Annotated in this window: 55 protein-coding genes and 1 pseudogene (2 of these 56 only partly in view); 30 read left to right on the top strand and 26 right to left on the bottom strand. The window is 66.7% G+C overall.

Annotated features, from left to right (window positions below):
- On the bottom strand, positions 1 to 530 hold the beginning of the coding sequence (locus H7J86_RS27445) for a PrpF domain-containing protein (RefSeq protein ID WP_276065820.1). It extends 601 nt beyond the left edge of the window; 530 of the gene's 1,131 nt are visible here — the first part of the coding sequence; its start codon is at positions 528 to 530; the stop codon falls past the left edge of the window.
- 142 nt (positions 531 to 672) lie between these two features.
- Positions 673 to 2,067 carry an SLC13 family permease gene (locus H7J86_RS27440; protein WP_267294835.1) on the bottom strand — a complete coding sequence of 465 codons (1,395 nt, stop codon included), beginning with the start codon at positions 2,065 to 2,067 and terminating at the stop codon, positions 673 to 675.
- 198 nt (positions 2,068 to 2,265) lie between these two features.
- Between H7J86_RS27440 and H7J86_RS27435 the strand changes: the two genes are divergently transcribed.
- A complete protein-coding gene (locus tag H7J86_RS27435) occupies positions 2,266 to 3,186 on the top strand; it encodes a LysR family transcriptional regulator (protein WP_090363504.1) in 921 nt (306 codons plus the stop codon).
- Positions 3,187 to 3,225: 39 nt separating this feature from the next.
- Here H7J86_RS27435 and H7J86_RS27430 read toward each other — a convergent pair whose 3' ends face one another.
- Positions 3,226 to 3,492: a hypothetical protein gene (locus tag H7J86_RS27430; protein ID WP_090363638.1), complete on the bottom strand. Its 267-nt coding sequence runs from the start codon at positions 3,490 to 3,492 to the stop codon at positions 3,226 to 3,228.
- 306 nt (positions 3,493 to 3,798) lie between these two features.
- Between H7J86_RS27430 and typA the strand changes: the two genes are divergently transcribed.
- On the top strand, positions 3,799 to 5,700 hold the full coding sequence (typA, locus tag H7J86_RS27425) for a translational GTPase TypA (RefSeq protein ID WP_090363506.1): 1,902 nt from the start codon (positions 3,799 to 3,801) through the stop codon (positions 5,698 to 5,700).
- 13 nt (positions 5,701 to 5,713) lie between these two features.
- On the opposite strand, the gene H7J86_RS27420 is transcribed toward typA, so the two are convergent.
- Positions 5,714 to 6,823 (bottom strand): hypothetical protein, encoded by a 1,110-nt coding sequence (locus tag H7J86_RS27420; RefSeq protein ID WP_267294834.1) that lies wholly within the window; start codon positions 6,821 to 6,823, stop codon positions 5,714 to 5,716.
- 410 nt (positions 6,824 to 7,233) lie between these two features.
- Here H7J86_RS27420 and H7J86_RS27415 point away from each other — a divergent pair, with 410 nt between their 5' ends.
- Positions 7,234 to 9,120 (top strand): ABC transporter family substrate-binding protein, encoded by a 1,887-nt coding sequence (locus H7J86_RS27415; protein WP_090363639.1) that lies wholly within the window; start codon positions 7,234 to 7,236, stop codon positions 9,118 to 9,120.
- On the opposite strand, the gene H7J86_RS27410 is transcribed toward H7J86_RS27415, so the two are convergent.
- The gene (locus H7J86_RS27410) at positions 9,117 to 10,364 is read right to left on the bottom strand and encodes a chloride channel protein (protein WP_267294832.1); all 1,248 of its coding nucleotides are present in this window, start codon (positions 10,362 to 10,364) and stop codon (positions 9,117 to 9,119) included. The two genes, H7J86_RS27415 and H7J86_RS27410, sit on opposite strands and share 4 nt — an antisense overlap.
- A 17-nt stretch (positions 10,365 to 10,381) precedes the next feature.
- On the opposite strand from H7J86_RS27410, the gene mshB reads away from it, so the two are divergent.
- Both mshB and H7J86_RS27400 read left to right on the top strand, forming a co-directional pair.
- Positions 10,382 to 11,257 carry an N-acetyl-1-D-myo-inositol-2-amino-2-deoxy-alpha-D-glucopyranoside deacetylase gene (gene mshB, locus H7J86_RS27405; RefSeq protein ID WP_187096624.1) on the top strand — a complete coding sequence of 292 codons (876 nt, stop codon included), beginning with the start codon at positions 10,382 to 10,384 and terminating at the stop codon, positions 11,255 to 11,257.
- 202 nt (positions 11,258 to 11,459) lie between these two features.
- On the top strand, positions 11,460 to 11,804 hold the full coding sequence (locus H7J86_RS27400; RefSeq protein WP_235683379.1) for a hypothetical protein: 345 nt from the start codon (positions 11,460 to 11,462) through the stop codon (positions 11,802 to 11,804).
- Here H7J86_RS27400 and H7J86_RS27395 read toward each other — a convergent pair.
- Positions 11,801 to 13,003 (bottom strand): hypothetical protein, encoded by a 1,203-nt coding sequence (locus H7J86_RS27395; protein WP_267294830.1) that lies wholly within the window; start codon positions 13,001 to 13,003, stop codon positions 11,801 to 11,803. The two genes, H7J86_RS27400 and H7J86_RS27395, sit on opposite strands and share 4 nt — an antisense overlap.
- A 184-nt stretch (positions 13,004 to 13,187) precedes the next feature.
- Here H7J86_RS27395 and H7J86_RS27390 point away from each other — a divergent pair, with 184 nt between their 5' ends.
- Positions 13,188 to 15,758, top strand: a complete 2,571-nt coding sequence (locus H7J86_RS27390) for a bifunctional FO biosynthesis protein CofGH (RefSeq protein ID WP_090363515.1) — start codon at positions 13,188 to 13,190, stop codon at positions 15,756 to 15,758.
- 84 nt (positions 15,759 to 15,842) lie between these two features.
- A complete protein-coding gene (locus H7J86_RS27385; protein ID WP_267294828.1) occupies positions 15,843 to 16,289 on the top strand; it encodes a DUF2231 domain-containing protein in 447 nt (148 codons plus the stop codon).
- On the opposite strand, the gene H7J86_RS33755 is transcribed toward H7J86_RS27385, so the two are convergent.
- Positions 16,286 to 16,858 carry an excalibur calcium-binding domain-containing protein gene (locus H7J86_RS33755; protein ID WP_276065819.1) on the bottom strand — a complete coding sequence of 191 codons (573 nt, stop codon included), beginning with the start codon at positions 16,856 to 16,858 and terminating at the stop codon, positions 16,286 to 16,288. The two genes, H7J86_RS27385 and H7J86_RS33755, sit on opposite strands and share 4 nt — an antisense overlap.
- Positions 16,859 to 17,051: 193 nt before the next feature.
- On the opposite strand from H7J86_RS33755, the gene H7J86_RS27370 reads away from it, so the two are divergent.
- Entirely contained in the window at positions 17,052 to 17,600 is a 549-nt protein-coding gene (locus H7J86_RS27370) for a YceI family protein (RefSeq protein ID WP_090363520.1), read from the top strand.
- A gap of 63 nt (positions 17,601 to 17,663) precedes the next feature.
- On the opposite strand, the gene H7J86_RS27365 is transcribed toward H7J86_RS27370, so the two are convergent.
- On the bottom strand, positions 17,664 to 19,682 hold the full coding sequence (locus H7J86_RS27365) for an FAD-dependent oxidoreductase (RefSeq protein ID WP_267294826.1): 2,019 nt from the start codon (positions 19,680 to 19,682) through the stop codon (positions 17,664 to 17,666).
- Positions 19,679 to 20,236: a PadR family transcriptional regulator gene (locus H7J86_RS27360; protein WP_267294824.1), complete on the bottom strand. Its 558-nt coding sequence runs from the start codon at positions 20,234 to 20,236 to the stop codon at positions 19,679 to 19,681. The genes H7J86_RS27365 and H7J86_RS27360 overlap by 4 nt, the downstream gene beginning before the upstream one ends.
- Before the next feature lie 243 nt (positions 20,237 to 20,479).
- Here H7J86_RS27360 and fdxA point away from each other — a divergent pair, with 243 nt between their 5' ends.
- Both fdxA and dapC read left to right on the top strand, forming a co-directional pair.
- Positions 20,480 to 20,800 (top strand): ferredoxin, encoded by a 321-nt coding sequence (fdxA, locus tag H7J86_RS27355; RefSeq protein WP_090363523.1) that lies wholly within the window; start codon positions 20,480 to 20,482, stop codon positions 20,798 to 20,800.
- Positions 20,797 to 21,903, top strand: a complete 1,107-nt coding sequence (gene dapC / locus H7J86_RS27350) for a succinyldiaminopimelate transaminase (RefSeq protein WP_090363524.1) — start codon at positions 20,797 to 20,799, stop codon at positions 21,901 to 21,903. The genes fdxA and dapC overlap by 4 nt, the downstream gene beginning before the upstream one ends.
- Positions 21,904 to 21,909: 6 nt before the next feature.
- Here the strand turns inward: dapC and H7J86_RS27345 are convergent, their stop codons facing one another.
- The gene (locus H7J86_RS27345) at positions 21,910 to 22,833 is read right to left on the bottom strand and encodes a LysR family transcriptional regulator (protein WP_267294823.1); all 924 of its coding nucleotides are present in this window, start codon (positions 22,831 to 22,833) and stop codon (positions 21,910 to 21,912) included.
- Positions 22,834 to 22,905: 72 nt separating this feature from the next.
- Here H7J86_RS27345 and H7J86_RS27340 point away from each other — a divergent pair, with 72 nt between their 5' ends.
- Positions 22,906 to 26,337 carry a bifunctional proline dehydrogenase/L-glutamate gamma-semialdehyde dehydrogenase gene (locus H7J86_RS27340; protein ID WP_267294821.1) on the top strand — a complete coding sequence of 1,144 codons (3,432 nt, stop codon included), beginning with the start codon at positions 22,906 to 22,908 and terminating at the stop codon, positions 26,335 to 26,337.
- Here the strand turns inward: H7J86_RS27340 and H7J86_RS27335 are convergent.
- Positions 26,334 to 26,828, bottom strand: a complete 495-nt coding sequence (locus H7J86_RS27335) for an Rv2253 family sensor-like surface protein (protein WP_267294819.1) — start codon at positions 26,826 to 26,828, stop codon at positions 26,334 to 26,336. The two genes, H7J86_RS27340 and H7J86_RS27335, sit on opposite strands and share 4 nt — an antisense overlap.
- A gap of 196 nt (positions 26,829 to 27,024) precedes the next feature.
- Between H7J86_RS27335 and H7J86_RS27330 the strand changes: the two genes are divergently transcribed.
- The 3 genes from H7J86_RS27330 to H7J86_RS27320 all read left to right on the top strand — a co-directional run bounded on the left by H7J86_RS27330 (position 27,025) and on the right by H7J86_RS27320 (position 29,466).
- On the top strand, positions 27,025 to 27,672 hold the full coding sequence (locus tag H7J86_RS27330) for a hypothetical protein (RefSeq protein ID WP_139170227.1): 648 nt from the start codon (positions 27,025 to 27,027) through the stop codon (positions 27,670 to 27,672).
- Positions 27,673 to 27,699: 27 nt separating this feature from the next.
- The gene (locus tag H7J86_RS27325) at positions 27,700 to 28,728 is read left to right on the top strand and encodes an alpha/beta fold hydrolase (protein ID WP_267294817.1); all 1,029 of its coding nucleotides are present in this window, start codon (positions 27,700 to 27,702) and stop codon (positions 28,726 to 28,728) included.
- An 81-nt stretch (positions 28,729 to 28,809) separates the two neighbouring features.
- Positions 28,810 to 29,466, top strand: a complete 657-nt coding sequence (locus H7J86_RS27320; protein WP_267294815.1) for a class I SAM-dependent methyltransferase — start codon at positions 28,810 to 28,812, stop codon at positions 29,464 to 29,466.
- Positions 29,467 to 29,512: 46 nt separating this feature from the next.
- Here the strand turns inward: H7J86_RS27320 and H7J86_RS27315 are convergent, their stop codons facing one another.
- Together H7J86_RS27315 and H7J86_RS27310 are read right to left on the bottom strand one after the other, a co-directional pair.
- Positions 29,513 to 30,268 carry a DUF5995 family protein gene (locus H7J86_RS27315; protein WP_090363535.1) on the bottom strand — a complete coding sequence of 252 codons (756 nt, stop codon included), beginning with the start codon at positions 30,266 to 30,268 and terminating at the stop codon, positions 29,513 to 29,515.
- Between the two features lie 60 nt (positions 30,269 to 30,328).
- Positions 30,329 to 30,880 carry an NUDIX domain-containing protein gene (locus H7J86_RS27310; protein ID WP_267294813.1) on the bottom strand — a complete coding sequence of 184 codons (552 nt, stop codon included), beginning with the start codon at positions 30,878 to 30,880 and terminating at the stop codon, positions 30,329 to 30,331.
- Between the two features lie 23 nt (positions 30,881 to 30,903).
- Between H7J86_RS27310 and H7J86_RS27305 the strand changes: the two genes are divergently transcribed.
- From H7J86_RS27305 to H7J86_RS27295, 3 genes are read left to right on the top strand one after another with little or no spacing between them, the layout of a single operon-like run.
- Positions 30,904 to 32,304 (top strand): acyl-CoA synthetase, encoded by a 1,401-nt coding sequence (locus H7J86_RS27305; protein WP_267294811.1) that lies wholly within the window; start codon positions 30,904 to 30,906, stop codon positions 32,302 to 32,304.
- On the top strand, positions 32,301 to 32,648 hold the full coding sequence (locus tag H7J86_RS27300; RefSeq protein WP_267294809.1) for a VOC family protein: 348 nt from the start codon (positions 32,301 to 32,303) through the stop codon (positions 32,646 to 32,648). The genes H7J86_RS27305 and H7J86_RS27300 overlap by 4 nt, the downstream gene beginning before the upstream one ends.
- A 44-nt stretch (positions 32,649 to 32,692) precedes the next feature.
- Positions 32,693 to 33,937 carry a glycoside hydrolase family 27 protein gene (locus H7J86_RS27295; protein WP_267294807.1) on the top strand — a complete coding sequence of 415 codons (1,245 nt, stop codon included), beginning with the start codon at positions 32,693 to 32,695 and terminating at the stop codon, positions 33,935 to 33,937.
- 4 nt (positions 33,938 to 33,941) lie between these two features.
- On the opposite strand, the gene H7J86_RS27290 is transcribed toward H7J86_RS27295, so the two are convergent.
- From H7J86_RS27290 to dapD, 3 genes are read right to left on the bottom strand one after another with little or no spacing between them, the layout of a single operon-like run.
- Entirely contained in the window at positions 33,942 to 34,202 is a 261-nt protein-coding gene (locus H7J86_RS27290) for a hypothetical protein (RefSeq protein WP_267294805.1), read from the bottom strand.
- The gene (locus H7J86_RS27285) at positions 34,199 to 34,486 is read right to left on the bottom strand and encodes a hypothetical protein (RefSeq protein ID WP_267294803.1); all 288 of its coding nucleotides are present in this window, start codon (positions 34,484 to 34,486) and stop codon (positions 34,199 to 34,201) included. The genes H7J86_RS27290 and H7J86_RS27285 overlap by 4 nt, the downstream gene beginning before the upstream one ends.
- A gap of 27 nt (positions 34,487 to 34,513) precedes the next feature.
- Positions 34,514 to 35,458, bottom strand: coding sequence for a 2,3,4,5-tetrahydropyridine-2,6-dicarboxylate N-succinyltransferase (dapD, locus tag H7J86_RS27280; RefSeq protein WP_187096608.1), 945 nt, complete (start codon positions 35,456 to 35,458; stop codon positions 34,514 to 34,516).
- Between the two features lie 34 nt (positions 35,459 to 35,492).
- On the opposite strand from dapD, the gene dapE reads away from it, so the two are divergent.
- Together dapE and H7J86_RS27270 are read left to right on the top strand one after the other, a co-directional pair.
- The gene (gene dapE / locus H7J86_RS27275) at positions 35,493 to 36,560 is read left to right on the top strand and encodes a succinyl-diaminopimelate desuccinylase (protein WP_267294801.1); all 1,068 of its coding nucleotides are present in this window, start codon (positions 35,493 to 35,495) and stop codon (positions 36,558 to 36,560) included.
- A 79-nt stretch (positions 36,561 to 36,639) separates the two neighbouring features.
- Positions 36,640 to 38,187 (top strand): ABC-F family ATP-binding cassette domain-containing protein, encoded by a 1,548-nt coding sequence (locus H7J86_RS27270; RefSeq protein WP_267294799.1) that lies wholly within the window; start codon positions 36,640 to 36,642, stop codon positions 38,185 to 38,187.
- Positions 38,188 to 38,450: 263 nt separating this feature from the next.
- On the opposite strand, the gene H7J86_RS27265 is transcribed toward H7J86_RS27270, so the two are convergent.
- Positions 38,451 to 39,419, bottom strand: a complete 969-nt coding sequence (locus H7J86_RS27265) for an ESX-1 system-associated protein (protein WP_267294796.1) — start codon at positions 39,417 to 39,419, stop codon at positions 38,451 to 38,453.
- 204 nt (positions 39,420 to 39,623) lie between these two features.
- Complete coding sequence (locus H7J86_RS27260; RefSeq protein WP_267294794.1) at positions 39,624 to 40,454, bottom strand: EspK C-terminal domain-containing protein; 831 nt, start codon at positions 40,452 to 40,454, stop codon at positions 39,624 to 39,626.
- Between the two features lie 55 nt (positions 40,455 to 40,509).
- On the opposite strand from H7J86_RS27260, the gene H7J86_RS27255 reads away from it, so the two are divergent.
- Positions 40,510 to 40,872, top strand: a complete 363-nt coding sequence (locus H7J86_RS27255) for a hypothetical protein (RefSeq protein WP_267294792.1) — start codon at positions 40,510 to 40,512, stop codon at positions 40,870 to 40,872.
- A gap of 554 nt (positions 40,873 to 41,426) precedes the next feature.
- Complete coding sequence (locus H7J86_RS27250) at positions 41,427 to 41,696, top strand: hypothetical protein (RefSeq protein WP_267294790.1); 270 nt, start codon at positions 41,427 to 41,429, stop codon at positions 41,694 to 41,696.
- A gap of 266 nt (positions 41,697 to 41,962) precedes the next feature.
- Here the strand turns inward: H7J86_RS27250 and H7J86_RS33750 are convergent, their stop codons facing one another.
- From H7J86_RS33750 to H7J86_RS27235, 4 genes and pseudogenes are all read right to left on the bottom strand, one after another.
- Entirely contained in the window at positions 41,963 to 42,952 is a 990-nt protein-coding gene (locus tag H7J86_RS33750; protein ID WP_504928628.1) for an ESX-1 system-associated protein, read from the bottom strand.
- 134 nt (positions 42,953 to 43,086) lie between these two features.
- Positions 43,087 to 43,857: a hypothetical protein gene (locus tag H7J86_RS27245; RefSeq protein ID WP_267294788.1), complete on the bottom strand. Its 771-nt coding sequence runs from the start codon at positions 43,855 to 43,857 to the stop codon at positions 43,087 to 43,089.
- A 321-nt stretch (positions 43,858 to 44,178) separates the two neighbouring features.
- Positions 44,179 to 44,931 (bottom strand): type VII secretion target, encoded by a 753-nt coding sequence (locus tag H7J86_RS27240; protein ID WP_267294786.1) that lies wholly within the window; start codon positions 44,929 to 44,931, stop codon positions 44,179 to 44,181.
- 9 nt (positions 44,932 to 44,940) lie between these two features.
- A pseudogene (locus tag H7J86_RS27235) lies at positions 44,941 to 46,098 on the bottom strand (AAA family ATPase); the annotation flags it as partial.
- Positions 46,099 to 46,160: 62 nt separating this feature from the next.
- Between H7J86_RS27235 and log the strand changes: the two are divergent.
- The 7 genes from log (at position 46,161) to H7J86_RS27200 (ending at position 51,710) form a co-directional block, all read left to right on the top strand.
- Positions 46,161 to 46,724: a cytokinin riboside 5'-monophosphate phosphoribohydrolase gene (log, locus tag H7J86_RS27230; protein ID WP_267294784.1), complete on the top strand. Its 564-nt coding sequence runs from the start codon at positions 46,161 to 46,163 to the stop codon at positions 46,722 to 46,724.
- A gap of 11 nt (positions 46,725 to 46,735) precedes the next feature.
- On the top strand, positions 46,736 to 48,508 hold the full coding sequence (gene fadD6, locus H7J86_RS27225; RefSeq protein ID WP_090363560.1) for a long-chain-acyl-CoA synthetase FadD6: 1,773 nt from the start codon (positions 46,736 to 46,738) through the stop codon (positions 48,506 to 48,508).
- A gap of 119 nt (positions 48,509 to 48,627) precedes the next feature.
- Positions 48,628 to 49,458 (top strand): dihydropteroate synthase, encoded by an 831-nt coding sequence (folP, locus tag H7J86_RS27220; protein ID WP_267294921.1) that lies wholly within the window; start codon positions 48,628 to 48,630, stop codon positions 49,456 to 49,458.
- Positions 49,455 to 50,396 (top strand): glucosyl-3-phosphoglycerate synthase, encoded by a 942-nt coding sequence (locus tag H7J86_RS27215; protein ID WP_090363563.1) that lies wholly within the window; start codon positions 49,455 to 49,457, stop codon positions 50,394 to 50,396. The genes folP and H7J86_RS27215 overlap by 4 nt, the downstream gene beginning before the upstream one ends.
- Before the next feature lie 57 nt (positions 50,397 to 50,453).
- Entirely contained in the window at positions 50,454 to 50,807 is a 354-nt protein-coding gene (locus tag H7J86_RS27210; RefSeq protein ID WP_090363564.1) for a DivIVA domain-containing protein, read from the top strand.
- The gene (locus H7J86_RS27205) at positions 50,804 to 51,388 is read left to right on the top strand and encodes a DNA-3-methyladenine glycosylase I (RefSeq protein WP_187096597.1); all 585 of its coding nucleotides are present in this window, start codon (positions 50,804 to 50,806) and stop codon (positions 51,386 to 51,388) included. The genes H7J86_RS27210 and H7J86_RS27205 overlap by 4 nt, the downstream gene beginning before the upstream one ends.
- Positions 51,389 to 51,542: 154 nt before the next feature.
- Positions 51,543 to 51,710 (top strand): DUF3117 domain-containing protein, encoded by a 168-nt coding sequence (locus tag H7J86_RS27200; protein WP_003406247.1) that lies wholly within the window; start codon positions 51,543 to 51,545, stop codon positions 51,708 to 51,710.
- Between the two features lie 34 nt (positions 51,711 to 51,744).
- On the opposite strand, the gene glgA is transcribed toward H7J86_RS27200, so the two are convergent.
- Positions 51,745 to 52,947, bottom strand: coding sequence for a glycogen synthase (gene glgA / locus H7J86_RS27195; protein WP_267294919.1), 1,203 nt, complete (start codon positions 52,945 to 52,947; stop codon positions 51,745 to 51,747).
- Positions 52,948 to 53,089: 142 nt separating this feature from the next.
- Between glgA and glgC the strand changes: the two genes are divergently transcribed.
- Both glgC and H7J86_RS27185 read left to right on the top strand, forming a co-directional pair.
- On the top strand, positions 53,090 to 54,304 hold the full coding sequence (gene glgC, locus H7J86_RS27190) for a glucose-1-phosphate adenylyltransferase (protein WP_090363567.1): 1,215 nt from the start codon (positions 53,090 to 53,092) through the stop codon (positions 54,302 to 54,304).
- A 41-nt stretch (positions 54,305 to 54,345) separates the two neighbouring features.
- The gene (locus H7J86_RS27185) at positions 54,346 to 55,533 is read left to right on the top strand and encodes a diguanylate cyclase domain-containing protein (protein WP_267294782.1); all 1,188 of its coding nucleotides are present in this window, start codon (positions 54,346 to 54,348) and stop codon (positions 55,531 to 55,533) included.
- A 15-nt stretch (positions 55,534 to 55,548) separates the two neighbouring features.
- On the opposite strand, the gene H7J86_RS27180 is transcribed toward H7J86_RS27185, so the two are convergent.
- From H7J86_RS27180 to H7J86_RS27170, 3 genes are all read right to left on the bottom strand, one after another.
- Positions 55,549 to 56,142, bottom strand: coding sequence for a DUF4126 domain-containing protein (locus H7J86_RS27180; protein WP_267294780.1), 594 nt, complete (start codon positions 56,140 to 56,142; stop codon positions 55,549 to 55,551).
- Between the two features lie 62 nt (positions 56,143 to 56,204).
- Complete coding sequence (locus H7J86_RS27175) at positions 56,205 to 56,402, bottom strand: hypothetical protein (protein WP_139170239.1); 198 nt, start codon at positions 56,400 to 56,402, stop codon at positions 56,205 to 56,207.
- Between the two features lie 40 nt (positions 56,403 to 56,442).
- On the bottom strand, positions 56,443 to 56,526 hold the 3' portion of the coding sequence (locus tag H7J86_RS27170) for a methyltransferase family protein (RefSeq protein ID WP_267294778.1). The gene runs 591 nt beyond the window's last position; only the last 84 of its 675 coding nucleotides appear in the window; the start codon falls outside the window, past its right edge; the stop codon is at positions 56,443 to 56,445.

The following is a 56,526-nucleotide window of genomic DNA, read 5'->3' as shown; positions in this document are numbered from 1 at the left end:
AGCACGCCCGCCGGATCGGCGTCCAAGCCGGTGAAGGACAGACCCACCGGCACCCCGAGCGCATTGGTGCCGGGTACACGTGCGATCCCTTCACTCGGGATCACCCCGCCGGGGGTGGCGATCTCCGCGGTGAGGACGGCACCGGTGTTCTCGTTGCGCATCCGGATCTCGGTCGTCGTGTCGTGGACGGCGACAAGGCCGGACTGCAAGGCGTAGAGACCGATCGCGGTGGCGCAATTGCCGCAGTTGCTTCCCCATTCGACCCGTCGATCACCGATCGCCACCTGGGCGAAGAGGTAGTCGACGTCGATGCCGGGCAGCTGCGAGCGGCGCACGATGGCCGCCTTCGATGTCGTCGAACTTCCGCCACCGACCCCGTCGAGTTGGCGGGGATCGCCGGATCCGAAGGCCGAGGTGAGCAGTGTGTCGAGGCCGCCGGCGTCGGTCAGCAGGGGGTCGACATCCACGGCGTTGAACAGCCAGCACTTGCTGGTTCCGCCCCGCATCCAGGTGCCACGAAGAGTGAGCATGTCTGATCAGGCCTTTCCACACGAGAAGTGAGGTGTGCTTCCACTGTGAGCGCTCCGGGCATGTAGCACAATCACGTATTGCCGGATAGGGATTAACTTTTGCTAAAGCCGGCTTGCTGACCGCGTTGCCGCGAATGCGTGCTCAGAACAACGAGGGTCCGGCGACCAGGACGAGCCAGCACAGAGCCGGAGCCAGGGCGACGACGATGCCGGCGTTGAGCAACAGCTGGCGGTAGAACCTCGGTCGGGCAATCCCCTGTGCGTTGGCCAGTACCAGGGCGCCGTTCGTGGAGAACGGTGAGACGTCGACGACGGTGGCCGAAATCGCCAGTGCGGCAACGACACCGACGACCGGTAGTGCTCCGGTGTGCAGCAGGGGAAGGGCCATCGGGATGATGGCGGTGAGCAGCGCGGTGGAGGAGGCGAACGCCGAGGTGACGCCGATGACGTAGCAGAGGACGGCGGCAACCAGCAGGGGCGCACCGATGGTCATGGACATCTCGGCGAGGTGGTCGATGGTGCCGATCTCCTGCAGTACCGAAATGTAGGTGATCATGCCGGCGACCAGCAGCACGGTGGACCAGCTGATGCCGGCAATCGCCTCGTTCTGCTTGGACAGGTCGGTGAAGGCCAGAACTGCCCCTGCTGCGATCGAGATGAAGCTGATCGGCAGGTGGAATACCAGCACCAGCACCAGCACCACGCCGATGAGAGCCAGCGTGAGCTTCTGTACGCGGGTCACCGGAGTGGGCATCGCGTCCAGGAGGACGCCGGTGCGCGCCGGGCGGGTGAGCAGTCCGGTGCCGGTGCTTCCCGAGCCTCCGACGATCGCAGTGTCGCGCGGGTCGTGGCCGGTGGCCACACCTGCGGATCCGAGGTCGTCGTGATCGAATCCTTCCGGGGTGCCGGTGGCGCTGAACTCCAGGTGGCGGACCCGGGCCAACGCGGCATATCCGACGACGGTCAGGACCGACAGCAGCAGGTTGATGCCGTAGCTGGCGAAGAAAAGGGTCCAGGGGTTGATGCTCAGGCCGCTCTTCTCGACGATGTCGCGCACCAGTACGCCGGAGACCGAGATGGGGGAGAACGCCCCGGCGTGGGCTCCGTTGATCGTCATGATGCCCATCACCAGCGGGCTCATCTTGGTTCGTGCGGCGAACGACATGGCGGCCGGCGAGATCAACGCCACTGCCGCCGGGCTGAACGTGCCGAGTGCAGTCAAGACCGAGGCGCAGAAGAAGAACACCCACGGCACCACGGTGACGCGACCGCGCACCCCGCGGATGCAGGCGTTGACCAGTAGGTCGATCGTGCCGTTGCGTTTGGCCATGCCGAAGAAGTAGGTGACACCGACGATGGTGAGCACGATCGAACTGGGGAACTCGGCCAGGAGTTCCTTGTCGTCGTAGCCGAGCATGAAGTACCCGACGCCGAAGGCGCCGATGAACCCGAGAATGCCGATGTTGATGGGAAAAAATGTGGCGATGACGAACATCGCCACCAAGGCGATCAGCGGTAGTACTTCAACAGAGGTCATCGTTGGTCTCTCAGTTCCGGAGAAGGTCGCGCTTCGCGCGAACCAGTCACCGTTCCGCGCTTCGGCGGGAGCTGCGACGGTTGCGGATCACACCCTTCATTGATCATTACCTAGATCACACTAAGAAGGCGTTGACTTAACGACAATGTCGATTATGTACAGTAGGGTTCAGTTTCTCTTAAGCCACGCTGGAGTGTTGTGCTCGATACCAACCGGATGTTCACGTTGCGTGAGGTCGCCACCCACGGATCCATCACCGCTGCCGCGGAGGCTCTGGGATACACGACGTCCGCCGTCTCACAACAGATTGCCAAGCTCGAAAAGGAAGCGGGGCAACCCCTTCTCGAGCGCCACGCCCGGGGTGTCGCGCTGACCGATGCCGGCCGGTCGGTGGTCCGGCACACGGAGCGCATCTTGGTCGAACTGCATGCCGCGGATGCCGAGCTGGCCGAGATCCGGGGCCTCCGAGCGGGTGTCCTGGCCCTCGGCACCTTTCCCACCGCCGGCTCGTCGCTGCTGCCCCTCGTGGTCAAGGAGTTCAAGACGCGGCACCCCGGGGTTGAACTGAAGGTGTTCAGCGGCCGTTTCGACCGGCTCGTCGATGCGCTACGCCGGCGGGAGACCGAACTGTCCCTGCTCTGGGACTACGAGTGGAACCGGATCAACGACCCGACCCTGACCTACCACCACCTGATGAACGATCCGACCATGCTGCTGGTGTCCGAACATCACCGGCTCGCCGATCGTGATGCGATCAGCATCGGCGAACTCCGTGACGAGTCCTGGGTTGTGCGCGCGGAAGACCATCCCGTCGCGCAGACGTTGGAAAAGCTTTGTCAGCAAGGCGGATTCACGCCCCGCACCAGTGTGTTCGCCCATGATTACGGCGAAGTGCAGGCTATGGTCGCGGTTCAGCTGGGTGTGGCGATCGCCCCCCGGCTGGCGGTACTGAATCCGCGGCCCGACGTGCGTTCGATCCGCCTCGCCACGCGCCCGCCCCAACGCCGGATACTCATCGCGCATCTCGCCGAGCGACGGTTGAGTCCCGCCGCGCACGAGGCCATCGCGGTGAGCGCCGCAGCGGCACGCCAACTCGAGGAGGGCTTCGCCGCCGGCTGACTCGCGGCGCCGGGGTCGAGGACCCGGGCGCTCACACCGCTAGTAACGGAGTCGGTCGCCGACCACTCGCACCTCACCGCCAGGGTGCTGTGCGGCGTATATCGGATGGATGAGCGCCTGATGCCGGCATTGCGGGCAGGACCTCTGCGGCGCGTTTGCCGAGGAGAAGGTCAGATGGTGACATGCCGCACACCGGACGACGAACGCGCCGCCGATCCAGTTGAGCAAACCGAGGTAGATCGCTGCTGTCGTCGCCAGCGCCAGCACCACGATCAGCGCTACGGTGAGTGCCTCGTAAACCGTCATGATCGACACCTCCAACCATCGGTGACGGATACTTCAAAGGTACGCCCGCCGGGGCCGGAAAATGCTGGTCATTACGACTTTCTGGCATGTTTGAAGACTTTCTCCAGCTCCTTGTCAGAAGCACCCGCGTGCGCGGCCTTGTGCACCTTGTGCAACACCAACGGGCACCGCTTGCACCGTGGCTTGCTACGGCAGCACTTCTTCTTGGCCTTGACCGAGGTCAGGTTCTTCACACTTGCCTTCCCACCACCACCGCGGCATCCGCCGTTTTCGTGATCCGGTACTCACACTGCGACAATCGTCGTCGTGGATTCTCGCCCGAACTTTCGCAACGTAGCCATCGTCGCGCACGTCGACCACGGTAAAACCACCCTGGTCGACGCCATGCTGCGGCAGTCGGGTGCGTTGACCCACCGCGGAGACGACTCGACCGAACGCATCATGGACTCCGGTGACCTGGAAAAGGAAAAGGGCATCACCATCCTGGCCAAGAACACCGCGGTGCACCGGCACAACGCGGATGGCACGGTCACGGTCATCAACGTCATCGACACCCCGGGCCACGCCGATTTCGGCGGCGAGGTCGAGCGCGGTCTGTCGATGGTCGACGGTGTGCTGCTGCTCGTCGATGCCTCTGAAGGCCCGCTGCCGCAGACCCGGTTCGTGCTGCGCAAGGCGCTGTCGGCGCATCTGCCGGTGATCCTGGTGGTCAACAAGACCGACCGCCCCGACGCCCGCATCGCCGCGGTGGTCGAGGAGAGCCACGACCTGCTGCTCGACGTCGCCTCCGACCTGGACGAGGAAGCCCAGGCCTCCGCCGAGAAGGCCCTCGACCTCCCGACGCTCTATGCGTCGGGTCGCGCGGGCATCGCCAGCACCACCGAACCCGCCAACGGCGAGGTGCCCGACGGCGACAACCTGGACCCGCTGTTCGACGTGCTGATGGAACACATCCCGGCCCCGGCCGGTGACCCGGAGGCCCCGCTGCAGGCGCTGGTCACCAACCTCGACGCGTCGGCCTTCCTGGGCCGCCTCGCGCTGGTCCGGATCTACAACGGCAAGCTGAAGAAGGGCCAGCAGGTGGCCTGGATGCGCGAGGTCGACGGCGCCCCCGTCATCACCAGCGCCAAGGTCACCGAACTGCTGATCACCGAGGGTGTCGAGCGGACCGCCACCACGGAGGCCGGCGCCGGCGACATCGTGGCCGTCGCGGGTATGCCCGAGATCATGATCGGCGACACCCTGGCCGATCCGGACCACGCACACGCCCTGCCGCGGATCACCGTCGACGAGCCCGCCATCTCGGTGACCATCGGCACCAACAGTTCACCGCTGGCCGGCAAGGTCTCCGGACACAAGCTGACCGCCCGGATGGTGAAGAGCCGGCTGGACTCCGAGCTCATCGGCAACGTCTCGATCCGCGTCGTCGACATCGGCCGCCCGGACGCCTGGGAGGTTCAGGGCCGCGGTGAGCTGGCGCTGGCCATCCTGGTCGAGCAGATGCGCCGGGAAGGTTTCGAGCTGACCGTCGGCAAGCCGCAGGTGGTCACCAAGACCGTCGACGGCAAGGTGCACGAGCCGTTCGAGGCGCTCACCATCGACTGTCCCGACGAGTTCCTCGGCGCCATCACCCAGCTGATGGCCGCCCGCAAGGGCCGGATGGAGCAGATGACCAACCACGCCGCGGGATGGGTCCGGATGGACTTCATCGTGCCCAGCCGTGGTCTGATCGGCTTCCGCACCGACTTCCTGACGCTCACCCGCGGCACCGGCATCGCCAATGCGGTGTTCGATGGCTACCGGCCGTGGGCGGGCGAGATCCGGGCCCGGCACACGGGGTCGTTGGTCAGCGACCGCACCGGCTCGGTCACCCCCTTCGCGATGATCCAGCTCGCCGACCGCGGCACCTTCTTCGTCGAACCGGGCGAGGACACCTACGAGGGCCAGGTCGTCGGTATCAATCCGCGCGCCGAGGATCTCGATATCAACATCACCCGCGAGAAGAAGCTCACCAACATGCGCTCTTCGACGGCCGATGTGATGGAGACGCTGGCCCGGCCCATGGATCTCACCCTGGAGCAGGCCATGGAGTTCTGCGCCGAGGACGAGTGCGTCGAGGTGACCCCCGAGGTCGTGCGGGTGCGCAAGGTCGAGCTGACCGCCAGCCTGCGGGCCCGCGCCAAGTCACGCGCGAAGCAGCAGGGCTGACGGCCCACTCGCGCTACTCGCCGGCGTCCACTGACGACGCGGACGACGCTGTGGCACCGGCTTTGGCATCGCTGCCATCGCCGGCTGCGGACGTGGTGGCACCCGGCGTGGTAGCCGTGGTCGTGACCGCGGCCGGGGTTTCTTTCTGAGCGCTGTCGGCTGCTTTCTCGGATGCCTTGGTGTCGGAAGCCTTTTCGCCGGCCTTCTCACCCGGGGTCACCTTGTTGCCGTCGCTGAGGTCGGTGGCACCGTTGGCTTTGGCGTCGGGCTTGGCGTTGGCGTCGGGTTTGGTGGTGTCGGCTGCGGCGGTTTTCAGCGCGGTGGCGCCGGAGGTGACGGTGGCGGTGGCCGGTGGTGCCATGGCGTCGGCGATCGTCTTACGTGCGCTGAGGATGCCGGCGATGACGCCGTTGATCAGGCCCACGGTGCCGGTGTTCGGGTCGCCGTTGAGCGCGCCGCCGAGGACGGTGGCGGGTGCGGTGAGCACGGTCGTCAGCACCGCTCCCAGGTTGCCGGTGGTGACACCGTCGTAAAGCCCTTGTGCCACAGTGCCGATCGAGTTCACCACGGCCGTGACCATGCTGAGGACCGGGAGCCCGACGCCGATCAGGACCGCCGACGGTAGCGCTTCGACCACCCGGGCGAAGGTCTTCACCATGTTGACCGGGATTTCCAGGGTGTTGAGCAGTGGGAAGGCGACGCCGATCAACGGGTTGATCACCAGCCCGCTCCACAAGGTGTTGATTGCATCGTCGATCTGACCGGCGCGCAGCTGTGTCCCGGCCGTGTCGAGTGTGGGCCGAATCTGGGACACCGCGTACTTGACGCCGTTGATCAGATTGGGCGGTACCTGGGCCAGGATGTCGAAGTTGGCCTTGGTGTTGCGGACGAACTGGTCGAAGATGGGCAGACCGTCGTTCCAGGCCTGGGATCCGACGGTCCGCACATCGGTCCAGGTGTCCTGAAGTAGTTGCGTGTACGCACCGGTCACCGGGTTCGCGGCCAGGGCCACGGCCGGCATGTGGACTTCCGGAGGCGGAGCAGTTATCGGGGTGATGGCGATGGCGCCGGCGCTCACCAACGCGAGGCCGGTTGTCACATAGGGGCGCAATGCGAGTTGCAACGTACTCTCCCTCGACTCGATTGTGATGTCGGTCACTCCGACCGGGCTGACCGTAGTCCCGGTGGCGACAGGGGTGAGCAATTTGGTAAAACACGTTTCAATTTAAATATGTCGGTCCCTGCTACTTGTTTGCCCGCATTTCCTGGAATGGAATTTCAGCGAGCGAAGAAGAATACAGAGAAACTTGTCCGTATCATCTATGGATTTGCATATATGCAGTTAGATGACGTAAAAAGCCCCATATAGGGGCCGGCTGTGATGTTGCTGTGCCGTATTGTTGCCGAACGGGTAGCTAATATCTGGGCGGCTTATGCCCAATTCTATGAATACTACGACCTCTAGTAGAAAAATTACCTGCTCGGCGTCTTGGGCACACGTTGGCGGTGTCGTGGGCGGTTGTCGATACCCTGTTGGGCGTGCCGACCAACCCACGACGTTTTCGCGCTGTCGCCGGCGCCCTGGTCGGAACGTCGTTGGTGCTGGCCGGCTGCACGGTGAGCCCGCCGCCGGCACCGCAAAGCACCGAGACCAGTCAGTCGACACCACCGCCGCCGGCCAAGGCGATGCAGATCATCATGGCCATCGACTCGATCGGCGCGGGCTTCAACCCGCATCTGCTCTCGGATCAGTCGCCGGTGAACGCGGCCATCTCGGCTCTGGTGCTGCCGAGTTCTTTCCGGCCGATCCCGGATCCTGCCGCTCCGACCGGTTCGCGCTGGGAGCTCGACACCAGCCTGCTGGTGTCGGCCGAGGTGACCAGCGAGGAACCCTTCACCGTCACGTACCGGATCAAACCGGAGGCGTCCTGGACCGATAACGCGCCCATCGCCGCCGACGACTACTGGTATCTGTGGCGTCAGATGGTCAGTCAGCCCGGCGTGGTCGACCCGGCCGGCTACGACCTGATCACCGGGGTGCAGTCGGTGGAGGGCGGCAAGACCGCCGTCGTCACCTTCTCCCAGCCGTACCCGGCCTGGCGGGAGTTGTTCAACGATCTGCTGCCCGCCCACATCGTCAAGGACGTGCCGGGCGGATTCGGGGCCGGGTTGGTGCGCACCATGCCGGTCACCGGCGGCCAGTTCCGGGTGGACAGCATCGATCCGCAACGCGACGAGATCCTGCTGGCCCGCAACGACCGCTACTGGGGCCCGCCCGCGGCGCCCGACCAGATCCTGTTCCGGCGCGGGGGAGCGGCTGCGGCTCTTGCCGATTCGATCCGTAACGGCGACACCCAGGTGGCGCAGGTGCACGGTGGTCAGGCGGCGTTCGCGCAGCTGTCGGCGATCCCGGACGTGCGGACCGCGCGCATCGTGACGCCCCGGGTGATGCAGTTGACGCTGCGCGCGCAACAGCCCGCACTCGCCGACCCGCACGTACGCAAGGCGATCTTCGGGCTGCTCGACGTCGGTCTGCTGGCTGCCGTGGGCGCCGGATCGGACAACACCGTCACGCTGGCCCAAGCCCAGGTGCGCTCACCGTCGGACCCCGGGTACGTGCCGACCGCGCCGCCGGCGATGCCCCGGGAGGCCGCCCTGCAACTCCTGGCCGACGCCGGGTACCAGGTCGAGCCGGTGACGTCGACACCCCCGTCGACGCCGGGTGTCCCACCGCCGGACGACTCCCGCGGCCAGATCACCAAGGACGGCCAGCCGCTGACCTTCGTGATCGGCGTGGCCGCCAACGACCCCACGTCGGTCGCTGTGGCCAACACCGCCGCCGACCAGTTGCGCAGTGTGGGCATCGCGGCCTCGGTGTCGGCGCTCGACCCGGTTGTCCTGTACGGGGATGCGTTGGCCAACAACAAGGTCGACGCGATTGTCGGATGGCACCAGGCCGGCGGTGACCTCGCCACCGCGCTCGCTTCCCGCTACGGCTGCCCGGCCCTGGAGGCGACGGCCGTGTCGACCGCGACGCCGTCCCCGAGCGTCACGACCACGACGTCCCCGGCGCAGACGACGACCCCCCGCCCCGCCCCGCCCACGCCCACCCCGACACCGACCGCCACCACGCCGGTGCCCAGCGGCACCGGCGAGCTGGTGACGGTGCCAAGTAACCTGACCGGCGTCTGTGACCGCAGCATTCAGCCGCGTATCGAAGCGGCTCTCGCCGGCACCGAGGAAATCGCCAAGGTGATCGACGCCGTCGAGCCGCGACTGTGGAACTTGTCGACTGTGCTGCCGATCCTGCAGGACACCACCATCGTGGCCGCCGGCCCGCGGGTGCGCGGGGTCAGCCTCTCGGGCGCGGTGCCGGTCGGGATCGTCGGCGACGCCGGCAAATGGGTGAAACAGCCCTAACGTTCGGGGTGCACGCGCTGCCAGAGTGCGTGCGCGGTGAACGCGGAGATCGCGAACACCAGGACCAGCCATTCCGGCGGGCGGGCCAGCTCCCAAACGAACAGGGCGGCAAACAGTGGTGCCCGTTGGGTGATCGCCAGTACGCCCGCCGCGCAGGTCAGAGCCGCCGCCGGCACGTTCAGCGCGGCGCCGGCGTATTCGTTGAGGGCAAGCGCGACAAGGGATCCCGCCGCGGCCCCGGTGGCCAGCGCCGGGGTGATCAGGCCACCGACCGCGCCCGCGCGCAGGAACAGCGCCGTGAGGAGCGGCTTGAGCAGCAGGATGACCGCAGCCGCCGACAGGGTCAAGGAACTGTTCACGCTGACGGTGAGAATGCTGCGGCCGTTGCCCGGCAGTTCGGGATACCAGATCGAGCAGATGCCGGTCAGCAGTCCGGCGGCGGCGATACCGGGAATCAGCAGCCACGACGCGGAGGGCACCTTGGGCCGCGCGGTGGCCATCAGCCGTTCGAACGCGATCCCGATCCCGACGGCCACCGGCGCGATGGCCAGGGCCAGCAGGACGAACCGATACGACACGTCGGCCGACGGCCAGGTGAGCGAATGCTCGAAATGGGTGACGGGCGCGGCGACGGCCACCGCCAGGCTGGAGGTGATCAGCGCGGTGCCGACGACGCGGGGGTGCCAGCTGCGCATGAGGATGGTGATGGTGAACAGCGCGCCGCCCAGCGGCACGCTGTAGACCGCCCCGAGGCCGGCGCCGGCGGCCGATGCCAGCACGATCTCGCGGTCACGTTCGGTCAGCGCCCACCGGCGGGTGGCGCAGTCGCCGAAGACGGCGGCCAGCTGCCGTGGCGCACCTTCGCGCCCGAGTGAGGCACCCGATCCGACGATGAGCACCTGCAGGACGGCGTCGATGGCCAGCGGCACCCGGGCCAGCGGGTGGTGCGCGGCGATGGACGCGGTGAGCGAGGGAACCGGCGCGCGGCGGCGGAGCAGCCACCAGCCGAGGCCGGCGAGCGCGCCGCCGATCATCGGGCCGGTCGCCCGACGAATGTGGTCGGCCGCGCCGACACCGGTCAGCAGGGTGCCCAGGTGATAGTGGTAGGTCAGGTGCTCGACCCAGTGCAGCAGCAGGGTGGTGGCCGCACCCGCGGCGCCGGCGAGCACACCGACGGCCACGACCGCGCAACCGAACTCGAGAAGGTGCCGCTCATCGGTGCTTCTCGCATCCGCAGCCGCCACACGGTAAATCTAGGGGAGTGCAAACACCTCGGCTGCTCTTCGTGCATGCCCACCCCGATGACGAGTCCCTGACCACCGGAGCGACCATCGCGCATTACGCGGCACAGGGCGCCACGGTGCGCGTGGTCACCTGCACGCTGGGTGAGGAGGGCGAGGTGATCGGCGATCGTTGGACCCAACTCGCCGTCGACGCGGCTGATCAGCTGGGCGGCTACCGCATCGCCGAACTGACGACGGCACTGGCCGCCCTGGGCGCCGGCGAGCCGATCTTTCTCGGCGGCGCCGGCCGCTGGCGCGATTCCGGGATGCCGGGCACCCCGGCCCGGCACCGCCAGCGATTCGTCGACGCCGATATCGCCGAGCCCGTCGCGGCTTTGGTCGCGATCATCCGGGACCTGCGCCCGCACGTCGTCGTGAGCTACGACCCCAACGGCGGGTACGGGCACCCCGACCACATCCGCGCACACGAAGTCACCACGGCCGCTGTCGCCGCCGCGGGCGGTGACGGCCATCCGGGCGAGCCGTGGGAGGTACCGAAGTTCTACTGGACGGTGATGGCGGAATCGGGAATCGCCGACGGCCTCGCCGATATCGGCGACCCACCTGCGGACTGGATCCAGATCAAGCCGTCGGACATCACGTTCGGTTACCCCGACGAGAAGGTCGACGCCGTGATCGACGCCGCCGCACATCTGCCCGCGAAGGCCGCGGCGCTGCGCGCCCACGCCACCCAGGTCAGCGTCGCCGCGGACGGACGTTCGCTGGCGCTGTCGAACCTGGTCGCGCTCCCGCTGTGGGGGATCGAGCATTACGTGCTGGTCAAAGGGGCGGCTGGCGAGCGCGATGAGCGTGGTGTGGAAACCGATCTGCTGGCCGGACTGAAACTCGGATAGCAGCCGGGCAGCTGTGCTCGGGGCGGTACGCTGCCCCTATGGACCCGGACTTGGATCCCAATCTGCAGCACCAGCAGGACCGCGCCGACAACTTCCAGTGGGTGGTCGGTTCGCTCGTCGCGCTGCTCGACAGCATTCCCACCTGACGGGGTTCGACCTGACGGACGACGAACCCGACGGACCGGCCTGGGTGCCGCCCGTCATGCTCTCTTTGCTGTGCCTCGGCGGTGTGTTGTCCGCAGTGCTCGCAGCCTTTCTGTTGCCCTGGCGCGTCAGCGGTGCACCCTTTCCGGCGAGCGTCTTGGCCAGCGGTGCCTGCAACGCCGCCCTGGTCTGGGCCGCGTTGCAGTGGACCTCTTCGACGCGGGTGGGTGCGCTGCCGCTGTGGTGCTGGCTGGCCACCATCGGATCGCTGACACTGGGTGGCCCGGGTAGCGACATCGTGTTCGCGACGACGGCATCCGGTGCGCTGCTGCTGCTCCTGTTGATCGTCGTCGGCACGCTTCCGTCCGTGCTGGTGTTGCGGCGGTACGCCAGGTCGCGTTAGTCCGCGTCGGCGGTCGCGTGGGTGTCGGCCTTGGGAATCGACGCGTGCTGATCGCGTTTCTTCTTCTTGGACTCGGTCTTTTTTGGCTCGGCCTTCTTCGGGTCCGGCTTGCCGGTGTCGGCCTTCTCGGTGCTCGATTTGGTGGTGCTCGATTTGGTGGTGCTCGACTGGGTGGTGTCCGGTTTGGTCGTGTCCGGTGTGGTGTCGGTGCCGCCGGCTTTGGTTTCGGGCTTGGTGGTATCGGGTGTGGCCTCGGTCGACTCCGGCTTCTGATCGTCGGACTTGACCACATCGGGTTTGGTCGTCGGCGGGGTGACCGGAGTGTCGTTGTCGGCGGCCGGCTCCGGTTCGGTTGACGGCGTCTTGACCGGCTCCGGCGTCGCGGTCTCCTGGTCTGTCACGGGCTCTGTCCCGGCGGCGGGCTTGCCGTCCTCGGCGGCTGTGGTCTTGTCACCGGTGTCACCGGTGCCGATCGTTTCTTCCGCCGCGGTCACCGGTGTTCCGGTGGTGGCCGTGTCGCCGGTTGCCGACGCCAGTGCGGTCCGGGCCGTGGCCGTCTTGGCCGCCGTCGCGGCGAAGGGCAGAGGTGGCAGCGGGGGCAGCCAGCTCAGCGCCCAGTTGATCTCTGCCTGGATGAAGCCCTTGCCTGCGTTGATGCTGTCGTTGATGACGTTGCCGACGGCCTGGACCAGGTTGACGTACCCGCCGATGACGTACGCGGTGTTGTAGACGGCGCTGGTGATGATCGGCTGGATCAGGTTGTAGTAGACGATGCCGATCTGCGGCGCGAAGATATTTGCGATCGGGATCCAGCCGACGGCGTATTGGGCGAGGTCCACGCCGTAGTCGACCCAGCCGATGAGCCAGTCGTAGCCGTTGATGATGGCGCTGCTCAGCCCGGGTAGACCCAGCGCAGCGGCAGCCGGCGCCACCGCGGTGGGCGCTGCCGCGGCGGCGAGCGCCGGGGCACCCGCGGACGGCGTGGCGGCGGCCGCCTTCTGCGTGACCTGCGACTTCGGGGCCAGCACGATCACGGGTGCGGGCGCCCACATGGTCCGGGTCTCGGCGGCCAGGCGCACCTGGGCATGCACCGGGGCAGGGGCCGCCGTGGGTGGCGCGACCGAGGACGGGATGGCAATGGTGCCGGCGGCGAGGGCGGTCACGCCCGCCATCAGATACGAACGGACGGACACACCCATCGTGGCTCCTGTTCTTGCGGTCGCCTATGCGGGTGAATTTACGCCAGAGTCAACGCAGGTTTATCGCATTGGGGCGACGCGTCGCAGCCGATCGCTGGGACTATGGTGGCCCCTATGCCAGGGGCAGTGGTTTCAGATTGTGAGACGCGCGGATGATTCGCGACGACGCAGGGGTTACAGGGGAGTGGCTCTGAACCCGCAGCACGGCTCCGATCTACCCAGTCCGGTGATCCCGCCGAAGCCCAGTACGTCCGCGTTGCGCCGTGTGTTGCGCCGTGCCCGCGACGGTGTGGCCCTCAATGTCGACGAAGCAGCCGTTGCGATGACCGCCCGCGGCGACGATCTGGCAGATCTGTGCGCCAGTGCCGCGCGGGTACGAGATGCCGGCCTGGAGTCGGCGGGCCGCCGTGGCCCCGAGGGGCGACTACCGGTCAGCTACTCCCGCAAGGTCTTCATCCCGGTCACCCACCTGTGCCGTGATACCTGCCACTACTGCACCTTCGTCACCGTGCCCGGCCGGCTACGCGCCCAGGGCAAGGGGATGTTCATGGAGCCCGACGAGATTCTCGACGTGGCCCGGCGCGGTGCAGAGTTGGGTTGCAAGGAAGCGCTCTTCACCCTCGGTGATCGGCCGGAAACCCGCTGGGACGAGGCCAAGCAGTGGCTCGACGAACGCGGCTATGACTCCACCCTGGATTATGTCCGCGCGATGGCCATCCGGGTCCTGGAGGAGACCGGCCTGCTGCCGCACCTCAATCCGGGGGTGATGAGCTGGACCGAGCTGTCCCGGCTCAAGCCGGTGGCCCCGTCGATGGGCATGATGCTGGAGACCACGTCACGGCGCCTGTATGAGACCAAGGGGCTGGCGCATTACGGCAGCCCCGACAAGGACCCCGTCGTACGGTTGCGCACCCTCGACGATGCGGGCCGGTTGTCCATCCCGTTCACCACCGGTCTGCTGGTCGGTATCGGCGAGACCTTGGCCGAACGGGCCGAGACCATGCATGCGATCCGGCGCTCGCACAAGGAGTTCGGGCACGTTCAGGAAGTGATCGTGCAGAACTTCCGGGCCAAGGACCACACCGCGATGGCGTCCGTGCCCGATACCGGGATCGACGATTTCCTGGCCACCGTCGCCGTGACCCGGCTGGTGCTCGGCCCGAAGATGCGCATCCAGGCTCCGCCGAACCTGGTGTCCCGCGACGAATGCCTGGCGCTGATCGGTGCCGGGGTGGACGACTGGGGCGGGGTGTCGCCCTTGACTCCCGACCACGTCAACCCGGAACGGCCGTGGCCGGCCCTGGAGGACCTGGCCGAGGTCACCGCCGCTGCGGGTTACGAACTGGTGCAACGTCTTACCGCGCAGCCGTCCTACGTGCAGGCGGGTGCGGCGTGGATCGATCCGCGGGTCCGCGGGCATGTGGACGCACTGGCCGACCCCGAGACCGGGTGGGCGCGCGATGTCAACCCGGTGGGCCGGCCCTGGCAGGAACCCGATGAGGCGTCCGAGTCGTTGGGCCGCACCGATCTGCACACCGCCATCGACACCGAAGGTCGCCTGACGGAGACCCGCAGCGATCTGGGCAGCGCGTTCGGGGACTGGGAGTCCATCCGGGAGAAGGTGTCCGAGTTGGCGGCCCGCGCTCCCGAACGCATCGACACCGATGTGCTGGCCGCCCTGCGTGCGGCCGAACGCAATCCGGGTGGCTGCAGCGACGACGAATACCTGGCCCTGGCCACCGCGGACGGTCCTGCGCTGGATGCGGTGGCCGCCCTTGCGGATTCGCTGCGCCGCGATGCCGTCGGCGACGACGTCACCTTCGTCGTCAACCGCAATATCAACTTCACCAACATCTGCTACACCGGCTGCCGGTTCTGCGCGTTCGCGCAGCGCAAGGGCGACGCCGACGCCTATTCGCTGTCCAGTGCGGAGGTCGCCGACCGGGCCTGGGAGGCACACGTCGCCGGGGCCACCGAGGTGTGCATGCAGGGCGGTATCGATCCGGAGTTGCCGGTGACGGGATACGCGGATCTGGTGCGGGCGGTCAAAGCCCGGGTGCCGTCGATGCACGTGCACGCCTTCTCGCCGATGGAGATCGCCAACGGCGTCACCAGAAGTGGCCTGTCGGTGCGGGAGTGGCTGACGTCGCTGCGGGAGGCCGGGCTCGGGTCGATCCCGGGCACCGCCGCCGAGATCCTCGATGACGAGGTGCGCTGGGTGCTCACCAAGGGCAAGCTGCCCACGTCGGAGTGGATCGAGGTGGTGACCACCGCGCACGAGGTGGGCCTGCGTTCCAGCTCGACGATGATGTACGGGCACGTGGACACTCCCAAGCACTGGGTGGGGCACCTCAACGTGCTGCGCGGTATCCAGGACCGCACCGGCGGGTTCACCGAGTTCGTGCCGCTGCCGTTCGTGCATCAGTCCTCGCCGCTGTATCTGGCCGGCGGCGCGCGGCCGGGCCCGACACACCGGGACAACCGGGCGGTGCACGCGCTGGCGCGGATCATGTTGCACGGCAGGATCTCGCACATCCAGACGTCGTGGGTGAAGCTGGGCGTCGAACGCACCCAGGTGATGCTGCAGGGTGGCGCCAACGATCTGGGCGGGACGTTGATGGAGGAGACCATCTCCCGGATGGCCGGCTCGGAGAACGGCTCGGCCAAGTCCGTCGAGGAACTGGTGGCCATCGCCGAGGGGATCGGCCGGCCGGCCCGGCAGCGCACCACGACCTACGCACCGTTGGCGGCCTAGACCCTCTCGCGAGCGTGCGTGTCTGCACAGTGACACGCCGCAATTCGTGGCATTTTGCGCACGCTCGCGTGGGATCCTCCGGTCATGGACACGATCGCCGGACTTCCCGCCCACCCCCTGTTCGTGCACGCCGTCGTCGTACTGGTGCCGTTGGTGGCGCTGCTGGAGATCCTCTGTGCGCTGTGGCCGGCCGCACGGGAACGACTGGTGTGGCTGGTGCTGGCGCTGGCCGCGGTCACGGCCGCGTTGACGCCGCTGACCGTCGAAGCCGGGGAGGCGATGTACGACAGGTTCCCCCAACCCGCCGCCGTGCTGCAGGAGCATGCCGAACGCGGGGACTGGATGCCCTATGTGGCCGTGGCGTTGTTAGTGGTGGCGGCCTTGTTGGCGCTGCTGCACCGGTGGTCCGGGCACGGTCGCGGGGTAGCCGCGGTGGTGGCGGTGCTGGCCGTGGTGGTCGGGCTCGCGGCGATCGCGGTGGTGATCAAAGTCGGGGATTCGGGGGCCCGTGCGGTGTGGGGTGTGGGTTAGGGCAGCGCATCGAATCGTGTCAGACAGTTGATGTCCTGCCCGTCGCCCGCCGTCCCGGAGTCGACGAGGCGCCCGGGCAGGATCTCGCACGATGCCCAATCCGCGGATCCGATACTCGGGTCGGCACCGACCATCTGAGCACCCGACGTCGGAGTGATGTGAAACTGGGCAGATCCCCCGCAGAAACTTCCGGTGTGGAGCACGCCGGCGTCGTCTTGGTTGGGCGCGGTGATGTCGATGCACTCTGCTCCCGTCCAGTTGACGACGGTGGTGATGCCCGAGCCTGCCGTTGCCACGGGAGCGGGCGTCTGAGCCGGGGTGGCATAAATAGGCGGATAGGTCGGGTAAACCTGCGGGGGTAGGCCACCACTAGAGCCACTGCCCCCGGTTTCACATGCGACACCGTCGCCGTCCCGGTCCAGTTTTCGGCTGTATCCGGGTTGCCCCGCGTAGAGGGGCGCGGCACCGGCGGCCCTGGCTTCCGCGCAATTGCTGTATGCGTGTGCGGTAGGGCTCAAGACGACAGTCAAAGCCGGGATTGACAGCGTGATTGTTGCTATCGAAAACATCTGTCGCGTAGACACATTCACCTCGAATCGGGATCCGCGGCTGAATTTACGGCGACGACAAATACGATCCTCGCGTGTCGGTTCAGATGTGATGTGGATCACGACTTGGGCGAATGGCGAATAATCCGGACTATGGTCCGGTTGGTCGAAGTGAGGATGTCGGGACAGCCGACCCCACGACCAAGGAGAACTCATGACCACAGCTGTAGCCACCGACCTGACCGCCGGCACCTGGGCCCTCGATCCCGTGCACTCCTCGGTCAATTTCTCCGTGCGCCACCTCGTGGTGAGCAAGGTGCGCGGCACCTTCGACAACTTCACCGGCGCGATCGTCGTCGCCGAGGACGGCACCCCGTCGGTCACCGCGACCATCGACATCAACTCGGTCAACACCCGCAACGAGCAGCGCGACGCGCACCTGAAGGCCGCCGACTTCTTCGACGTCGAGCAGTTCCCGACGGCGACGTTCACCTCCACCGCGGTGCGGGCCGACGGTGACGACTACGTGCTCGACGGTGACTTCACCCTCAAGGGTGTCACCAAGCCGGTGTCGCTGAAGCTGGAGTTCAACGGCGTGAACCCGGGTATGGGCCACGGTGCCGTGGCCGGCTTCGAGGCGTCGGTGGTGTTGAACCGCAAAGACTTCGGGATCGCCTTCGATGCGCCGCTGGAGACCGGCGGGGCCGTCGTCGGTGACAAGGTCACCATCACCCTCGAGATCGAGGCGCTGAAGCAGGCCTGACGTGGCGCAGTAACTGCCACAGACCGTCCCCGCTCGAACCCGAGCGGGGACGGTCTGCGCTCGCTACAACCGCGCCGCCAACTCCGTGCCCTGCCGGATGGCCCGCTTGGCATCGAGTTCGGCGGCGACGGCCGCACCACCGATCACGTGCGGCTCGACGCCACGCGCACGCAACAGGTCCTCGAGGTCGCGCACCGATTCCTGACCGGCGCACACCACCACATTGTCGACGGCCAGGACCCGGGCATCGGAACGGTCCTTCCCGAAGCTGATGTGCAGCCCGTCGTCGTCGATACGTTCGTAGTTCACTCCGGAGAGTTGCTGTACGCCTTTGGCTTTGAGGGACGCCCGATGCACCCAGCCCGAGGTCTTACCCAGTCCTTTGCCCTGCGCACCCGTGGTGCGCTGCAGTAGATACACCTCACGAGCGGCGGGCAGGACAATCGGCGTGGTCAACGAGCCGCGGACCGACGGCGCATCCTGGGGGTCCAGCGCACCCCACTCGGCCTTCCACTCCTTGACGTTCAGGGTCGGCGATTCCTCGTTCACCAGAAACTCGCTCACGTCGAACCCGATCCCGCCGGCGCCGATCACGGCGACCCGTGTGCCGACGTGTTGTCCCAACAGGGCTTCGGCGTAGGTCAACACCATCGGGTGATCGATGCCCGGGATGTCCGGCAGCCGCGGAGTCACCCCGGTGGCCAACACGACGTCGTCGAAGGCCGTCAGATCGTCCACCGACGCGCGGACACCGAGCCGCACGTCCACCGCGTGCACCTCCAGCATCCGGGTGTAATACCGCAACGTCTCGTTGAACTCTTCTTTGCCGGGAATCCTTCTGGCCAAGTCGAATTGACCGCCGATGGAGGAACCGGCCTCGAACAGCGTCACCCGGTGTCCCCGCTGCGCGGCGCTGACCGCTGCCGACAATCCGGCCGGGCCGGCGCCGACCACCGCCACCGACAAAGCCCGCCGCGTGGGTCCCAACACCAGCGTCGTCTCGTGCCCGGCGCGTGGATTCAACAGGCAGGACACGGTTTTGTGCACGAACGCGTGGTCCAGGCAGGCCTGGTTGCAGGCGATACACGTGTTGATCTGATCGGCCGTGTCCTCGGCGGCCTTGCGCACCCAGTCCGGGTCGGACAGCAGGGGGCGGGCCATCGAGATCAACTGCACCTGGGTGTCGGCGAGGATCTGCTCGGCGGCCTGCGGCATGTTGATCCGGTTGGATGCGACCACCGGAATATGGACATGCTCGGCCAATGCGCTACTGGTGGCCACGAACGCGCCACTTGGCACAGAGGTGACGATGGTGGGTACCCGTGATTCGTGCCAGCCGATACCGGTGTTGAGCAGTGTCGCGCCCGCCGCCTCGATTTCGGTTGCCAGCGCGACGATTTCATCCCAGGTCTGACCATCTTCGACATAGTCGGCCAGCGAGATCCGGTAGACGACGATGAAGTCGGTGCCGACCGCCTCGCGGACCCTGCGCACGATCTCGACCGGGAAGCGCCGCCGCTTCTCGGCGGTGCCGCCCCAGGCGTCCTTGCGCTTGTTGGTTCGCGGGGCGAGGAACTGATTGAGCAGGTACCCCTCACTGCCCATGATCTCCACGCCGTCGTATCCGGCGTCGCGCGCCAGCAGCGCAGCACGGACGAAATCGGAGATCGTTCCGGTCACGTCACGCAGGGCGCGCGGGCGAAACGGATTGATGAGCGCCTTGATCGACGAGGCACTGACCGAAAGAGGGTGGTAGGCATAGCGTCCCGCATGAAGTAACTGCAGGGCGATCTTGGCGCCCTCGTCGTGCACGGCCCGGGTGATGATGCGGTGCCGGCGTGCGTCGGCGCCGGAGCGCATCTCGGCGGCGAACGGCAGCAACCAACCGGTGCGGTTGGGCGCGTAGCCGCCGGTGATGATGAGCCCGACGCCGCCGCGGGCCCGCTCGGCGAAGTACGCGGCCAGCTTCTCGGTGTCGCGGGCCCGGTCCTCCAGGCCGGTGTGCATCGAGCCCATCACCACCCGGTTGCGCAGCGTGGTGAAGCCGAGATCCAACGGTGACAACAGGTTTGGGTAGTTCACAAAGCGCCTCCCAGCACCTCAAGTACTTCGGTGAGCCATTCGATCGCGCCTTCTTCGGCGCGCATGCCGCCGCGCAACACCAGGTATTGGTGCAGGGCTGTCCCGGTCAGGGCGGCGGGGTCGGGGAACTGACGTTTCTGGTATCCGAGGTAGGTGTCCAGCAGTGCGGCGCGCTCGGTACGTAACTGGACGGCCTGATCCCGGATGGCCCCGACATCCCCGAACGCGGCGGCGCGGATCTTGATGGCCAGATCGCGGGTGCGGTGGTCGGCCACCGTGCCGCCACGCCCGGACAGTGGTGCGGCGATCCAGCGCCGGAGTTCGGCGTGGCCGTCGGCCGATACCGAATAGACCTTCTTGTCCGGCCGGCCGTGCTGCTCGACGATCTGCACGGACAACCAGCCGTCGCCTTCCATGACCCGCAGGGTCCGGTAGATCTGCTGATGGGTGGCAGCCCAGAAATGCCCGATTGAGCGATCGAAGCGGCGGGCCAGTTCGTAGCCGGATCCGGCCTGCTCGCACAGCGCCGCCAGGATCGCGTGTTGCAGGGCCACAGGAGGCAGCGTATGCGGTACCGGCGGTCCTATGCAACAAGTTGCAATGACGTGACACTTGGGCCGTGTGGTGTCTAGTCGTGGGTATCTGCAACGGCTAGTGTCAGTAACCACCGCGACCTTGCGGGAAGTTAGGACACACTTAGAGGCGCGTGCAGGTGTCGGCACCGCATACTTGCCGCAGACTCGTAGAGTCCCAACAGACAAACCCGACCAGCAGCCCACTGGACAGGAGAGACATCAGTGACGTACGTCATTGCCGAGCCCTGCGTTGACGTCAAAGACAAGGCATGCATCGAGGAGTGCCCTGTCGACTGCATCTACGAGGGTGCCCGCATGTTGTACATCCACCCCGACGAGTGCGTCGACTGCGGCGCCTGCGAGCCGGTGTGCCCGGTCGAGGCGATCTACTACGAAGACGACGTACCGGACCAGTGGGGCGGCTACACCCAGAGCAACGCGGATTTCTTCGCCGAACTGGGCTCGCCCGGTGGTGCGTCGAAGGTCGGCCAGACCGACAACGATCCGCAGGTCATCAAGGACCTCGAGCCCAAGGGCGAGTGAGCACGGCCCGTTCGCCCAAATCCGCGGCGCTGCCGGTGTTCCCCTGGGACACCCTGGCCGACGCTGCGGCGACCGCACGGGCGCACCCTGACGGGATCGTCGACCTCTCGGTCGGGACTCCCGTGGACGATGTCGCGCCGGTGATTCGCGATGCGCTGGCCGCGGCCAGCGCTTCGCCGGGCTACCCGGCCACCGCCGGCACCGCCACTTTGCGCGCCTCCGCCGTTGAGGCTTTGCTGCGCCGCTACGGCGTCACCGGCCTGGCCGAGTCCGCCGTGCTGCCCGTCATCGGCACCAAGGAACTGATCGCCTGGCTGCCGACCCTGCTGGGGCTCGGCGGCGCCGACACGGTGGTCATCCCCGAGCTGGCCTATCCCACGTACGACGTGGGTGCCCGGCTGGCGGGTGCCCAGGTGCTGGCCGCCGATTCGCTGACCCAGCTGGGCCCGCTGAATCCGGCCCTGGTTTACCTCAACTCGCCGAGCAACCCCACGGGGCGGGTGCTCGGGGTCGATCACCTGCGCAAGGTGGTGAGCTGGGCGCGCGAACGCGGCGCGATCGTCGCCTCCGACGAGTGTTACCTGGGCCTGGCCTGGGATGCCGAGCCACTGAGTGTGCTGCACCCGTCAGTGTGCGACGGCGACCACACGGGCCTGCTGGCGGTGCACTCGCTGTCCAAGACCTCCTCGCTGGCCGGATACCGCGCCGGCTTCGTCGCCGGCGATCCCGCCCTGGTGGCCGAACTCCTCGAGGTCCGCAAGCATGCCGGGATGATCGTCCCGACGCCGGTGCAGGCAGCGATGGTGGCCGCGCTGGACGACGACGCGCACGCGGCGGAACAACGCGAGCGTTACGCCCGGCGTCGCGAACTGCTGGCGGCGGCGGTCCGTAAGGCCGGCTTCACCATCGACCATTCCGAGGCGGGCCTGTACCTGTGGGCCACCCGCGGCGAACCGTGCCGTGACACGGTGGGCTGGCTGGCCCAGCGTGGCATCCTGGCCGCACCCGGGGAGTTCTACGGCCCCGCCGGTGCCCAGCATGTGCGGATCGCGCTGACCGCCACCGATGAACGTATAGCCGCTGCGGTGCAGCGATTGAGCTGAGCGCCCTCAGATCACGTCGAGGTGCTCAGGCACCACCGAGGCCAGTGCCTTGCGGCATGCCACGATGGCCGGCGTATTTCTGAGGGCGGTCCTGGTCGCGGTGAAGACCGAACGGCGTCGCGGATCCACGTCCACGACGCGTACGTTCGGTCGGCGCCGCACCCGCATGAGGTCCGGCAGGATCGCCACCGCGTTCCCGTTCTCGATGAGGGCGATCTGCGCTTCGAGGTCGTCGGTCTCGAATCGGATGTCGGGCTCGAAACCGGCTTGCCGACAGAGCTGTTCAGCCCAGTGCCGCGACGCGGTGCCCTCGGGCTCCATGGTCCACGGCAGGTCGGCGGTGTCCTTGACCGACGTGATGCGCCGCCACGGGTCGCCCGTCGGTGGGACCGCCAGGCGGAGCAGATCGGTGGTCAGCGGTTCGCGGTGCAGGTCGGGATAGACGCGCGCGGCATGTCCCGGGTACTCCTCGGCGATCACCAGGTCGAACTCACGCATCCACGTCTCGTAGAGGGCCTGCTCGGGTTCGCGCTGGGACATGGTGACGCGTAACCGCGGATGCCGGGTGGCCAACTCGGTCAGCATCTGAGGCATGAAGGCGGATGCCGCTGATTGGAAGACGGCCAGCCGGACGGTGCCGGACGCCTGGTCGCTCTGCACGGCGATCTCGGAAGCGGCCAGTTCGAGTCGCGCCAAGATGACGGCGGTGTGCTCGACGAGCACCTCGGCGGCGGGGGTGAGCCGCAGCCGCCGCCCGACCTTCTCCAGGAGCGGGACACCGACTTCGCGCTCCAGTTGATTCAGCGCCTGGGATACCGACGACGGGCTCTGGTGCAGGGCCTCGGCCACCTCGGACAGCGTGCCCCGCAGGCTCAGCTCGTACAGCAACCGCAGCCGACGGGTGTCGAGGAGATCGGGTCGTTGATACATCAGTTCTACTTAAAGTTTCGTATCAGAAAACATCGCTTTATTTTAAATGTCTGGTGCGCTCATGATGGGCGTATGGCACAGCTGAGCAGCGAAGAGAATCTGCTGACCGATGTCGTGGCCCAGGTCCGGAGCTGGCTTGACGACGCCGCAGGACAACCCGTCGCACCCGCCGCGCGTCGCCTGGCCGATGTGCTGCGCGATCCCGGCGGTCTGGACTTCACCGTCGGATTCGTCGACCGCGTCATCCGGCCCGAAGACGACCGGGTCGCGGCGGCGAACCTGCGGGACCTCGCCCGAAACGCGCCCGGCTTTCTGCCGTGGCACCTGCGGCTGCTGGTCAAACTCGGTGCGCTGGTCTCGGTGATCGCGCCCGGCGTCGTCATTCCGGTCGCGCAGAAGGCCTTGCGCAGGATGGTCGGCCACCTCCTCGTCGACGCGACCGACGCGCGGCTCGGCCGTGCCATCGCCCGTATCCGGGAGCGCGGCGTCGCGTTGAACATCAATCTGCTGGGCGAGGCCGTGTTGGGTCAGCGGGAGGCGGCGCGGCGGCTGGCGGGCACCGAGCAACTCCTCGCACGCCCGGATGTCGACTACGTATCGATCAAGGTGTCGGCGACCGTACCGCCGCATTCACCGTGGGCGTTCGACGAGGCGGTCGACCATATCGAGCAGAGTCTGCTCCCACTGTTCAGCTCTGCGGCCGCTTCGCCGGCCAAGAAGTTCATCAACCTGGACATGGAGGAGTACCGCGATCTGGACCTGACGATCGCGGTGTTCACCCGCCTTCTCGACCGCACCGAGATGCTCGGGCTGGAGGCCGGGATCGTGCTGCAGGCCTATCTGCCCGATGCCCTGAGTGCGATGATCCGCCTTCAGGATTGGGCCCGTGCGCGGAGGGAGCGCGGCGGCGCCGGGATCAAAGTCCGTCTGGTCAAGGGCGCCAACCTGCCGATGGAACAGGTCGAAGCGTCGCTGCACGACTGGCCGTTGGCGACCTGGTCGACCAAGCAGGACACCGACACCAACTACAAACGGGTGCTGGACTACGCACTGCACCCCGACCGTGCGGCCAATGTGCGACTCGGCGTCGCCGGTCACAATCTGTTCGACATCGCCTATGCGTGGACGCTGGCGGGGCGGCGCGGAGTCCGCGACCGGGTCGAGTTCGAAATGCTCCTCGGCATGGCCGAGGCGCAGGCCGAGGTGGTCCGGCGCACCGTCGGCAACCTGCTGCTCTACGTCCCGGTGGTGCATCCGAAGGACTTCGACGTCGCGATCGCCTACCTTGTGCGGCGTCTGGAAGAGGGTGCAAGTCAGCAGAACTTCATGTCCGCTGTCTTCGAATTGCACAGCGACAGTGCGTTGTTCGAGCGGGAGAGGGATCGCTTCCTGGCGTCGTTGGTGGGGCTCGACGACGCGGTGCCCCCGCCGAACCGTCGACAGGACCGCCGCGTCGACGACCCGTACGCCGCGGCGAATCCGGCCGGCTCGTTCGCCAACGTCGCCGACACCGACCCGTCGCTGCCCGGCAATCGCCTCTGGGGACGGGCGATCACGGATCGGATCGCGCAGTCGTCGGCAGGCAAGGCACTCGTCGCCGAACACACCGTCCGCAGCGCCGCGTCACTCGATGCCGTGATCGCCGGCGGTGTGGCCGCAGGCGCCGGCTGGTCGGCGCGCTCGGGTGCCGAGCGTGCCGCCATTCTGCGACGTGCGGCCGGGACCTTGGAATCGTCTCGGGCGGTCCTGCTGGAAGTGATGGCCGCCGAATGCGGAAAGACCCTCGACCAGGGCGACCCCGAGGTCTCCGAGGCGATTGACTTCGCGAACTACTACGCCACGCTGGCTGAGCAGCTGGACACCGTCGACGGCGCCGTCGCCGTGCCGGTCGGGCTGACCGTGGTCACGCCGCCGTGGAACTTCCCGGTCGCGATTCCCGCCGGCTCGGTCCTGGCGGCGCTGGCCGCGGGCAGCCCGGTGATCATCAAACCCGCCACCCAAGCCCGCCGGTGCGGATCCGTGATGGTGCAGGCGCTCTGGGATGCCGGCGTGCCGGCCGATGTCCTGCAACTGGTGCACGTCGACGAGCGTGACCTCGGAACACGGCTGGTCTCCGACGACCGTGTGGGTCGATTGATCCTCACCGGTGCCTTCGAGACGGCCGCCCTGTTCCGCAGCCTCCGGCCCGACCTGCCCCTGCTGGCCGAGACCAGCGGGAAGAACGCCATCGTGATCACCCCGCACGCCGATCTCGACCTGGCGGTCAAAGACCTGGTGTACTCGGCCTTCGGGCACGCCGGCCAGAAGTGTTCGGCGGCCTCGCTGGGCATCCTGGTCGGCTCGGTGGCCCGGTCGGCGCGGTTCCGTGATCAGCTCGTCGACGCCGTCTCCTCGCTGAAGGTGGGTTACCCGAGCGACCCGACCGTGCAGATGGGCCCGATCATCGAGCCCGCGGCGGGAAAGCTCCTGCGCGCGCTGACACAGTTGGCGCCGGGGGAGCAGTGGCTGGTGGCGCCTCGCCGACTCGACGACACCGGACGGCTGTGGTCTCCGGGGGTGAAGACCGGTGTTCGGCGCGGCTCGGAATTCCATCTCACCGAGTACTTCGGCCCGGTGCTCGGGCTCATCGCGGCCGACGACCTGGACGACGCGATCGCGATCCAGAACGAGGTCGACTACGGACTGACGGCAGGACTGCACAGTCTGGACCGTGCCGAGGTCGAACACTGGATCGACCTGGTGCAGGCCGGAAACGCCTACGTGAACCGGTCGACCGTCGGCGCGATCGTGCGCCGTCAACCCTTCGGGGGGTGGAAGAAATCCGCGGTCGGTGCCGGCGCCAAGGCCGGCGGCCCGAACTACCTGTTCGGGCTGTGCGACTGGCGGTCCGCGCCGGCGGCGCAGGCCGGCGAGATCAGTCCGGCGGTCCGTCGGATTTTGGATGCGGCACAGCATTTCGCGCTGGAACCCGAGGAGCTCGACTTCTTGCGCCGATCCTTCGCCTCGGATGCGCTGGCCTGGGCCCAGGAGTTCGGTGTCGCTCGCGACGTGTCGGGCCTGATGGCGGAGACGAACCTGTTCCGGTATCTGCCGCTGCCCGTGACGGTGCGTGCGGAGCACGAGGACACCGCTGCCCTGATGCGGGTGGTGGGCGCAGGAATTCTGGCCGGCAGTGCGGTGACGGTCTCGACACCGACACCGCTGGACCCCGCGATCGTCGAGGCCCTCGAGGGGGCGGGCGTCACCTGCCGCGTACACGATGCGGCGGCGTGGTCGAATGTGCTGCGCGACAACGCCCCTGCCCGCGTCCGCCTGCTCGGTGGACGTCGCGAGGAATTCGCCCGCGCCAGCGACGGCAGGGTCGATGTTGCGCTCTACGCCCAACCCGTGGTCGAAGCCGGACGGATCGAGCTGCTGACGTTCCTGCGCGAGCAGGCGGTCGCGGTCACCGCCCACCGGTTCGGCTCGCCGACCCCGCTGGCCCAGGGGCTGTTCCGGGACTAAGGCGCGGGGAACGCGGCCACCGGCATCAGCACGTTGCCCCGGCAGGCGTCACTGAGGATGTCGGTGTACCAATTGCCACGCAGTGAGCCGTCGGGTTGCGGGGTGTAGGTCACCCAGGAGGTGGCCGGGCTGTAGACGCGGGGATATGCGTCGCCGCGGAAACACTCCCACTGCCAGTCATAGCTGAACGTCCACTTCGTGCCGTCCCAGGTGTATCGCTGGGGTTGCGGGATGGTCGGATTCGACGGAGCCGGGCCGTCGATGACGGTCGCCACGCACACGCTGCCGCAGGCCGTCGAGAAGGTGTAGACCGCGCCGAAGTCCGGCTCGGCCTGCCGTGCCGCGATGCTGGTGCCGTTCTTCTGCGAGGCGTAGCTGACCACTTGATAGCGGCCGTTCAACGGCTGACCGGCGGCCGCCGCCGTCGGAATCGAACACAGACATGCCACCAGGGTGAGCGTCACCGCGATGCACACGCGACGGACAGTCATCTCCGCTTCCTGTTTCTCTCAAGCTCCGACGAGCTCACGGTAGGGGCGGGCACCGACAACTCAGCGATCCCACAGCGCGTCGGCGTCAATTAGTGATCGCATCGTGATGGGAGTATCCCGGTTCATCTTCAATATTGATGACTTTGATCGGAAACGTTCGTTGGACGAGATGAGATCGGGTTGCTCGAATGGGGCCATGACCATCACGCAGTCCCGGCAATCATCTAGCGCCTTGTCCGGTTGGCGGCTGACGTGGATCCTGATCGTTGCTGTTGCGGTGTTCTCGACCGTTGCCGCGACAACGGTCGGCGGTGCGAGCGGAGCGAACCTCGGCATCCGCATCACCGCCCGTGCCTCCGCGGTCCTGTTTCTGCTTGCCTTCACCGCGTCGTCGCTGTACCAACTGTGGCCGACCGACACCACCAGGTGGATTCGCCGCAACCGCCGTTATCTCGGCGTCGCATTCGCCGGATCCCATGTGGTGCATGCCTTTTTCATCATCGCCACGATCGTGTTGAACACGCCGCGGTTCGACGCGGGTGTTGAGCGCACCCCGCACGGTGTCTACGTCATCGACTTCATCGCGTATGCGTTCGTCATCGCCATGACGGTCACGTCCTTCGACCGGATCGCCAAGCGCATGCAGTACCCGGTGTGGCATCGGCTGCACCTGACCGGAAGCTACGTCATCTGGTTCGCCTTCTTCATCGCCTACTGGCGCCGCGGCGTGACCTACACCGAGTTCTACGGCCCCTTCCTGATCATCGTGCTGGCCGCTCTGGTCGTCCGCTTCATCGCAAAGGCCAAGCGATACAGCAATCGTGGCCGCGGGGGCACTTCGTAGCCCGTGCAGTCGTACGCTCTCAGGACGATGTCTGAGATCCGTTTTCTCCCGTTTGGCGGCCGTCGCGTGGCATACGAGCTGCGCGGGGACGGGCCGGCACTGGTCGCTCCCGCATGGTGGGTGAGTCATCTCGAACTGGACTGGCAGAACCCCGGCGTGCGGCGGTTCTGGGAGGGCGTCGCCCAGGGCCACACCCTGATCCGCTACGACCGGCTCGGCGTCGGCATGTCCGACCGCACTGTGCACGAAGCCGACCTGACGCTCGACGGTGAGGTCGCGGTCCTGCGTGCGCTGCTCGACGAACTCGGGCTCGACCGCGTGTCGCTGGTCGGCGGTTCGTCGGGCAGTTGCACGGCCGTGGCGTTCGCCGCGGCTTATCCGGAACGTGTGGAGCGCCTGGTGTTGTACGGCTCCTACCCCCAGGGGGATGCGCTGACCGCGCCCGGTGTGGCGGACGCGATCGTCACGGCGGTTCGTGCGCATTGGGGGCTTGGTTCGCGGGTGCTCAGTGACATCTTCCTCGGCGGTGCGGACGCGGCAGAACACGAACGCTTTGCCCGCGTGCAACGCGAGTCGGCGACCGCCGACACCGCCGCGGAATTGTTGGGTCTGGTCTATCGTCTCGACGTTCGCGACTGCCTCCCGCTCGTCCGGGTGCCGACCACTGTGGTGCATCGGCGCGATGATCGCGCCGTGCCCTATGCGCTCGGACGTGAGGTCGCGGCCGCGATATCCGGCGCGGCATTCGTTCCGCTGCAAGGTAGTTCGCACTTCCCTTGGCACGGTGACATCGACTCGGTGGTCCGGGCGTGCCGCCAAGCGCTGGCCCCGCACCAGCAACCGCGATCCGAGGTGGGCGCGCCGGTACTGCTCTCCGGCCGTGAGCGCGAAGTCCTGGACTGCGTGGCGCGCGGGCTGGGGGACCGCGAGATCGCCGAACAGCTCCAGCTCAGCCCGCACACCGTGCACCGGCACGTCGCCAACATCCGCCACAAGCTGGGTAGTCCATCCCGAACTGCCGCCGTCGCCGAGGCATCTCGGCTCGGACTGTTGTGACATAACCCAAACCGGCCATGCCGGAAGGATGGCCGGTTTGAGCGATGCGGGCAGTGCTCGTCCGTTCGTAGATTTCGCGGCATGACCGAACTCACGTGCGTCGAATCGCGCCCCGGCCTGCCACGCTGGTGGCTGCGCATCATGGCCGTGCTGTACGACCCGTTTCTGTGGACCGGCGAGATCGCCGGTATGCGGCGCCGTAGACGCAAGCTGCTGACGCAGGCATATGGGCGCGTGGTCGAAATCGGTGCGGGCACCGGCCTGAACATTGCGCACTACCCGGATGGGGTTGACGAGCTCGTCCTCGCCGAGCCGGAAGCTGGGATGCGGCGCAAACTCGCTCGGCGCCTTGATCGCAACGGCCGGCCCGCGGTCATCTCCGGAACGGGCGCCGAGCGCCTGCCGCTCGCCAACGAGTCCGTGGACACCGTGGTTTCCACGTTGGTGCTGTGCACCGTCGAGGACCCTGAACGCGTGCTTCGCGAGATCGCACGCGTGCTGCGCCCCAACGGGCAGCTGCTCTTCATCGAACACGTCCGAGCGGATTGGCGGCCGCTGGCGCTGTACCAGGACCTGCTCGCGCGGTTCTGGCGCGCCTTCGCCGGCGGGTGCATGTGTAACCGCCCGACCGTCGACCTGATGCGTGCCTGCGGTTTCGACGTCGATGCCACCGGAGCCATCTGGAGCGGGATGCCGACGATCGTCTACCCGCTGGTCGTGGGTCGGGCTACGCGATGAGCAGACATCGGAAGGCCGCGGCGCGAATGCGCGGTCCTAACGGCGACTACGCCAGCGCATCGAGTGCGGCGATGATCGCGGGCACATCGGCACTTTCCGCCTGACGAATGTGCCGGACCGCCGAGCGGACCGGTTCAGCCGGGGTGGCGATCAGCCGGCCCAGCAGTTTGGTCCGAGCGTCAAAAGTGTCCACCAACAGAGGGCGGATGCCGCGCGGCGTGTTCGACACCAAGGTGCCCGCTCGCCAGGCCTCGTCGCGGGCGGCGTCGACGCTGAACTGCAGCGTGAGCTCGACTTCTGGTCCGCCGATCGCGGTGAGTTCGGCCAGTCGGGGCGAGAACGTCTCAACCGCGTTGCGTGCCAACGGGATCAGTGCGGCGAGAATGTCGTTGATCCGGTTGAAATCATCATGGAAACCACCCAGCTTCGCCGGGGTGAAAGCGGTTCCGGTGACCACACCGAGATCGAGATTGATGTGGGCGTTGATGGCCAGCAACAGATCCTGCAGGATGATCGTCTCGTCGGACCGAGTCCGTTCGAACGCCAACTTCCATGCGCGGCTCGGCTGTTGGTTCGCGCGGAACTGCTCGTAGGCTGTGAGATAGGCGTTGGCGAACTGCGCGTCGAACCGCGCCATCCGCGGTCCGTCGTCGAAGGCGTCCTCGGTGATCCCCTGTTTCACCCGCAGTGTCACCTGGCGGTAGAGCGCAGCGAAGTATCCGAGCGGATCTCGCCGAGCCGTCGTGTCGGCGACGATCGCCGCCAGGCTGGTCAGTACTTCGTCGATGTCTGTTGCCGGCATCGGGGCCACCTCCTGCGATCGACTATCGCGCCTCGGCGGCCCCGTCATGCGCGTAGCCGGCTACCCGTTTTCCCCGTGCAACCGGAACAGCAGCCACGCCGCGAGGGTCTGCGCGTCGGTGACCACGCCGTCGCGGATCATCTGATCGATCTGCCCGGCGGTGAACCACTCGCTGTGCATGTCCTGCTCTTCATGCTCGCGCTCGTGATCGCCTTCGGTGATGCCGGTGGCCAGATACGCCCAGCCGCGCTGGCTGCTCATCCCGGGCGCGACGTCGAGTTGGCCCAGGACCTGCCACGATGCGGCACGCAGACCGGTCTCTTCCCGCAGTTCCTGCGCGGCCAGCTCGGCGGGCTCCGGCTCGTCGCCGCCGAGGCTGCCCGGTGCGGTGCCCTGGACAAATTCCCAGCGCCGCAACCCGATTGGGTATCGATACTGCTCCACCATGCGGAAACGGTCACCGTCTTGAGCGATCACCAGCGCATACGTCGGCTTGTCGATCACCCCGTAGATGCCGAGGGTGCCGTCGGGGCGGCGGATATCGTCCTCCCGGACCACCATCCAGTTGTTGCGGTACACCTCACGACTGGCCAGTCTTTCGATCGGGTCCACCGGCCCAGAGTAGCCTCACCAGCGTGTTGTTGACTTCCCTGGACCCCGCCGCAGTGGCCGCCGGACATGACCTCGCCGACGCGGTGCGCATCGACGGTGTGACGCTGAGCCGCAGCGACCTCGTGGGGGCGGCCACCTCGGTCGCCGAACGAGTGTCCGTCGCGCGGCGCGTCGCCATCCTGGCGACCCCGACCGTCCCCACCGTGCTGGCGGTCACCGGCTGCCTCATCGCCGGCGTGCCGTTCGTGCCCGTGCCCGCCGACGTCGGCGCCACCGAACGCGCCCATATCCTCGCCGACTCCGGCGCTCAGGCGTGGTTGGGGGAACAGCCCGCCGAAGCCGAAGGGCTGCCACATATTCCGGTCCGGCTTCACGCACGGTCCTGGCACCGCTACGCCGAACCGTCGCCGGATTCGCCCGCGATGATCATGTACACCTCGGGCACCACCGGCCTGCCCAAAGGTGTGCTGATCAGCCGGCGGGCCATCGCGGCCGATATCGACGCCCTCGCCGCGGCCTGGCAGTGGACCGCCGAAGACACCCTGGTGCACGGGCTGCCGCTGTTCCACGTGCACGGTCTGGTGCTGGGGCTGCTCGGCTCGCTGCGCATCGGCAACCGTTTTGTGCACACCGGAAAACCCACACCCCAGGCGTACGCAGAGGCCGGCGGCTCGATGTACTTCGGGGTGCCCACGGTGTGGTCGCGGGTGGTCGCAGACGAGGCGTCGGCGCGTGCGTTGGCGTCGGCCCGGCTGCTGGTGTCGGGTAGTGCGCCGCTGCCGGTGCCGGTGTTCGACGAACTGGTGCGACTCACCGGACACGCGCCGGTCGAGCGTTACGGCAGCACCGAATCGTTGATCACCATCAGCACCGTGGTCGACGGGGAACGCCGGCCCGGTTGGGTCGGGCTGCCGTTACCGGGCGTGCAGACGCGGTTGGTCGACGAGGACGGTGCGCCGGTGCCGCATGACGGCGAAACCATCGGGAACCTGCAGATCAAGAGCCCCACGGTGTTCAGCGGCTATCTCAACCGGCCAGACGCGACCGCGGAGGCGTTCGACGCCGATGGCTGGTACCGCACCGGGGATGTCGCGGTGATCGACGCCGGGGGCATGCACCGCATCGTCGGGCGGGAATCGGTCGACTTGATCAAGACGGGCGGTTTCCGGGTCGGTGCCGGCGAGATTGAGACGGTGCTGCTCGGGTACCCCGGTGTGGCCGAGGTGGCCGTGGTCGGGGTGCCCGATGACGACCTGGGGCAGCGCATCGTGGCCTTCGTGGTTGGGTCCGTCGAGCCGGACGAGGTGATCGACTTTGTGGCACAGCAACTCTCGGTGCACAAGCGCCCGCGTGAGGTCCGTGTGGTCGACGCGCTGCCCCGCAACGCGATGGGCAAGGTACTCAAGAAGGAGCTGATGACATGACCCTCAGGTTCTCCGAGATCTGCATCGATGCGCGCGACCCCGAAGCGCTGGGCGCGTGGTGGTCACGGGTGCTGGATTGGCCGCACCACACCGACGCCGACGGTGACGTGGTCCTGACCCCGCCACCCGGAGCCGGGCCGAACTGGCTGTTCCTGGCCGTGCCCGAAGACAAATCGGTGAAGAACCGGCTGCACCTGGACTTCACCCCGCAGGATCAGGACGCCGAAGTCGAACGACTTCTCGAACTCGGCGCGCGGCATATCGACATCGGACAGGGCGAGCAGAGCTGGGTGGTACTGGCCGACCCGGAAGGCAACGAGTTCTGCATCCTGGCCGCCGAATAGCCTCTGCACATCCGGCTCCCAGGCTGGGCTGCCACCATGGCCCGATGCGTGCACTGGCCTGGCTGGCGACCTGTGCCCTGGTGCTCGCCGGGTGCGCGTCGGCCCCACCGCCGAAGTCGCTCACTCCGCCGATGGGCTGGAATTCCTGGAATTCCGGGATCGAGCTAACCGAGCAGAGCGTGCACCAGATCGTCGACGCCATGGTGTCCTCGGGGATGCGCGACGCCGGATACCGCTACGTCAACCTCGACGCCGGCTGGGCCGCGCCGACCCGTGACAGCGACGGTCATCTGCAGGCCGACCCGGACCGGTTCCCGCACGGGATCGCCGCGCTGGCGCGCTACGCCCACGATCGCGGGATGCTGCTCGGTATCTATCACAGCCCGTTCAACCAGGGCTGCGGACAGGATCCGCGGATCGGCGGGGCGGGCCATGAGCACGCCGATGCCCAGACGTTCGCCGACTGGGGTGTCGACTATCTGAAATACGACTGGTGCCGGCTGGCCGCCGGGCATGACGATCAGGTCGCGTACTTCACGGCCATGCGCGACGCGCTCCATGCCACCGGGCGAAACATCGTCTACAGCATCAACCCGAACAGCTCGGGTGATCCGCGTGCGGGCATGGAGTACGACTGGTCGCATGTCTCCGATGTCACCCGGAACGCAGTCGATCTGGTTCCCGCATGGGGCGATGCCGCGCTGTGGTCATCGGGGTTGGCCGGTGTGGATCAGGCGTTCACCGAGGCCGGTGCGGCCGCCTCGCACAGCGGGCCGTCGCACATCAACGATCCCGACATGATGGTGATCGGTTTGGGCTGGAATGAGTTCGTGGTCGGACATCCGACCATGGCGCTCGGGCCGCAGCGTGCCGATCTGACCGATGACGAGCAGCAGGCCCACTTCTCGCTGTGGGCGCTGTTGGCGGCACCGTTGTTGGCGGGCAATGATATTCGTTCGATGTCGCCGCGGACGGCCGCCATCCTGACCAACCGCGAGGTGATCGCCGTCGACCAGGATCCGCTTGTCGTACAGGGACATCCGCTAGCGGGTGATCCGCGCGTGCTGGTCAAACCGCTCAGCGGTGGCGCTGTCGCGGTCGGGCTGTTCAACCAGTCCGCCGACACCGTCACCCTGCACGCTTCGCTGAGTGCGATCGGGCTGGCGGACGGCACGTGTCATACCGTGCGAGATCTGTCGCGGCACAACGACTCTACGACCGACGGCGATATCTCGGCGTCGGTGCCGAGTCATGGTGTGGCGCTGCTGCGGGTCAGCCCCGGGTGCTAGACGCCTAGCTGAATGACGGACCTATCGCGCCGAAGAGGAAGAACGCTGCGGAAAACGCAAGCCAGGCCACACTCGCGGCTGCGAAACCCACCGCCCATGACCGCGTGCGGGGACTGATAGACAGTAGGCCCGCGATCAGTGCTGGAACAATCCAGGTCGGCAACAGCAGATTGAAGAAGCCGGGGTGGATGACGCCGGAGATCGCGCCCAAGAACAGCCCCGCGAGTCGCGGAGCGACCTGGGTGTCATGTCCGGCCGCGCTCACGGGATCACGCTCTGCCACAAAGCGAGCCACGCCAGGACGGGTAAGCCGAGGAGTGCGCCGATCGTGATTGCTGCGCCTATACGACGAGTGGTGGGATTCTGCGCCGCACGGAAAAACACCAGTCCCGCAAGGGAAACGGCGATCGACACCGCAACTGTCACCAAGGCTGCGTGTGGTGGTGGATTTGATCGCAGCAACGATGTGAAGACGGGCAGCGCCATCCAGAAGACACCGCCCCACGCTGCGCCCGCATAGATGCTGACGTTCCAGTCAGTACGTGTCATCCTCGCAAGCTCGCGCTGGGTCTCAAGCTAGTTGGCGTGCAACGCCTCGTTCAACGTGATGCCCGTGCCGTCGCGCTTGACGACCTCGACCGCACCCGAGAGTGAGTTGCGGCGGAACAGCAGGTTGCTGCCGCCGGAGAGGTCTTTGGCCTTGACCGTCTGGCCGTCCGCCGTGGTGACCTTGGTTCCCGCGGTGATGTACAGCCCGGCCTCGATGACGCTGTCGTCGCCCAGCGAGATCCCCAACCCGGCATTCGCGCCCAGCAGGCAGCGCTTGCCCACCGAGATGACTTCCTTGCCGCCGCCGGACAGCGTGCCCATGATCGACGCGCCACCACCGACGTCGGACCCGTCGCCGACGACGACGCCGGCGGAGATGCGGCCCTCGACCATCGAGGTGCCCAAGGTGCCCGCATTGAAGTTCACGAAGCCCTCATGCATGACCGTGGTGCCCTCGGCCAGGTGCGCGCCGAGCCGGACCCGGTCGGCGTCGGCGATGCGGACCCCCTTGGGCAGCACGTAGTCGACCATCCGCGGGAACTTGTCGACGCCGTACACCGTCACGGCGCCGCGGCGGCGCAGCTTGGCGCGAACCAGTTCGAAGCCGTCGACCGAGGCCGGGCCGAAGTTCGTCCATACCACGTTGGTGAGCAGCCCGAAGATGCCGTCGAGGTTGGCCTCATGCGGCTTGGTCAGCCGATGGGAGAGCAGGTGCAGCCGCAGGTACGCGTCGTACGTGTCGATGGGTGCGTCGTCCAGTGAGGCGATGGTGGTGCGTACCGCCACCACCTCGACATCACGATCGGTGTCCGGTCCGGTGAGATCGGCCAGGTTGTCGGTGAGCTCGGCGACCGACAGTCTCGTCGTCCCGGATGCCCCGTCACCGGTCAGTTCGGGAGCGGGAAACCAGGTGTCCAGAACGGTTCCGTCGGCGGCGATGGTGGCCAGGCCGAAGCCAGATGCAGCAGTCACGTTGGCCTAGGTTACTGGACTAGCCTCGAGCCTTGTGAGCCTAGATCTTCGTGCTGATCCGATCGCGCTGACCGCCGCACTGGTGGACATTCCCAGCGAGTCGCGCCATGAGCAGCGCATCGCCGACGAGATCGAGGCCGCCTTGCGCGCTCAGGCGCCGTGGTTCGAGGTCATTCGCAATGGTGACGCGGTGCTGGCGCGGACCCATCTGGGGCGGCCGTCGCGGGTCATGCTGGCCGGGCACATCGATACCGTGCCTGCCGCCGACAACCTGCCCAGCCGCGTCGTCGACGGCCTGATGTACGGCTGCGGGACCTCGGACATGAAGTCCGGCGATGCGGTGTTTCTCCATCTGGCCGCCACCCTCACCGAGCCCAGCCACGACATCACCCTGGTCATGTACGACTGCGAGGAGATCGAGTCCAGCGCGAACGGACTGGGCCGTATCGAACGTGAACTGCCGGACTGGTTGGCCGCGGACGTCGCGATCTTGGGTGAACCGTCGGGCGGATTCATCGAAGCCGGTTGCCAGGGCACCATCCGTGTCGTGGTCGGCGCGACGGGCACACGCGCGCACAGTGCCCGTTCCTGGTTGGGAGACAACGCTATTCACAAGCTCGGCGCGGTGCTGGATCGGCTGCGGGCGTATCAGGCCCGCAGTGTCGACATCGACGGTTGCGTATACCGTGAGGGGCTGTCGGCGGTGCGCATCGGTGGCGGGATCGCGGGCAACGTCATACCCGATGCGGCGTCGGTGACGGTGAACTTCCGGTTTGCGCCGGATCGCAGCGTCGAGCAGGCGGTGACACACGTCCGTGAGGTTTTCGATGGGCTGGACGTGGCGCTGGAGGTTACCGATGCGGCGGCCGGCGCGTTGCCCGGCCTGGCCAATCCGGCGGCGGCGTCGCTGGTGGCGGCCGCCGGCGGTCAGGTCCGGGCCAAGTACGGCTGGACGGACGTGTCGCGGTTCGCCGCACTGGGGATAGCGGCCGTCAACTACGGTCCGGGTGACCCGAACCTGGCGCACAAGGTCGACGAGCATGTCGACATCGCGGCCATCACCGCGACCACCGAGACATTGCGGGCATATTTAACCGCTTGACCTTTTCGGTACAGTGATTTTCGTGCTGTGAATCGATGACACCCAGGTAGTCCCTTGCCGTCATCTTTGGAGTTCGCGCATGTCAATTGTCTGTTCTCATCTTTCGTTCGGCTGGCCCGATGGCACTCCGGTGTTCACCGATCTGTCCTTCTCGGTTGGGGAAGGCCGTACTGGGCTGGTTGCGCCCAACGGGGCCGGTAAGAGCACGCTGCTGCGTCTGATCGCGGGAGTGTTGCGACCCACGTCGGGCTCGGTTGCCGTCGATGGTGTGGTGGGCTATCTGCCCCAGGAGTTGCCGTTCCTGGCTGATCATTCGGTGGCCGATGTCCTGGGCGTCACCACGATTTTGGCGGCACTCGATGCCTTGGCTGCCGGCGATGCCAGCGAGGCGGTATTCGCCGCGATCGGCGACGACTGGGATATCGAGGAACGGTTGCGGGCGCAGGTGGGGGATCTCGAATTGGACCGTCCGCTGAGCACGCTGTCGGGTGGGCAGGTGGTATCGCTCGGGCTGGCTGCTCAGCTATTGAAGCGCCCGGACGTGCTGCTGCTCGACGAGCCGACCAACAATCTGGATTCCTCAGCACGGCAACGGCTTTACGCTTCGTTGGACGGGTTCGGTGGCGTGCTGGTCGTCGTCAGTCATGATCGTGAGCTGTTGGACCGGATGGACGCGATCGCCGAGTTGCGCGCCGGTGAGGTGTCGATGTTCGGCGGCGGATTCACTGCCTACGAGACGGCTGTCGCTGACGCGCAGCGGGTGGCTGAGGGTAACCTGCGCAACGCCGAGCAGCTGCTCAAGCGGGAGAAACGCCAGATGCAGGAGGCGCGCGAGCGCGCGGACCGGCGAGCGTCGAACGCCGCGCGCAACGCCAAGGATGCGGGGCTGCCGAAAATCCTGGCCGGAAAGCGCAAACGCAATGCCGAAGAGTCGGCAGGGCGTTCGGACGATGTGCATAGTCGACGGGTGGACGGTGCGCGGTCACGGCTGGATGAAGCTGAGCGGGCGGTGCGTGATGACGATGTGCTGGCGCTGGATCTGCCCGCGACGGAGGTACCTGCCGGTCGGGTGCTGTTCTCGGAGTGCGGGTTACGATCTGCAGTCTTTGACGGGGTGTCGTTGGATATCCGTGGTCCCGAGCGGATTGCGCTGACGGGCCCGAACGGATCCGGGAAATCGACGCTGTTGAGATTGGTGGTGGCGGGCGCTCAGGTGCCGGTCGCCTATTTGTCGCAGCGCCTGGATCTGCTGGATCCGTCGTCGACGGTCTTGGAGTCGTTGACGGCTTTTGCACCGGCGATGTCGGTGACGCGGCGGCGTCATCTCTTGGCGCAGTTCCTGTTCCGCGGTGACATGGTGGATCTGCCGGTTAGCGCACTGTCCGGAGGTGAACGATTGCGGGCAACACTGGCGTGCGTGCTGTTCGCCGAACCTGCGCCGCAGCTGCTGCTGCTCGATGAACCGACCAACAACCTCGACCTGGTCAGCGTCGGGCAATTGGAGTCCGCGTTGAACGCCTACCGCGGTGCGTTCGTCGTGGTCAGCCACGACGGGCGGTTCCTGGACAGTATCGCGGTGCAGCGGAGGTTGGTGTTGGAAGCTGGGACCCTTACGCCCTCGCGGTGACGTCGGCCTGGGCTTCGGTGGGCAGGTCGTACTGGTGTAGCCAGTAGGGCCAGTCGGCAATGGCTGCTTGTTGGTCCGCGGTTTCGGCGGCATTGTGGGCGCGCTTGATTCCAAGAAGTGAGACTCTTGAACGTAAGATGTTGCAGGGTCTGAATACAGTTTCTTGCACTTGTAATACATTGATTTTCATCGATGGTTGGCCGACCCTCAGGCTCTACAAGACGATCGACATAAGGACCTACGGGCCTTGGCCGTCCCATTGATCAACGAGTCGCTGAATTGCATGCACTGATAATTACCCCTTGTGAAATGCGGGCCACTCCATACAGATTCTCATCTGCCTTGCTGTAGGTTGGCATTGATTTCACGTAGGCACGCTGGTATTGGCCAGACAGTGCGGCTATATCTTGGAAGGTTGCGTTGTCGCTGCGGTTGCCCATCTGTTGCAATTCATCAGCGAGTGCGGTCATCACCGGCGACACCGCGTCGTTCGCAGCTTGTTGTTCAGGAGGCCACTGGCTCGCGGGGATGCTGGCGTCAGTCTTTACCCACGCGACAACCGCTGGGTTCGACCCGAAATTATCGACGGACGATTTCCAATCGTCGCAAGCAGAGTCATGTTTAAGAAGGAAGCGTTCCGGATGTGCGGGGTCGTCGGGCGGGTTTGGCGAATCCGGCGGTTCGATTGAAGCAACGAGCGGGCCTCGTGCTGCGGCCGCACCATTCGTAATAGCTTGGCAAATATGAGTAAGTACGGTTGCTGCCGCTATCGAGGCCAATGCGAGGTTATCGTCCGGCGGCGTGTACGTAGCAATTCTCTCGACGTACGCACGTGAGTACGCAATGAACTGCTCATAAAGTTCACGGACGACCCGATGGTTGGTGACTTTGACGAGTGCCGCAGTTTGATCAGCCGCGTTACGAATGGCCCGTGCCGCCGTTGTGTATTGCGCACGGAGCTCCGGGCCCCAAGCGGACGCGGGGATGGAGGCATCTCGGTTTACCCATTCACCTTCTGCGTCAGCCAGCGTGTTGTTAATGGGAAGCCATGGCGCACATGACGGATCCTCGGTGATCACCGACACGGGCCCGGTGTCGTTCGCACTCGCGAAATCTGATGTCGGTGTACCGCTGGTCGTGGGCGCGGCGGTTGGTTTGTCTGACCCGCCGCTGCTCTTTGTGCAGGACGCAGCGACGACGGCGGTTACCGCGATGACTGCGACCAGGGCCACTGCGCCGATGATCCATTTCGCCAAACCGCGCTTGGGTGCGGGTGGCGGTGTCTGCGGCCATCCTTGTTGGGGATTCCACTGCGGGCCTGGCGCACCGCCGGGGTAGCCACCGGGAGGACCCCAGGGACCGCTGGGTGGTGGGGGAGGCTGAGTCACAGAACACTCTCCTGACATCGAGATACGTGGATTGAGTGGCTCGGCTCCTTAAGCCTTCGCAGTGACGTCAGCCTGGGCTTCGGTGAGCAGGTCGTACTGGTGTAGCCAGTAGAGCCAATCGGCAATGGCTGCTCGCTGCTCGGCGGCTTCGGCGGCATTGTGGGCGCGGTAGAGCGCGAGGTCCGCGGAGTGTGCGGCGTAGAGCGCAAAGGCGTTCAGGTGAGCGATCTCTCGTCCACTGGCCGCGCTCATCAAAGGTTTCATCACGTCGAACCACAGCGTGAATGTCTCGTTGGCAGGAGGTGCGCTGTCTGCTTGTGCTGGTGGGAGTTGGGCGATGAGATCTGGATCCTTGACGGCGGCGAGTTTGGTTGCGGCGTCCGGAAAGATGACCTGTAGTCGGTCGCGGCCGGTCATCTTTCCGCTCGGCGGGATGTCGTCGTCATCGAGAAGGATCTTGTGCGCACCGGGGTCGATACCTTCGAGGTGGGTCGTGGTGCCGACCACCGCGCGCAGTGTCGTTTCGTGTGCTTGGGCCCAAGCAGTCAGTGCGGCAACGGGATAGGTGGCCCAGCGGCCACGTTCAGCAGCGGGGATGGCGGCGTCGGCGCTGACCATCTTGACCTGCTCGGGAAGGTTCACGCCGTCGGGAATGTAGGCGATGCCGTAGCTATTGGCGACGATGATCGTATCGTCGGCGGTGAGAGCGACGAGCCAGAAGAAGCCGATGTCATTGGGGCGCGCCATATCTGGTGCATTGAGGGCGGCGCCTATGCGGCGAGTCACGCTCAAGGGGTCGCTTCCACCGGTCTTGCGCTTCAGCGCGCCGGCCGCAGCGGATGCGGCTACCAGATCGCGTTCGGCGCGGGCCGCGGACACGGGAATCGGAGCTGCTGCGGCACCTCCGCCTTGGGCGGATGATGTCGCTGCGGGAATGACCGGTGGTCCTGCTGTGGGTGGTACCGGTGCGGCCGGTGGTGGGGTGGCAGGTGCGCCCAGTGGCATCGGAGGAGTCGGCGAGGCCGGTGCGGACGAGGGCGCGGACGGCGGCGCGACATTGCCGCCGGGCACAGTGGGATGCGTGGCGGCGGGTGCCGTCGGCGAACTGGTGGCGGTCTGCTCGATCGGCGCGGCGGGCGGGGAGAATGGGGTGGCGGGTGTCGCGCCGCCCAGCGGAGCAGACGGCGGCTGGACCGGTGCCTGCATGCCAGTGGGCTTGGGACCCGTTGCGCCGCTGAGTGAGTCGGGCTTAGGCGCTTGCGCGCCCTGCGGGCCCTGGGCGCCTTGGCTGGTCTGAGGGGTGGTCGGGCCGCTGGGACTTCCGGTACCGGTGGTGGAGGACAGAGGCGAGGTCGGGGATCCGCCGGGACCGGCTGGGGTGCCGCCGCTGGTGACGGGGAGGGCTGGCTGTCCGCCGCTGGGCGTAGAGCCGGGGACGGGTTGACTTGACGGCGGAGAGGGCATCACCGGGGGCTGGCCGGCAACGGGGCGTGGTGGTGGTGGAGCTGTCGGAAGCTGGTTCGGTGCCTGCACAGTTGGTCCCGTTGTGCGCGGATCCAGCGTCGTCCCACCCAGCTGTTCGGAAGTCTCCGATGGGGATGATCCGAGCTTCGAGGGGTGCGAGGCGGTCGGGTCGGTGCGATCCGCCCATTCCTTGTTTCCTGCTCCAGTGTCTGCGGCTGGTCTGTTTTCGAACTGCGAAGTGTGTTGCGGCGCAGAGGGACGTTCAGCACCGCGTCCGGTGACGTGCTGAGGATCCGGCCGGGCCTCCGGAGGTTGTGAATCTGGATTCGCGTTTGGGCTGGCTGTTAGCGGCGGAGTCGTAGGCGTTGGCAGCTTCTGGCTTAGCAGTTGTTTCAGCGCATCGAGCGGAGGTTTCCATCCGTTGAGCGTCGGGATTTGCGCGCTCGTGCCAGCCACAACCCCCTCGTTCAAAGTGTGGAAGACGTTCACGACATTATCGATCGCGGTTTTCTTATCATCAGCATTCACCGCGGGATCTGTCGAGGATTCGATCTTGGATATCAGGCGTTGCGCTTCGTGGACATTCTCTGTGATTGTGTTCTTGGCTTGCTCGACCATGCCGCCAACATGGCTATTCCAAGTGGCTGCGGCGACTAGGTGGTTCTGCTGGTCCACTAACTTTGAGGTGCATTCGGTCGCTCCGCGGTTCGCAGCGTTCGCTGCACCTCCAATCCATACACCGCCCTCAAACGTCGCATCTCGTTCATGAGCCCACGGATCGAGTGCATCGAATGTCAGTCGCTGCAGCGCGCGCACACACTCGCTAGCAGACGCGTAAAGGCCATCCTCGTCCGCGGTCGGCCAGCCACCTGGGTTGAGTAATCGGTCGACGTACGGCCCGTTAGGTCGTGGAACAGCCATCGCTACTCCGCAAGTGCGTCGCACGCACCGAGGATTATGCCCGTCGAATGTAACGAAACATCATATAGATGACCGTCAGCGGCGGTATACGTTGATATCGATTGAGCAAAGGCTCGTCGGTATTGGGCTGCGAGCATTGCAATGTCTTCAAATATGGGATTGTTTGAAGTCCTCCCAATTCTCTCTAAAGTGTCGGCCGAAGCCTGCATGACTGGCGCAACATCCTCGTATGAGGCACGCTGTTCGGGTGTCCACTGACTTGCCGAGAGATTGGCATCGATATTGGCCCAGTCGGCAGTTTTTGTTCGAAAGTCAGAGGTGGCGTTTGTCCAGTCGCTGCAAGCAGAATTTGGCTTATTCAAGAACCGTGTCGGATTCGACGGGTCGCTAATCGGAGCTAATGCCGTAGGCTTAGGCGCCGGGGGTAGAAGAGGTGCCCGTGCAGGCGCCGAGCCATAGGTAATCGATTGGCATATATCTGAAACCACGGTCGCTGCGCCCACTGCTGTAAGTGCAAGTTGATTATCCCTCGGGACATATGTCGGAATGCGATCTGCGTAGGCTCGTGCATACGCGATGAACTGTTCATACAGTTCCCGCATGACTCGATGCGGAGTCAGTCTCAGGAGTGCTGTGGTCTGGTCTGCCGCATCGCGCAGCGCACGACCGATTGCTTGGTATTGGGCTCTTAGCTCAGGGTCCCAAGTAACTGCGGGTTGTTCCGGATCTCGCCGCGCCCACCCTTGGTCAGATACGTCTGCCCAGGTGTTGTTAATAGGCACCCACGGCGCGCACGACGGATCCTCGGTGATCACCGAGACCGGTCCGGTGTCGTTCGCACTCGCGAAGTCTGATGTCGGTGTACCGCTGGTCGTGGGCGCGGCGGTTGGTTTGTCGGAACCGCCGCTGCTCTTTGTGCAGGACACGGCGACGACGGCGGTTACCGTGATGACTGCGACTAGGGCCACTGCGCCGATGATCCATTTCGCCATGCCGCGCTTGGGCGCCGGCGGCGGTGTCTGCGGCCATCCCTGCTGGGGATTCCACTGCGGGCCTGGCGCACTGCCGGGGTATCCGCCCGGGCCGGGAGGACCCCAGGGACCGCTGGGTGGTGGGGGAGGCTGAGTCACAGAACACTCTCCGGCGATTGGCGCGATGACGCATGACGGTGGGCATCCCCGCGGACGGCGTCGGGTGCCCGTTCGGACGGGGTGACCCCCGGCGCTGCACCGGCGGCGGGCTCGGCGGATTCCTCCTCAGACTTTTCGCGCCGGTGCCTACCCTCGCGGTCCTTTTCTTCCTCCGGCTTGTCGTCCGGCTTCTCGGAACCGCCGACCTTGCCTGCGACCTGGCTGACCTGTTCGGCGACCTGCTGCACGCCTTGCATCGCGGTCTGCGGCAACGACCCCGCCATTCCCATCACCTGCTGGGGAACCTGCGCTGCCTGGCTCGCGATCTGCATCGGGATCTGCATCATCTGGCCGAGCTGACCGGCGCCCTGGGACGCCGCACCGGCTGCCGACCCGCCCGCACCGGCAGCCACTCCGGATGCGGCGCTCGCGGCACCACCACCTCCACCAGTGCCACCACCGCTGCCGGAACCACCAACCTGCGACGAGAGCTTGCTGTGCAACTGCGCATCCGTCGTTGCGTAGCGCTCGGCGACAGTCTTGATGTTCTGTGCGAACTGATTGGTCTCGGCCTTCAACAGCGGCAACCCAGAGACGATCGGGGCCAGAAACTGCGGGGCCACGGCCGCGATCGCCATCGACAGGGGATCGGACCCGCTGGGTGTGTAGCCCGCCGGCGCCTGCGGGATGGCATTGGACGCAGTCAGGAAGTTATCCCCCGCGCGGGACAACGCAGTCGTATCGACCTTCAGGTTTTCAGGCGCCATGACCGCCCGATTCCTCGGCCGTGGCGCAGCCCCCCGAAACCCCCGCGGCTCGGTGTGGCCCCATGGGCTCAACCAGCATCGACAATCCCCTCCGCATACCTCAGCTAAAACCCTACCCAACGCTGAAATGGTGGAAGTGCGGATATTTGGGAGCGGTCCTGGCCGTCACCAAGTTGCTGCCACAACGTGACGCGCCGCATTGGTTAGTCATACGAAGCGACGAGGATCGTCTGCGTTAAACGCGATGCGTTTGCTGAGACGTCTGTGCCTCTGCCGAAGCTCCTGCTGAACACCGGAGAGCATCTATTGCAGTGGCAATGCTCAATCTGCCTGCGGATGAGTGGCCGCAGGACGTTGCTTCGGGGCGGGAGTCTCCACCGGCGCACGTTCGGACGGCGTCGACAACCCGGGCTCGGCATGCGGCTCGGATTCGTCACGATCCTTTTCGCGATCGTCTTTGGGCTTGTCCGCCGGGCGACGGGCGTCCTTCTCATCCTTGTCCTCGGGAAGGCCACCCACACCCGAGGCTGCCTGCGATGCCTGCTGCACACCCTGCATGATCTGTTGCGGAATCTGCTGCAACCCTTGGGCGAGGCCTTGCAGCGGCTGGGCAATCGACTGCGCCATCTGCCCCACCTGCTGACCGACCTGACCCAGCACCTGCCCCATCTGGCCCATCATGTCTGCGCCGGCGCCCCCAGAGGCGGCGCCCGCAGGTCCGGCGGCCGCGGAACTACCGCCTCGGCCGCGGGAGTCCTTGCCCTCCAACACGTCCGCCGCGGCATTGAACCGTTCGGCACCCTCTTCGTCGCCGCGGGCGTACGCCTGGGCCGCCTTCTGCAGCAGATCCGAAATGGTGCTGGCGGTCGCCGATGTCACCCCGAAGCTGTCCTGCCGACCGTTCAGCACGCCGGCCAATGCGGTGCTCACCGCCGACGCGATGGGCCCATGGCTGGTCTCGACACCGTTTCCGTCCGCATCGCCCAGCCCGGACAAACCCGCAGCGACGTCGGAGTGAGCCTGCGAGAAATGCAACACCCCGTCCGTCTGGACATCAAACGGGTCCGTGGTCATCTGCCAATCCTATTGGGGTGCTTCACCGTGGTCGGGCACCAATTCCTCGACCTGACGTGCCGCGTCGGCCGCGGCCGCGCCGAACCCGAGTTGCTGCCACTCCTCGGCCACCGCGGCCAGCCCGATCGCGTCGTGCGCGGCCAACGCGCGCGCGTGCGACGCCGTCACCCGCGCGAAGACGCATTCAACCGGCAGGCCGTCAAGGGACGACACCGCCCGGGCGTCGCCGCACCGCACCGCATCGTGCACGGCGCGCAACGCCACGGCGGACTGCCCGCTACGTTCGGCCGCACGGAAAGCCTCCCTGGCCGCCCCGACCGCGCCGAGGGAATCCTTGCGCGCCCAGCAGGTCCAGGCCCGGGCCAGGGCAAGCTCCGGGGCAAACAGCATCGACTTCAATCCGTGTCGGGATTCCGCCCGCCCCAAGGCTTTTGCCGCGGCCACCGTCGAACCTTGCTGACCGAGAGTCTGCGCCAACAACATCCAGGCCAGCGGGGTCCACGAATAGCCGGTCGGCGCCAAACTGTCTGCAGCGGAACGTAACAAACCGACGGCGTCATCCAGATCGCCACGAAAGGTGGACACTTCTGCGATCAACAATTGCCCGATCGCGTGGCCCGGTCCCGTCTCGGCGCGCAACTCATGAGCCAGTGACTCGGCCCGGTCCAGGTCACCGCGGAACACGGCTGCAAGGACCTGCCCGTAGCCGGAGGTGTAGCGCAGCAGTCCGGGATGCCCGGCCGCGACAGCACGATTCGCCAACTCGTCGACCGGCCCGAATTCACCCATCCGCGCATGCGCCAGCGCCGCGGCCGACGCGGCCCAACCGACCGCCTGATCGGTGGCGGTGGCGGAGGCCAGCACCGACGCCGACAGCTCCCGCGCTCGATGCAGATCCCCGGCGTTCATCGCGAACGTGCCCAGCAGTGCATCCACCGTCGCATCGGCGGACACCCGTCCGCGCAGCGCCCGCAGGAACGCCGTCGCCCGCTCGGGCTCATTGAGCATCCAGAACTGGTTCGCCGCCCGCGGCAGCGCCCAGGCCATCAGGTCGGTTTCGCTCAACGTGCTGGGGTCCACCGCTGCGAGCACCTCGTCGGCGTCCCGCCCGCGGCCCTGCCAGGCGAGCACCTGAGCCCGCTCCAATCGCTCCGTCAAAGAGTCGGCGGGACCATCGGGCACAGCCGCAGTGTAGGGCGGACGCCGGACCGTCGGTAACGTTTTGCCTCGTGGCCGAAACCCCTTCCTGGGCGGTGTGCGTGTACTGCGCCTCCGGCCCTAAGCACCCGGAACTGCTCAAACTCGCCTCCGACGTGGGGCATGCGATCGCCGACCGCGGCTGGACGCTGGTCTCTGGCGGGGGCAACGTCTCGGCCATGGGGGCGGTGGCCGACGCCGCGCGCCAGCACAACGGCCGCACCATCGGCGTCATCCCCAAGGCGCTGGTGCACCGGGAACTCGCCGACGTCGAGGCGGACGAGCTGATCGTCACCGACACCATGCGGGAGCGCAAACAGGTCATGGAGGACCGGGCGGACGCGTTCATCGCCCTGCCCGGCGGTATCGGCACACTCGAAGAATTTTTCGAGGCGTGGACTGCTGGCTATCTCGGCATGCACCACAAGCCGATCGTCATGCTGGATCCGCTCGGCCACTATGACGGCCTGCTCACCTGGCTGCGCAGCCTGGTCGACACCGGATACGTGGGCGCCACCGCCCTGGACCGCCTGGTCGTGGTTAACAACGTCGATGCGGCGATGGCCGCATGTGCTCCCGGTGAGATCCCTCACTAGGGTTGACGCTCATGAGTGACGACACATCCCGCACCAGCGTCGGACTGCTTGACATCGCCACGCAGCTACCAGGATTTTTGGCCGACGCCCCCGCCATCGTGCGCGGGCTGGTGACCGGGTTCGGTGCGCGGCCGACGGCCAAGACGTCCATCGGCAAAGTTTTCCAGGACCGCGCCGCCCAATACGCAGACAAGGTCTTCCTCAAATTCGAGGACCAGCAGATCACCTACCGGCAGGCCAACGAGACCGTCAACCGGTATGCCGCCGTGCTGGCCGCCAAGGGCGTGGGGCACGGCGACGTCGTCGGGATCATGCTGCGCAACTCACCGGACGCGGTGCTGCTGATGCTGGCCACCGTCAAATGCGGTGCGGTCGCCGGCATGCTCAACTACCACCAGCGCGGCAACGTGCTGGCACACAGCTTCGGCCTGCTCAACGCGAAGGCCGTCGTCGCCGAGAACGATCTCATCGACCCGATCGGGGAGAGCGGCGCCGAGCCCGAGGGCCTGCTGACCATCGACGACCTGCGGCAGCTGTCACTCACCGCGCCCACCACCAACCCGGCCATCACCTCCGCGGTGCTGGCCAAGGACAAGGCCTTCTACATCTTCACCTCGGGCACCACGGGTCTGCCCAAGGCCAGCGTGATGACCCACTACCGCTGGCTGCGGGCCCTCGCCGGTTTCGGTGGTCTCGGACTGCGCCTGAACAGCAGTGACACCCTGTACTGCTGCCTGCCGCTCTATCACAACAACGCGCTGACGGTGGCCACCGGATCGGCGATCAACGCCGGCGCGGCCCTCGCCCTGGGCAAGTCCTTCTCGGCGTCGCGGTTCTGGGATGACGTCATCCGCTACGACGCCACCTCGTTCGTCTACATCGGCGAGATCTGCGGCTACCTGCTCAACCAGCCGCCGAAGCCGACCGACCGGGCGCACAAGATCCGCGTCATCGGCGGCAACGGGCTGCGCCCGGCCATCTGGGACCAGTTCACCGAGCGGTTCGGCATCCCGCGGGTGTGCGAGTTCTACGCCGCGAGTGAAGGCAACACCGCGTTCGTCAACGTCTTCAACGTCGACAAGACCACCGGCATCTGCCCCAGCCCGGTCGCGTTCGTCGAATACGACCTGGACACCGGCGAGCCCGCCCGCGGCTCCGATGGCCGACTTCGGAAGGTCAAGCGCGGCCAGCCGGGTCTGCTGCTGAGCAAGGTGTCCAGCCTGCAGCCGTTCGACGGCTACACCGATAAGTCGGCCAGCGAGAAGAAGCTGGTCCGCGATGCCTTCAAGGACGGCGACGTCTGGTTCAACACCGGTGACCTGATGCGGTCTCAGGGCTTCGGCCACGCCGCGTTCGCCGACCGGCTCGGTGACACGTTCCGCTGGAAGGGCGAGAACGTGGCGACCACCCAGGTGGAAGCCGCGATCTCCGCCGACGCGCAGATCGAGGAGGCGACGGTGTTCGGCGTGGAGGTGCCCGGCTGCGGTGGGCGCGCCGGCATGGTCGCGGTGCAGCTCAAGGAGGGTGCTGAGTTCGACGGCGCCGCCCTGGCCAAGGCCGCGTACGCGAACCTGCCGTCCTACGCGGTGCCGCTGTTCGCGCGTCTGGTCAAGGAACTCGCGCACACCTCGACGTTCAAGAGCCAGAAGGTCGAGCTGCGCAAGCAGGGCTACGGTCCCGATATCACCGACCCGATCTACGTCCTGGCCGGCCGCGACGAAGGCTATGTGCCGTTCTACGACGGCTACACCGACGAGGTGAGGGACGGCAAACGCCCCAAGTAGTGACGATTTCGGCGCGCTGACGTTCGCCCAGCGGACGCGAGCGCGCCGAAATCGCCGAACGCTAGCCTGGTGACGTGCAGTCGACGTTTCTCGGCAGACCGGTCGCCGGCGACCGGGCCATGATCATGGCCATCGTCAACCGCACCCCGGACTCCTTCTACGACCGCGGGGCCACCTTCGACGACCAGGCGGCGAAAGACGCGGCGCATCGCGTCATCTCCGACGGTGCCGACGTCATCGATGTGGGTGGGGTGAAAGCGGGCCCCGGCAGCACCGTCGACGCCGACGAGGAGATCGCCCGCGTCGTGCCGTTCATCGAATGGCTGCGCGGCGCGTACCCGAATCAATTGATCAGCGTCGACACCTGGCGGGCCAGCGTCGCCAAGCAGGCCTGCGCGGCCGGAGCGGACCTCATCAACGACACCTGGGCCGGCGCGGACCCCGGCCTGCCGGAGGTCGCCGCGGAGTTCGGCGCGGGGTTGGTGTGCTCGCACACCGGCGGCGCGACGCCGCGGACCAGGCCGTTCCGGGTGAACTACGGCATCAGTGAGCGCGGCGTCGTGGACGCGGTGATCGCCGAGGTGACCGCGGCGGCCGAACACGCGGTGGCCGTCGGCGTCGCAAAAGACGCGATTCTGATCGATCCGACGCACGATTTCGGCAAAAACACTTACCACGGCCTTAGTTTGTTGCGCCAGGTAAAAGATCTTGTAAATACGGGATGGCCGGTCCTGATGGCCCTGAGTAACAAGGATTTTGTCGGGGAGACTCTGGGTGTGGGCCTCACAGAGCGCCTGGAGGGCACACTGGCAGCGACCGCCCTGGCGGCCGCCGACGGTGCCGCGATGTTCCGGGTGCATGAGGTGGGACCCACTCGGCGCGTACTGGAAATGGTCGCGTCGATCAAAGGGGAGCGTCCACCGACGCGGACCGTGAGGGGACTGGCATGACCTTGACGCCCGACCTGGCCACCGGAATCACCGGCCACCAATGGCTCACCGATCACAGCTGGAGTCGACCCATGTGGACGATCGCCGAACTGGAGGCCGCCAAAGCCGGCCGCACGGTTTCGGTGGTGCTACCGGCTCTGAACGAGGAGGACACCGTCGGCTCGGTGGTCGAGACCATCGCCCCGCTGTTGGGCGGGTTGATCGACGAGCTGATCGTGCTGGACTCCGGGTCCACCGACGACACCGAGATCCGGGCCGTCGCCGCGGGAGCGCGGGTGATCAGCCGGGAAACCGCGCTGCCGGAGGTGGAACCGCAGCCGGGCAAGGGTGAGGTGCTGTGGCGCTCGCTGGCCGCTGCCACCGGCGACATCATCGCGTTCGTCGACTCCGACCTGATCGATCCCGACCCGATGTTCGTGCCCAAGCTGCTGGGGCCACTGCTCACCGCCGACGGGGTACACCTGGTCAAGGGCTTCTACCGGCGCCCCCTCAAGGTCAGCGGCGCCGAGGACGCCAACGGCGGCGGCCGTGTCACCGAGCTGGTCGCCCGGCCGCTGCTGGCCGCGTTGCGCCCGGAGCTGACGTGCCTGCTGCAGCCACTGGGCGGCGAGTACGCCGGCACCCGCGAGCTGCTGACCTCGGTGCCGTTCGCGCCGGGCTACGGGGTGGAGATCGGCCTGCTGGTCGACACCTACGACAAGCTGGGCCTGGACGCCATCGCTCAGGTCAATCTGGGGGTGCGCACCCACCGCAACCGCCCGCTCACCGAGCTCGCCGCGATGAGCCGGCAGGTGATCGCCACCCTGTTGTCGCGCTGCGGCATCCCGGACTCCGGTGTGGGGCTGACCCAGTTCTTCGCCGACGGCGACGACTACACGGCCCGCACGTCCTCGGTGTCCCTGGAGGACAGGCCGCCGATGAACACGCTGCGCCCCTGATCTCTGAGTCGCGCCCGCCGCGGCGAGGTTGTCGGTGTGTTAGGGCAAAATCGAGGCGTGACCCTGATCCTGCTGTACCTGGTCGTGCTCGTCCTCGTCGGCGTGGTGTTGTTTGCCCTGGGCAGTGTGCTGTTCGGTCGCGGTGAATCGCTGCCGCCGCTTCCGCGGGGCACCACCGCGACCGTGCTGCCGGCGTCGGGGGTGACCGGCGCCGACGTCGACGCGGTCAAGCTGACGCAGACCTTCCGTGGCTACAAGACCAGTGAGGTCGACTGGGTGCTGGAGCGGTTGGGTGCCGAACTCGATCTGGTGCGCGGCGAGTTGGCCGCGGTCCGGGCCGCGTACGGAATCGCCGAGGAGCGCGAACCTGCCGAGCATGAGGCGGCGCACGCCCGCGCCGAGGAATCATGAGCGATCTGCCCCACGAGGACGGTCGCATTCGGTGTGGCTGGGCGCCAACGGATTCCAAGCCCGACTCGGTGCTCTACCGCGAGTATCACGACACCGAATGGGGGCAGCCGGTACGTGATTCGGCCGCGCTGTTCGAAAGGGTCAGCTTGGAGGCCTTCCAAAGCGGGCTGTCCTGGCTGGTCATCTTGCGCAAGCGGGACAACTTCCGCCGAGCGTTCAAGAAGTTCGACGTGGCGAAGGTGGCCCGCTTCACCGAACGCGATGTCGAGCGTCTGCTGACCGACGAGGGGATCGTGCGTAACCGAGCCAAGATCGAGGCGACCATCGCCAACGCCCGGGCGGTCGCCGACCTCGATATCGAGTTCGCCGATCTGCTGTGGTCGTTTGCGCCGGAGTCGCGCACCCGGCCCGCGGACATGTCCTCGGTGCCCGCCGTCACCCCCGAGTCCAAGGCAATGGCCAAGGAACTCAAGCGCCGCGGGTTCCGGTTCGTCGGGCCGACGACGGCCTACGCACTGATGCAGGCGACCGGCATGGTGGACGACCACATCGCCTCCTGCTGGGTGTCCACAGCCACCTGAACTGGTCTCGGTCTGGTGCCATCGCCGGGTCTTTTCACACCGACGCGGTTGGATAGGGAACAATAGGGTGAGTTCAGTACCAAACTTGGGCCGGCTGCTGCCGGCCATGAACGGGTCCGCCCACGCGGGCCGGCTCACGCGGAGGGAGCACACGATGGCGGCGATGAAGCCCCGGACCGGTGACGGTCCACTGGAAGCGACCAAAGAGGGGCGCGGCATCGTGATGCGAGTACCACTGGAGGGTGGTGGTCGACTGGTCGTCGAACTCACCCCGGATGAGGCCGCCGCCCTGGGCGACGAACTCAAAGGCGTGACCAGCTAGACCCCCGCCAGGCCGCGGCGCTGACCCCGAGGGTTCAGCGCTGCACCTTGCGGTAGATCTCCAGGGTCTGCTCGGCGATGTGAGCCCAGGAGAACTCCTCGATACACCGCTGCCGTCCCGCGGCGCCATAGTCGTGTGCCCGCTTGGGGTCGGCGACCAGTGTGTTGACCGCGTCGGCGAGTCGCCGCTCGAAGAATGCGGTGTCCTGGGGGTCGTAGTGCACCAGCAGGCCGGTGCGGTGGTCGGCGACCACCTCGGGAATGCCGCCCACGTCGGAGGCCACCACAGCCGTCGCGCATGCCATCGCTTCGAGGTTCACGATGCCCAGTGGCTCGTACACCGACGGGCAGACAAAAACCGATGCCGCGGAGAGTATTTCGCGGATCTTGCCGATCGGCAGCATCTCGCGTACCCAGAACACCCCGGTCCGGCTGGCGGCGAGTTCCTGGACAGCGGCACTGATCTCGGCGGCGATCTCCGGCGTGTCCGGCGCGCCGGCACATAACACCAGTTGTACGTCCGGGGCGAAGTCGTGGGCCGCGGCGACCAGATGGGCAACGCCCTTCTGCCGGGTGATGCGGCCGACGAACGCGACGATCGGCTTGGACAGGTCGACCCCGAGTTCGGCCAGCACCGACCCCTCCGGGTCGGGCGCTCCGGCGGAACCGCTCCCTACGCTCGCGACCGGGTACCAAACCGTCGTGTCGATCCCGTTGCGCACCACGTGCACCCGGCTGGGATCCAGCGCCGGGTAGGTGGCCAGCACATCGTTACGCATCCCGGAGCTGACGGCGATCACCGCGTCGGCGGCCTCGATCGCGGTCTTCTCCACCCAGGACGACACCCGGTAGCCGCCCCCGAGCTGTTCGGCCTTCCATGGTCGCAACGGTTCCAGCGAGTGCGCCGTCAGCACGTGCGGGACGCCGTGCAGCAGTGCGGCCAGATGCCCGGCCATCCCGGTGTACCAGGTGTGCGAATGCACGACCGTCGCAGCCTGTCCGGGTAGACCGGCGTTGTTCGCCATCACCAGATCCGCCGACAGCGTCGACAGCGCCGCATTGGCCGACGCGAGCGCCGGGTCGGGCTGCGCCACGATCGCGGTGTCGCGCGGTGCACCCATGCAGTGCACATCGACCTCGCACAGGTGTCTGAGTTGGGTGACGAGTTCGGTGACGTGTACGCCGGCGCCGCCGTACACCTCAGGTGGATACTCCCGTGTCATCATCGCCACCCGCATGGTGTGCACGGTAGTGGGCCGCCGTTCGGCGCGCATGATTGCGGTCAACGTTTTTGGGGAATAACGAATTGTCTTGACCGACATGCATCAAATGGGGGCGATTGGCTGGCCCTAGTGCAATATCGCCGATAGGTTGACAAGCATGAGGGAAGCGCCACACGTGCTGGGCATCGTCCTGGCGGGCGGAGAGGGGAAACGGCTATACCCGTTGACAGCCGACCGGGCCAAACCGGCGGTGCCCTTCGGTGGCTCGTACCGGCTCATCGATTTCGTACTCTCCAACCTGGTCAACGCAAGGTTCCTGCGGATTTGTGTTCTCACGCAATACAAGTCGCATTCACTTGACCGTCATATATCGCAGAACTGGCGGTTGTCCGGGCTGGCCGGTGAGTACATCACCCCCGTGCCCGCCCAGCAACGGCTCGGGCCCCGGTGGTACACGGGCTCCGGCGACGCGATCCTGCAATCGCTGAACCTCATCTACGACGAGGATCCCGACTATGTGGTCGTGTTCGGCGCCGACCACATCTATCGGATGGATCCCGAGCAGATGCTGCGCTTCCACATCGAAAGCGGTGCGGGTGCCACCGTCGCCGGCATCCGGGTCCCGCGTGCGGAAGCGTCGGCCTTCGGTTGCATCGACGCCGACGAGTCGGGGCGCATCCGCGAGTTCGTGGAGAAACCGGCCGACCCGCCGGGCACGCCGGACGACCCGGAGCAGACCTTCGTGTCGATGGGCAATTACATCTTCACCACCAAGGTGCTGATCGACGCCATCCGCGCCGATGCCGAGGACGACCACTCCGATCACGACATGGGCGGCGACATCATCCCGCGCCTGGTGTCCGACGGGATGGCCGCGGTCTACGACTTCAATGACAACGAGGTGCCCGGAGCCACCGAGCGTGACCACGGCTATTGGCGTGACGTCGGCACCCTGGATGCGTTCTACGACGCCCATATGGACCTGGTGTCGGTGCACCCCATCTTCAACCTGTACAACAAGCGCTGGCCGATCCGCGGCGGCTCGGAGAACCTGGCCCCGGCGAAGTTCGTCAACGGTGGGTCGGCCCAGGAGTCCGTCGTCGGCGCGGGCAGCATCATTTCGGCGGCCTCGGTGCGTAATTCGGTGCTGTCGTCCAACGTCGCCATCGATGACGGCGCCATCGTCGAGGGCAGCGTGCTGATGCCCGGGGTGCGGATCGGACGCGGCGCCGTGGTCCGTCGCGCGATCCTGGACAAGAACGTCGTCGTCGGGCCGGGCGAGATGGTCGGGGTGGACCTGGACAAGGACCGCGAGCGTTTCTCGATCAGCTCCGGGGGAGTCGTCGCCGTGGGCAAGGGCGTCTGGATCTGACGGCTTTGGAGTCGCCGTTCTTCGACGCGATATGCCGTAGCGTGCGGGCTGCCCTGGAGTGCCGGGATGCGTTGGTGTGTGGCGACGACACCGCGATTCCTCGTTCCCTCTGGCCGCCCTCGGGTGCCCCGCTGTTCATCGAGGACGCGCGCGTCCTCGCCCATCCGGCGATGAGTGTGTTCCCGGACGCCCGGTTCGTCGCCGCGGTCCCGTTACACCGCGGCGCTGAGCTGGTCGGGGCGCTGTGGGTTACCGATCCCCACCCGCGTGCCCTCACCGCCGGGCTCCGTGCGCAACTCGAAGACTTCGGTCTGTTGGCATCGCTGCACCTGCAGCAGCAGAGCGACACCGCGTTGTATCGACTGGTGGCGGAGAACTCGGCCGACACGCTCATCCGGGGCAGCCTCGACGGGGTCCGCAGATACGTGTCACCCTCGATCCGAACGCTGCTCGGCTATGAGGCCCATGAGCTGGTGGGCAAGCGCGCCAGCGAGATCACCCATTCCGACGACGTCGAGGGGTTCGGACGGCAGATGCTGGCCATGCACGACGGCCGCCTCGACAGCTTCGTCACCGAACACCGGATGCGTCACAAGAACGGCTCCTGGGTGTGGCTGGAAGCCTTCGTCAAGGTCACCCACGACCCGGCCACCGGTCTGCGCGACGGCTATGTGGTGTCGGTACGGGACACCTCACGTCGCAAGGAGCTCGAGACCGAGCTGGTTCACCACGCCTATCACGACGGCCTGACCGGACTGCCGAATCGTGCACTGCTGTACGAGCGGTTGACCGCGCAGATCGAACGTGCGCGGGACGGTAACGGCTTCGCGGTGCTCTGCGTCGATCTCGACGGCTTCAAACAGATCAACGACGCATTCGGTCACGAGGTGGGGGACCGGGTGCTGGCGGCCATCGGCAGCCGGCTGGCGTCGTGTGTGGGCCCGGCGGATACCGTGGCGCGACGGGGCGGCGACGAGTTCGTCATCATCCACGTCGCCGACCCGCCGCTGCTCGATTCGGCTGTCGTGCTGGCGCAAGGGGTCATCGAAGTGGCTTCCGCCCCGATGACGATCGCCGACTGGTCCGGCAGTGTGGGCCTGAGCATCGGGATCGCCGCTGCGGTGGGTTCGATCGCCGGGGGTGAGGACATCCTGCGTGCCGCGGACCGCGCCATGTACGAGGCCAAGGCGTGCGGGAGCAACGGTTATCGCATCGCCGAATCCCGGTGACCATCGGGGCGTGAATCAGCGGATGTCGGCGGCGTTCTTGCGCCGGCGTCGCCACCGCCACACCTGGATGATCACCACAGCCACCGCGACCAACGCCACCAGAACCAACGCCGGCACCAGGATGGCGCTGAACACCAGCCCGACGCTGACGACATCCTCGGCGGTACTGAGCACCGGGGCGGCCATCCCGGCCGAGCCGATGTTGGCGACCGGACGCACGGCCGATTTCGTCAGCGACACGATCAGCGCGGTGACCACACCGATGACCACTGCCACCCATTGACCCGAACCGGCGAGCGTGCCGGGGTCGGTCACTGCAGCGGTCTGTGCCGCAGTGCCGGAGCCGAAGACGATGCCGCCGGACGTGGGCCGCACGAATGTCTGGATGGTGTCGTTGACCGAGTCGAGCGCCGGCACCTTGTCGGCGATGACCTCGATCACCAGCAGCACCGTGACGATCGCCAGTACCCAGCCGTTCTCCAGCCAGGACCAGCCGGCCGGCAGGCTCACCAGGTCCGTGAACCGCGACAAGAGACCGAGCGCCAACAGCGGGATGTAGGCGTTCAGCCCCGCGGCCGTTGCCAGCCCGAATCCGGTGAGCAGCTCCACACCGTCAGTATGGGGCCCGGTCCGGCCGATTCAGTGGACTACGAAGCGGACTCGGCAGATGCTCAGGTGCGCCGCCGTTTGTGGTCGTCGCTGCGCGGCCGGTCGTGCGGCGGGACTTTCGGCGTATTGCGTGGGGTGCGGCCCTTGCCTGCGACGGTGCTCAGTGCGCACCGGCAGCGCGGGCAGACCGGGTTTCCGGCCATGTCGACCGTCCAGCTCTTGCCGGCACCTGGACATGGCATTGCGTGCGGGCTGGGCATGACCTGATCCTAGGTCGGCGGGGCGCTCACCAGATATTCCTCACCAGACATAGGGCACCAGGCGATAGCGAACGGCGTCCATGTATGCGGGGTAGCCGGCCAGTTCGGTGCGCAGCAGGGACTC

The sequence above is a fragment of the Mycobacterium hackensackense genome (genome assembly GCF_025822555.1).
Classification (GTDB): domain Bacteria; phylum Actinomycetota; class Actinomycetes; order Mycobacteriales; family Mycobacteriaceae; genus Mycobacterium; species Mycobacterium fluoranthenivorans.
Note: the sequence above shows the minus strand (reverse complement) of the source record. Positions and strands in the feature narration are given on the sequence as shown.

Excerpts from the sequence above, each read along its gene's own strand:
- H7J86_RS27440 (WP_267294835.1), bottom strand. The coding sequence starts at position 2,067 with ATGACCTCTGTTGAAGTACTACCGCTGATCGCCTTGGTGGCGATGTTC.
- H7J86_RS27430 (WP_090363638.1), bottom strand. The coding sequence starts at position 3,492 with ATGACGGTTTACGAGGCACTCACCGTAGCGCTGATCGTGGTGCTGGCG.
- H7J86_RS27400 (WP_235683379.1), top strand. The coding sequence starts at position 11,460 with ATGCTCTCTTTGCTGTGCCTCGGCGGTGTGTTGTCCGCAGTGCTCGCA.
- H7J86_RS27395 (WP_267294830.1), bottom strand. The coding sequence starts at position 13,003 with ATGGGTGTGTCCGTCCGTTCGTATCTGATGGCGGGCGTGACCGCCCTC.
- H7J86_RS27385 (WP_267294828.1), top strand. The coding sequence starts at position 15,843 with ATGGACACGATCGCCGGACTTCCCGCCCACCCCCTGTTCGTGCACGCC.
- H7J86_RS33755 (WP_276065819.1), bottom strand. The coding sequence starts at position 16,858 with ATGTTTTCGATAGCAACAATCACGCTGTCAATCCCGGCTTTGACTGTC.
- H7J86_RS27370 (WP_090363520.1), top strand. The coding sequence starts at position 17,052 with ATGACCACAGCTGTAGCCACCGACCTGACCGCCGGCACCTGGGCCCTC.
- H7J86_RS27345 (WP_267294823.1), bottom strand. The coding sequence starts at position 22,833 with ATGTATCAACGACCCGATCTCCTCGACACCCGTCGGCTGCGGTTGCTG.
- H7J86_RS27340 (WP_267294821.1), top strand. The coding sequence starts at position 22,906 with ATGGCACAGCTGAGCAGCGAAGAGAATCTGCTGACCGATGTCGTGGCC.
- H7J86_RS27335 (WP_267294819.1), bottom strand. The coding sequence starts at position 26,828 with ATGACTGTCCGTCGCGTGTGCATCGCGGTGACGCTCACCCTGGTGGCA.
- H7J86_RS27330 (WP_139170227.1), top strand. The coding sequence starts at position 27,025 with ATGACCATCACGCAGTCCCGGCAATCATCTAGCGCCTTGTCCGGTTGG.
- H7J86_RS27325 (WP_267294817.1), top strand. The coding sequence starts at position 27,700 with ATGTCTGAGATCCGTTTTCTCCCGTTTGGCGGCCGTCGCGTGGCATAC.
- H7J86_RS27320 (WP_267294815.1), top strand. The coding sequence starts at position 28,810 with ATGACCGAACTCACGTGCGTCGAATCGCGCCCCGGCCTGCCACGCTGG.
- H7J86_RS27315 (WP_090363535.1), bottom strand. The coding sequence starts at position 30,268 with ATGCCGGCAACAGACATCGACGAAGTACTGACCAGCCTGGCGGCGATC.
- H7J86_RS27300 (WP_267294809.1), top strand. The coding sequence starts at position 32,301 with ATGACCCTCAGGTTCTCCGAGATCTGCATCGATGCGCGCGACCCCGAA.
- H7J86_RS27295 (WP_267294807.1), top strand. The coding sequence starts at position 32,693 with ATGCGTGCACTGGCCTGGCTGGCGACCTGTGCCCTGGTGCTCGCCGGG.
- H7J86_RS27285 (WP_267294803.1), bottom strand. The coding sequence starts at position 34,486 with ATGACACGTACTGACTGGAACGTCAGCATCTATGCGGGCGCAGCGTGG.
- H7J86_RS27270 (WP_267294799.1), top strand. The coding sequence starts at position 36,640 with ATGTCAATTGTCTGTTCTCATCTTTCGTTCGGCTGGCCCGATGGCACT.
- H7J86_RS27255 (WP_267294792.1), top strand. The coding sequence starts at position 40,510 with ATGACCGGTGGTCCTGCTGTGGGTGGTACCGGTGCGGCCGGTGGTGGG.
- H7J86_RS33750 (WP_504928628.1), bottom strand. The coding sequence starts at position 42,952 with ATGGCGAAATGGATCATCGGCGCAGTGGCCCTAGTCGCAGTCATCACG.
- H7J86_RS27245 (WP_267294788.1), bottom strand. The coding sequence starts at position 43,857 with ATGGCGCCTGAAAACCTGAAGGTCGATACGACTGCGTTGTCCCGCGCG.
- H7J86_RS27240 (WP_267294786.1), bottom strand. The coding sequence starts at position 44,931 with ATGACCACGGACCCGTTTGATGTCCAGACGGACGGGGTGTTGCATTTC.
- fadD6 (WP_090363560.1), top strand. The coding sequence starts at position 46,736 with ATGAGTGACGACACATCCCGCACCAGCGTCGGACTGCTTGACATCGCC.
- folP (WP_267294921.1), top strand. The coding sequence starts at position 48,628 with ATGATCATGGCCATCGTCAACCGCACCCCGGACTCCTTCTACGACCGC.
- H7J86_RS27215 (WP_090363563.1), top strand. The coding sequence starts at position 49,455 with ATGACCTTGACGCCCGACCTGGCCACCGGAATCACCGGCCACCAATGG.
- H7J86_RS27205 (WP_187096597.1), top strand. The coding sequence starts at position 50,804 with ATGAGCGATCTGCCCCACGAGGACGGTCGCATTCGGTGTGGCTGGGCG.
- H7J86_RS27200 (WP_003406247.1), top strand. The coding sequence starts at position 51,543 with ATGGCGGCGATGAAGCCCCGGACCGGTGACGGTCCACTGGAAGCGACC.
- glgA (WP_267294919.1), bottom strand. The coding sequence starts at position 52,947 with ATGCGGGTGGCGATGATGACACGGGAGTATCCACCTGAGGTGTACGGC.
- glgC (WP_090363567.1), top strand. The coding sequence starts at position 53,090 with ATGAGGGAAGCGCCACACGTGCTGGGCATCGTCCTGGCGGGCGGAGAG.
- H7J86_RS27175 (WP_139170239.1), bottom strand. The coding sequence starts at position 56,402 with ATGCCCAGCCCGCACGCAATGCCATGTCCAGGTGCCGGCAAGAGCTGG.